Below are 54,500 nucleotides of genomic sequence, written 5' to 3' on the forward strand. Positions count from 1 at the left end.
CAGGCCCAGCACCACAAAGGCCAGCATGACCATGGTGGCGAAGACCGGGTTCTTGAGACTGACGCGGGTGAACCACATGGCTCAGCGACCCTGTGCAGCTGGGGTGGCGGTGCGCACGGCCGTGCCTTCGCGCAGCGGGCCGACCGTGCCGGCCAGCACCAGGCTGCCCGCGGGCAGGCCATTCACGACCACCACGTCCTGCCCGCCGGCCTGGCCGCGTGCCCCTAGAGTGACGCTGGCGTGGCGCACCTGCTGGTTCTCGACCACCTGCACATAGGGCTGGGGCTTGTCGGTGCGCACGAGCTGAAGCGGCAGGGCCAGGGCCTTGAGCTTCTCGGTGCCCAGGGAACCTTGGACGAACAGGCCCTGGCGCAGGCCAGGCACGGATTTGAGTTGCAGGTAGACCAGCACGCTGCGGCTGCCGGCCTGGGTGCTGGGGTTGATGCGGGCCACGCGGGCCGGCACCGGCTGGGCGTAACCCTCGACCTGCAGCAGGGCCTGCTGGCCCACGCGCACGCCCACCGTGTCGGCCGCGCTGAGCGCGGCTTCGATTTCCATGCGCGAAAGGTCCACGATCTCGACGATGCGGGTGTCCACCGGCACGCGCTCACCCGGCTGGGCCAGGCGCTGCGAGATCAGGCCGTCCATGGGGGCGCGCAGCACGGTGTCGGCGGCGCTCTTCTGCGCCACGTCGGTGGCGGCCACGGCCGCCTCGTAGCTGGCGCGGGCCGCATTCAGGTTGGCCAGCGAGGTGTCCAGCGCGGTCTTGGAGATGAAACCCTGGTCGACCAGGGCCTTGTTGTTGTCGTACTGACGCTGCGCGATGTCGATCTGTGCCTTGGCCGCATCGGCCTGCAGCCGGGCCTGGCGCAGGCGGGCGTCGTATTCAGCGGGGTCGATGCGCGCGATCACCTGGCCAGCTTTGACGGCATCGCCTTCACGCACGTTCAGGCCTTGCAACTCGCCGGGCACGCGTGCCTTCACAAAGGCCGAGTTGGCCGCCTTGAGCGTGCCCGATACCGGCAGGCCGCGCAGCATGTCCTGCATCTGCAAGGGCATCAGGTCCTCTGCAGCGAGTTCGATCACGGTTTGCGTGCTACGTGCCGTCTGTTCAGCCAGGGCCGCCTGCTGGGTCTTGCGCGCACCCAGGGCACGCAAGACGCCCAGGGCCAGCAGCGCGACGACCAGGCCCACCAGGCCCCATTTGATCCAGCGTTTCATCTTCTTCTACTTTCCTACGGCAAGAGTGACAGGGCCTTCCGTGCACAGACCATAAAGCAGGGTCCGCACATGCAGATCGAGGTACGTTTCGGGGTCCAGCGGCACGGACGGGTTCGCGCAGGCGCCGAAGGAATGTTTCCAGGACATCAGGAACAGCATGGGTGTGAGCACCATGTAGATGCCATGCTCGATGTCCTGAAGTTTGAACTCGCCGCGGGCCACACCGCGCTGCAGGATACGGCGTATCAGTTCGTGGCCGGGCTCGATGACTTCCTGCTGGTAGAAGGCCGCCAGCTCGGGGAAGTTGCTGGCTTCGCTCATCATGAGCTTGGTGATGCCCGCTGCGGGTGTGTTGCCCACGCGCTGCCACCACATCATCATGGCGTAGTGCAGCATTTCAGCCGTGCTGCCGGTATAGGCCTCGAGTTCGGCATTCCACTCGGCAAAGCGCCCGGCTATGTTCTCGCGCACCACGGCCTTGAACAGTTCTTCCTTGCTGGCGAAATAGAGGAAGAGGGTGCCCTTGGAGACACCGGCGCGGCGCGCCACTTCTTCGGAGCGCGTCGCGGCGTAACCCTTCTCGACGAAGAGCTCCAACGCGGCGGCCAGCAATTCGCCCGGACGGGCCTCCTTGCGGCGTTCGCGTTTGGCCTGCACTTTGGCGCAGGTATCGGAGAAGATTTTGGCGATCATGATATTAATGACTGGCGGGTTATTAATGTAATCCTCCCGCCTGCCCCCGTCAAGCCGCCATGCTGCCAGCCGCCTGTGGCGTGCGGCTTTGCATGAGGTAAAGCCGGGGTAAAGCCTGGGTTGTTTGGCTCTGATTAAGATGGACCCCCCTTTTCCCAGGAAGCAGCATGTCCCAAGACCACCCCATCCTTGTCCTCGGCGGCGGCTGTTTCTGGTGCACCGAGGCGGTGTTCGACCGGGTGCGCGGCGTGCTTGATGTCCAGAGTGGCTACAGCAATGGGCAGGTACCGCAGCCCAGCTACGAGCAGGTCTGCAGCGGGCAAACCGGGCACAACGAGGTGGTGCGGCTGGTCTATGATCCCAAACAGGTCAGTGTGCGCCAACTGTTGGGTGTCTTCTTTGCCACACATGACCCCACCACGCTGAACCGCCAGGGCAATGACGTGGGCACACAGTACCGCAGCGCTGTCTATTACACCGAACCCGGACAGGAACAGGCGGCACGCGAGTTGATTGCCGAGCTCGAGCAGGATGGCACCTTTGGCGCGTCCATCGTGACCGAGGTGCTGCCCCTGGCCAACTACTGGCCGGCCGAGGCCTACCACCAGGACTACTACGAACAGCATCCGAACCAGGGCTACTGCGCCTTTGTCGTCGGCCCCAAGGTGGCCAAGTTCCGCAAGCAGTTCCATGAACTGCTCAAGCCGGAGGCTGGCGCGTGACCCGGATCCGGTGGCGGGCCAGCCAGCTTCCCGGTGAGGGGCGAGGTCGGGCCATCTTGGTGAAATAATCGAGCCTGATGACCCGCACCGCCCGTTCCACGCCGAGATCGCTGTACCGCCTGCCGGGCACGGCGCTGCTCGTGCTGGCCCTGCTGTGGGCGCAGCTGCTGGGGTTGGCGCACGGCGTGCGGCACACCGGGACCGCGAGCGGCCAGGCGCAGGTGGTGGCCGTACAGACCGCTGCAGCGCCCGACCTGCTGGCTCACCTGCTGGCACCGTCCGGCGACGAACGCGAATGCCGTTTGTACGACCAGCTCGGTCATGGCGCACCCCTGCAGCTGCAGTTGCAGAGCTTGCCGGCGGTCCTGCCGCCGGTGTTGCAGGTCTGGGCCCTGCTGCCTGCCCTGTGGCCACAACCCTGCGCGGCCTTTGCCGCGCGCGCGCCACCCCTCTCTCGCTGAATCACCTGACGGTTCACCGCGCCGGCCGCAGGCCTGCGCGGTGTTTTCACCTTCGATTCAACGAGATGGTCATGACACAAGATATTGCATCCCGATTTTTCCGTCGCTCCACGCTGGCAGCGCTGCCTTTGCTGGCCTGCACCGCCTGGGGCCAGGAAAACGCCACCCTGCCACCCGTGGTGGTGACTGGCAACCCGCTGGGCGCCACCGAGCTGATGACGCCGACCGAGCAGCTCTCGGGCACCGAACTGCTGTTGCGCAGCCAGCCCACCCTGGGCGAGACCCTTAACGGCCTGCCCGGAGTGAGCAGCACCTACTTCGGCCCCAACGCCAGCCGGCCCGTGATCCGCGGCCTGGACGGCGACCGCATCCGCATCCTCAACAACGGCGGGGCCAGCGAGGACCTGTCCAGCCTGAGCTACGACCACGCGGTGACGCTGGACCCAATGCTGATCGAGCGGGTCGAGGTGCTGCGTGGCCCTGGGGCGCTGCAGTACGGCGGCAGCGCTGTGGGCGGTGTGGTCAATGTGATCGACGGGCGCATCCACCGCGAACCCCTGTTCGACGAAAAAGGGGGGGTGGCGGGCAAGATCGACGCAGGGTTCGCCACCGGCAACCACGAGCGGGGCGGTACCGTGCTGCTGGACGGGGGTAACGATCGCTACATCCTGCATGTCGACGCCATGTCCCGCAAGACCGAAGACGTGGCCGTGCCCGCCGACTTGTCTTGCACGCGCGGTGGCGTCACGAGCACGGCGCGGCGCATCTGCAACTCGGCCAGCGAGAGTTCGGGTGGCGCCGTGGGGGGCACGCTGTTCTTTGACCGTGGTTACCTGGGGGCCGCGCTCTCCACCTACGCCACCCAATACGGTTCGGTGGCGGAAGACGCGGTGGACATCCGCATGCGCTCCAATCGCCTCGCCCTGGAAGGCGAATTGCGCGAGATAGGCGGGTGGGTGCAGAGTGTCAAGGCCCAGTACAGCCGCAGCGACTACCAGCACACTGAGTACGACGCCGGCGTGCCCGGAACCCAGTTCAAGACCCTGGGTAACGACCTGCGCCTGCAGGCCCGTCACGCCCGCCTGGGAGCGCTGGACGGCGTGCTCGGCCTGCAGCTGGAGGACAGCGAGTTCTCGGCCGATGGCACGGAAGCCTACGCGCCCTACAGCCGCACACGCAGCAACGCCGCCTTCACGCACGAGGAACTGGCCACGGCCTGGGGCAAGCTCAGCGCCGGCGCGCGGCTCGAGACGGTGGAGGTGGCCTCCTTCGGCATCCCGGGCGTGGCGCGTTTCACCCCCACGACGCGTAACTTCAACCCGGCCAGCTATGCGCTGGGCGCGCTGTGGAACGCGGCTCCCGAATGGCAGCTCACGTCCAACCTGTCGTGGAACGAGCGTGCGCCCAAACACTACGAGCTCTATGCCAATGGCGAACACGTGGCGACCAACGCGCAGGAGATCGGCAACCCGGACCTGGGCAAGGAGCGTTCGACCAACCTCGACGTGGGGGCTGCCTGGAAACGCGGTGCCCACCGCGCGCAGTTGCAGCTGTTCCAGCATGAGTTCAGCAACTACATCTCGCTCGAAGGAACCGACCTCGCGGCCACGCCACCGCAGTACACCTACACCCAGGTGCAGGCGCGTTTCACCGGCGCCGAGGCCAGTGGCAATGTGCGCCTGTTGGACACGGAGCACAAGCTGGACCTGGGCCTGCGTGCCGATACCGTGCGCGCCGACAACACCAGCACCGGCCAGCCCCTGCCGCGCATTGCACCGCAGCGCGTGGGCGCTACGCTGATGTGGAGCCGTGCGGCCTGGGGTGCGCGCCTGGGCGTGGACCGGTACGCCGCGCAGGACCGAGTGCCAGAGGGTCAGCTGGCTACCGAGGGTTACACGCTGTGGAACGCGGCCCTGAACTGGCGCAGCAAGATCGGCAGTTCGCCGGCGCTCTGGTATGCGCGTCTGGACAATATCGGTGACACCCTGGCTTATTCGTCTTCGTCGATCCTGACACAAACGGCGCCGGGGAGGGTGCCCTTGCCAGGGCGGAGTTTGAAGGTGGGGTTGCAGTTGAGCTTCTGACACGCGCCAAATCACGACGGGTGGCGAGGTTAGGATAGGCGGGTGAACCATCCTGTTTTTTCCGCCCTGGTCCCCGTCGTGCTGCTGGTGGCCCTGGGGTATGTCGCCGGCCGCCTGCGCTGGATGCGCGCTGACTCGGTCAAGGACCTGTCCAACCTCGTGTTCCTGGTGCTGACGCCGGCCCTGATGTTCCGCACCATGGGCAAGGTGGACGTGAAGCAACTGGAGTTGTTGCCGCTGGCCACCTACTTTGTGGCGGTGTTCATACTCTTCGGCGTGAACCTGCTGTGGCAGGGTCTCAACCGCCGTGCCGCCGTGCTGGCCCTGGCCTCCACCTTCAGCAACACGGTGATGATAGGCATCGCCTTCATCGGCCTGGCCTATGGCGAGGCGGGCCTGGTGGTCTTGCTGGCCCTCTTGTCCCTGCACGCCGTGGTGCTCTTGACCGCCGGTACCGTGATCCTGGAACTGGCCGTGGCACGTGAAGCCGCCGCGGCCGAACCCCGGGCCATGTGGCGCACGGTGCTCAGCGCGGTACGCAACGCCGTGATCCATCCGGTTCCCCTGCCCATCATCGCCGGCCTGCTGTTTGCCCAGACCGGCTGGGCCATCCCCGAGGTGGTGGACCGGCCCCTGCAGTGGCTGGGCAATGCCTTCGGCCCCCTGGCCCTTTTGCTGGTGGGTGTCACCCTGGCCGGCACCACCGTGGGGCCGCACCTGCGCGGCGCACTCAGTCTCACATTGGTGAAGAACCTGTTGATGCCGGCCCTGGTGGCGGGCCTGGGTCTGCTCATGGGGTTGGCGGGCCTGCCGCTGGTGGTCATGATCGTGACGGCGGCGCTGCCCATGGGGGCCAACGTCTTCCTGTTCTCGCAGCGTTACGCGGTGGCGGAAGAGCTGGTGACGGCCAGTATCATCGTGTCCAACGCGGTGGCGCTGCTGACCTTGCCGCTGGTGATGTGGCTGGTCGGCCTGCTCTGAGCCGAGGGCTCAGGGGGCCAGGCGCTCGCGGGTCCATCCACCTTTGCCGTCGGGGGTGTAGCGCAGGCGGTCGTGCAGGCGGCTGGGCCGGCCCTGCCAGAACTCCCAGCGTTCCGGACTCAGGCGGTAGCCACCCCAATGCGGCGGGCGCGGCGGCTGTAGGAGGAATTTCGCACCGTACTTCGCGGCGTTGGCCACCAGCACACCTCGGCCGCCGATGACCTGGCTTTGCGGACTGGCCCAGGCGCCGATGCGCGAATCGAGCGGGCGGCTGTGGAAGTATTCGTCGCTTTCCTCGGCGCTGACCTGCTCCACCCGGCCTTCGATGCGCACCACGCGCTCGAGCTCGACCCAGTGAAATTGCAGTGCAGCAAACGGGTTGCCGCCGAGTTCACGTCCCTTGCGGCTCTCGTAGTTGGTGTACCAGACGACGCCGCGCGCGTCATAGCCCTTGATCAGCACGATGCGGGTGGATGGCCGCAGGTCGCTGCCCACGGTGGCCAACGTCATGGCGTTGGGTTCGGGTACCTCGGAGCTGATGGCTTCCCGCAGCCACTGGTCGAACTGCTGCAGCGGATCGGCTTGCGAAGCCTCCTCGCTGAGTTCGGCGCGTTCGTAGCTTTTGCGGAGGTCGGCAATCGAGGTCATGTCCCGAGTATAGGCAGGGACGCCGCTGCGGCCCGACGCTGTCGCAAATTGCAACTATCGAGCGTGGGCCTAGGGCTAACCCGCATGTTGGCGCGGGAACGAGTGACTACGCTGGAAAGCGCATACCCAACACGGCCGGCTTTTTCAGTCCGGCTTATATACAGAGGAGCACTTGATATGAGCACCATGATGAACGTCAACGGCAAGGCGGTTACCGCCCAGTCCGAGCCCGATACGCCCCTGCTGTGGGTGATACGCGATGAGCTGGGCCTGAGCGGCACCAAGTTCGGTTGCGGCGCAGCCCTGTGTGGTGCCTGTACCGTGCACGTCAACGGCCAGCCGGTGCGCTCCTGCCAGACGCCGGTGGCCTCGGTGGCCGGCAAGAAGGTGGCCACGGTCGAGAGCCTCTCGAAGAACAACAGCCATCCGCTGCAGAAGGCCTGGATCAAGCACGATGTGCCGCAGTGCGGCTATTGCCAGTCCGGTCAGCTCATGAGTGCGGCGGCCCTGCTGTCCAAGAACAAGAACCCTAGCGACGCGGACATCGACGCCGCCATGAGCGGCAACATCTGCCGCTGCGGTACCTACCCCCGCATCAAGGCCGCCATCAAGGATGCGGCTGCCACCATGCGCAAGACTGCCTGAGGAGAACACCATGACCACGAACCACACTTCCCGTCGTGATTTCCTGAAGACCTCCTCGCTGGCCGCTGGCGGCCTGCTGATGGGTTTTGCGCTGCCCGGCACCCGGGGCGAGGCCCAGGCTGCTGGCACCGTCTACACGCCCAATGCCTGGGTGCACATCGCCGACGACAACACCATCACGCTGATCTCGGCGCGTTCCGAGATGGGCCAGGGGGTCTACACCTCCATGCCCATGCTGATCGCCGAGGAGCTCAACGTCGACATCAACCAGATCAAGGTCAGCATCGCGCCGCCGGCCGCCGTCTACGTCAACGCCCTGCTGGGCGCGCAGATCACTGGCGGCTCGACCTCCGTGCGTGACGGCTGGGAGAAGCTGCGCGTGGGCGGCGCCCAGGTGCGCGAGATGCTGATCTCTGCCGCCGCCGACGAATGGAAAGTCGACCGCAGCAAGCTCAAGGCCGAGAACGGCATGGTGCTGGGCCCCAAGGGCAAGAAGGCCAGTTACGGCTCACTGGCCGCCGCGGCCGCCAAGCTGCCGGTGCCCGAGAAGGTGGCGCTCAAGGACCCGAAGGACTTCAAGATCGTGGGCAAGCGCCTCAAACGCCTGGACACGCCTTCCAAGGTCAACGGCACCGCCGAGTTCGGTATCGACGTGAAACTGCCGGGCATGGTCTACGCGAGCCTGGAGCAGTGCCCGGTGATCGGCGGCACGGTCAAGAGCTTTGACGCCGCGAAAGCCAAGGGCATGCCGGGCGTGATCGACGTGGTGCAGATCAATGACGGCGTGGCCGTGGTGGCCGATAGCTACTGGCACGCGGTCAAGGCGCGCCAGGCACTGAGCGTGCAGTGGGACGAGGGGGCCGGGGCCGCGCTGGACCACAACAAGGTCCTGGCCAGCACACGCGCCGCGGCCGACAGCGGCAAGGTGCTGCCCATAGGCAAACCCATGGGCAATGTGGCCGAAGCCATGAAGGGCGCGGCCAAGGTGTTCAAAGCCGAGTACATCACGCCCATGCAGGCCCATGCGCCGCTGGAGCCCATGAACTTCACGGCCAGCTTCGAGAACGGCAAGATCCTGCTGATCGGCCCGACCCAGTTCCAGCAGGGCGCGCATGGCGCCGTGGCCGGTGCGCTCGGGTTGAAACCCGAGGACGTCACGCTCAAGACCACCTTCCTGGGCGGAGGCTTCGGGCGTCGCCTGGAGCTGGATTTCGTGGTCCAGGCCGCGCAGATCTCCAAGGCCGTGGGCAAGCCCGTCAAGCTGTTGTGGACGCGCGAAGACGACATGACGCACGACTTCTACCGTCCCCTGGGCCTGAACCAGGTGCAGGCCGGCGTGGACGCCAAGGGCATGCCGGTGGCTTTCCACCACAAGGTCACTTCGCAGTCCATCACGCAGCGCGCTTTCGGCCTGCCCAAGGACACGCTGGACCCCTTCATGGCCGAAGCGGCGGTGGCGCCCTACGCCATCGCCAACACGCAGCACGACCTGGTCATCCACGACAGCGGCATGCGTGTGGGTTACTGGCGCGCGGTGAGCCACAACATGAACGCCTTCGCCAACGAGAGCTTCATGGACGAACTGGCGCTCGCCGCGGGCAAGGACCCCTACCAGTACCGCATGGCGCTGCTGAAGGACAAGCCGCGTTTTGCCCGCGTGCTCAAGCTCGCGGCCGACAAGGCCGGCTGGGGCAAGCCCCTGCCCAAGGGCCGCGCACGCGGCATTGCGCTGATGGAGGGTTACGACACCTATATGGCGCAGGTGGCCGAGGTGTCGGTGAAGGACGGCGAGGTCAAGGTGCATCGTGTCACCGTGGCGGCCGACCTGGGGCGCATGGTCAACCCGGACACAGTGGAAGCCCAGATCCAGTCCAGCATCGTGTTCGGCATGTCGGCCGGCCTGATGCAGGAAATCACCCTGGCGCAGGGCCGGGTGCAACAGACCAACTACAACAACTTCCCGGTGGTGCGCATGCACGAGTCGCCGAAGATTGATATCGTGTTGGTCCCGAGCAAGGAAAAGCCCGGCGGTATCGGCGAACCGGCTACCGCCTTGGTGGTGCCGGCCATCGCCAATGCCGTGGCAGCCGCCACCGGCAAGCGCGTGCGCAAGCTGCCGCTGACGGCTGAGGCGATCCGCTCGGCTTGAGGACCCTGTAGAGAAGGAGTGGGAGGATGGAAAGTCTTGACTTGCGCGTGCTGGCTGATGCGCTGGCCTGGAAACGCGCGGGCCATGCCGTGTCGCTGGTCACGGTGGTGCAGACCTGGGGCAGCGCGCCGCGCCCGCCCGGGGCGCTGCTGGCCGTGCGCGAGGACGGTGTGGTCAGCGGCTCGGTCTCGGGCGGTTGTGTCGAGGACGACCTGATCGCGCGGGCCAAGGCGGCCCTGGCCGAGGGCCGGCAGGACCCGGCCGCGGCCCGACCTTCCCTCATCGTCTACGGCGTGAACAAGGACGAGGCGGCGCGTTTCGGCCTGCCCTGCGGCGGCACCCTGCGCCTGGTGCAGGAGCCCTTGCAGGACACGGCCTGGGTCGTACAGCTGCTGGCGCAAACCGCTGAGCATCGGCTCGTTGCGCGCACGCTGGACCTGGCCTCGGGCCGGGTGACCCTGGCCGATGCCGTGCGCGGCCAGGCCATGGTCTTCGATGAGCGGACTCTGAGCACGGTGTTCGGCCCCAAGTGGCGCCTGCTGCTGATCGGGGCTGGTCAACTCTCGCAGGCCGTGGCCAGCATGGCCAGCCTGCTTGATTTCGAGGTGCTGGTTTGTGATCCGCGCGAGGAATACGCGGCCACCTTGGACATGGCCGGCGTGCAGCGCGTGCCGGGCATGCCCGACGACGTGGTGCGCGAGATGCTGCCCGACGCCCACACCGCCATCGTGGCGCTCACGCACGATCCCAAACTCGACGACATGGCCCTGCTGGAGGCGCTCAAATCGGCGGCTTTTTACGTGGGCGCGCTCGGCTCTCGCCGCAACCAGGCCACGCGCAAACAGCGCCTGGCCGAGCACTTCGACCTCAGCGCCGAGGAACTGGCCCGCCTGCACGGGCCCGTGGGCCTGGACATAGCAGCGCGCACGCCGGCCGAGATTGCCGTATCCATCCTGGCCGAAATCGTGCAGGTCAAGAATGCGGCCACGCTGCGTTTGGTCAGCACACCGGGGTGCATCACGGCATGAGGCCTGTGGTGCTGGTGCTGGCTTCGGGCCGGGGTGAGCGCTTTCTCGCCGCCGGTGGTGGCACACACAAGCTGCAGGCCCCACTGGGTGACAAGACCGTACTACAGCACACGCTGGACGCCGTGCGCGCCAGCGGTCTACCCTTTCATGTGGAAGAGGCGCCCCATGCTGGTATGAGCGACTCGATAGCCGCCGCCGTGCGTGCCACGGCCGACGCCCAGGGCTGGCTCATCCTGCCAGCCGACCTTCCGCTGGTCCTGCCGGAGACGCTGCGCCGTGTGGCGGCCGCACCGGTGGAGCAGGCTGTGGTGCGGCCGGTCTACCAGGGTCGGCACGGACATCCGGTGCGTTTCCATGCCGAGTGCGGTGCAGCGCTGATGGCGCTGGGCGGTGAGCAGGGTGCCGTCGCGGTCGTGCGCCGGCACCGGTTGTGGACTGTCGAGGTGGACGATCCAGGCTGCGTGATGGACATCGACACCCCCGAGGATCTGCAGCGGGCACAGCAGCTCCTGCAGTCACGCAACACGCACTGAATACCGGCTCACTGGCGCGCGATCACGGCGCAGGCCAGGCGCGGACCGGCGTTGCCCGTGGGCTGGGTCGTGTAGTCGTCCGGGTCGCGGTGCACGATGAGCCCGCGACCCACGATGTCGCTGGGTCCGCTGCCCACGGCGATGCTACCGGACTCGAAGCTGAAGCGTGCCACGCCCATGGCGTCGGCCTTGAGGCTGGGCAGGTCGCCCACATGGTGCTCGCTCCCCCCGTGCGCGCCATGCTTGCGGCCGCCGGGGTTGAAATGGCCGCCGGTGCTCATGCCGTCACCGCTGGAGCAGTCGCCTTTGTCGTGGACATGAAAGCCGTGCTCGGCGCCGGGCTTGAGCCCGCGCACCTCGCCGCTGACCATCACCTTGTCGCCTTGCTGGACAAAGCGGACCTCGCCGCTGGTGGTGCTGTTCAGTGTGGGTTGGAGCCGGGCACTGGCCGCGGGGCCGGCGGGTGTGGCACAGCCCGTCAGGGCGAGGGAAGCGGTCAGGGCCAGCGATAAGCAGGGGCGCATCATGGTATGTCTCCGTTGTATTTGAACAGGCCGCACCACTTTAGACCTGCTTGCCGGGTGATGCTGCCCGTCCGTCGCACGACCCTGGTGCCGTCGCAGGCTCTGGGCTCGGCTGCGCGCGCTCAACTGCGCGGGGAGCCAGGAACGTGATGGGCGAGCAGCCGCTCCAGCTCGCGGTCGTGGATGCCGTGGGCCTTGAGGCTCACATAGGTCTGGTGCGCGTAATCATGGGTGCTGCCATAGCGACCACGGGCCTGGGCGAAGATCTGGCGGTACTGCTCCGCGCTCAACGCACCGGTGTAGTTGGGGCTGCGGCGCGACAGGGTGAAGGCCAGGGCCGTGACGGGGCCGTGTGGCGTTTCGCAGCGCAGCCAGCGTGGGTCGTAGACGCCGGTGGGCATCTCGCGCTCCCAGAGGGTTTCCAGGATGGCGGGCGCGCGCTGGCGCTGCACACGAAACGCCATGCCGTGGCAACTGCCTCCCGTGAGCAGGGCGAAGACCAGGCCCGGGACGTCGGGGGTGCCGCGATTGACGCGGCTCCACATCTTGAGCGCCCGGTGCCAGCCTCGTACATGGGCCGCGCGGCGCTCTTCGAAATCGAAATCCGGGCGCCAGATCAGCGACGCGTAACCGAAAATCCAGAGATCGCCATGGCCGCCCCATTCACGCAGCGTGGCGGCCAGCAGGGGCGCGGGGTCACGCAGGGGGCGGGGCAGGACGGAGGGTGGCGGGTGCATGCTTTCAGGTGCGCGCGGCTTGCAGCCAGGCTGGCAGCGGCAGCGGGCGCGCATAGAGGTAGCCCTGTAGCGTATCGCAACCATGGGCGGCCAGGAAGTCGGCCTGGGCGCGTGTCTCCACGCCTTCGGCGACGACCTTGAGTCCGAGATGGCGCGCCATGGACAGGATCATCTGCACGATGGCGGTGACGCCAGGGTCGGTCGGTGTGTCCTGGATGAAGCTGCGGTCGATCTTGAGCTCGTGCAGGGGCAGGCGCTTGAGGTAGGAGAGGCTGGAGTAGCCGGTGCCGAAGTCGTCCACCGAGAAGCGGATGCCGTGCGTGGCGAGTTCGTTCATGCGCGCCACGGTACCGTCCAGGTTTTCGAGCAGCAGGCCCTCGGTCACCTCGAACACCAGCTTGTCCCCTTCGGCGCCGGTGCGCGCCAGCACAGCCAACACCCGCTCAACGAAGTCGGGTTGGTGGAACTGGCGCGGGCTTACATTGATCGACAGCGGCAGGGCGTGGCCGGCGACCTGCAGGCGCAGCTGCATGCGGCAGGCCTGCTCCAGCACCCAATCGCCCAGGCGCAGGATCAGGCTGGTTTCCTCGGCGATGGGGATGAAACGCGCGGGCGAGACCGGGCCATGCTCGGGATGCGTCCAACGCATCAGGAGCTCGATGCCGACAACCGTGCCGCCCGGATCGACCTGGGACTGCAGGTGCAGGGCCAGCTGGCCCTGGCCCAGGGCCTCGGACAGATCCTGCTCCAGCGCCAGATGCGCTTCTACTTCCTGCTGCATGCTCGCTTCGAAGAAGGCGATGCGGTTGCGGCCGGCCGCCTTGGCGCGGTACATGGCGGTGTCGGCGTTGCGCAGCAGCTCGGCGGCATCCTGTTCCGTCCCGCCCAGCACGACGACGCCGATGCTGGCGTGGGCACTGTAGGGCTGGCCGTCGATGGTGAAAGGCTGCTCGAAGGCTTCGCGCACCTTGTGTGCCACGGCCATGGCGGAGCGCGCGTCGGTGTCATGCTCCTGGGCCGCCTGCAGGGACAGGATGACGAACTCGTCGCCGCCCAGGCGCGCCACCGTGTCTTCCTCCCGCATCAGGCCGGCCAGCCGCTGTGCCACCGCGACCAGCAGAGCGTCGCCAGCGGCATGACCACGCGCATCGTTGATGTTCTTGAAACGGTCCAGGTCCAGGTAGAGCAGGGTGCCGCCGATCGGGTTGCGGCGCGCGGCGGCCAGGGCCTGGCCCAGGCGGTCCATCAGCATGCGGCGATTGGGCAGGCCGGTGAGCTCGTCAACATAGGCGAGGCGATTGAGCGCGGTGGCGGTGCTCTGCAGCTCCGCGTTGACACGCTGCAGATCCTCCTGGCCTTGCGCCAGCGAGCGGGAGATGACCCGCTGGCGATCGAGCGAGCGTTCAAGCTGGCTGAGCAGCACGGCGCAGGAGATGGTGATGATGGTGTTGATGAAGATGAAATTGACGGTGATGACCACCCACTCGACGAAGGGCCTGGACTCGAAGCCCGCCACGTGCAGGTCGGTGTTGCCCAGATAGCCGACGGTCATCAGGGTGAGGGCATTGACGAACAGCGCAAAGAGCGCGGGGCGCAGACCCAGCAGCAGCGCGGCCATGACCGGGAAAGACATGAGGTAGATCTGGCTGACCGGGCCGACGATGAAGAGGAACCAGACCCCGAGCAGGTAGATCAGGGCCAGCAGGTTCCAGGTACGTGCGGGATAGGACAGGCGCGGGTAGCGCCACAACACCAGCACCCAGGCCATGGCAGCCATGTCGATCCAGGCAATGCTCCAGAGGCCTTGTTGCAATGCCAGCCAGATGCCGGGCACGGCCGTCAGGGTGCCCAGCACGGCAATGAAGGCCAGGATGGTCGAGAGGATGCGGGCGCGCCAGTCGTGCAGGCCTTCAGGCTCCGCAGGCGCGGAGGACAGCAGGCCTCGCAGCTTCGCAAATGCTCTCAAAGGGCAGAACCTCGTGCCAGGAATGGACCTCGTCCATGCGGGCCGGCCGGTCCGCATGACTGCATCCTAACTCGAGCCGCCCGATGAGGTCAGCTGTCGCGCTGGATCAGTTCGATCTTGTAGCCGTCGGGGTCGGTGATGAAGGCAATCAGCGTGTTGCCGCCCTTGACCGGACCCGGTTCGCGTGTGATGTTGCCGCCCCTGCTGCGAACCTGCTCGCAGAAGGCGTAGATGTCCTCCACGCCCAGGGCCACGTGGCCGTAGGCCCCGCCCATCTCGTAGCGGTCGACACCGTAGTTGTAGGTCAGCTCGAGTTCGGCCTGTTCGGGATTGCTGCCATAACCGACGAAGGCCAGCGAGTACTTCTGCTCGGGGCGGTCGGTGGTGCGCAGCAACTGCATGCCCATGACGCGGGTATAGAAGTCGACGGAGCGCTGCATGTCGCCGACGCGCAGCATGGTGTGCAGGAATCTCATGCTCTCGATTGTGCCGGAAGTTCGAAGACCAGACAGGTGGTGGTCGCGTGGGCGTAGAGCGTGCCGTCCGGGCCGAAGAGCCTGGCTTCGGCCGTGGCCAGCTGGCGCCCGCAGTGGATGACCTTGCCTTCGGCGCGCACGCGGGGCACCTTGGCCGGGTTGACGGCCTTGACCAGGTTCACGCCCAGCTCGGCCGTGGTGTAGCCACGCCCCACGGGCATCATGGTGTGCACCGCGCAGCCCAGGGCGGAATCGAGCAGGGTGGCGTACCAGCCGCCATGGATACCGCCCATGGGGTTGAGGTGGGCCGGGCCGGGGCGCCCCTGGAACAGGGCCCGGCCTTCAGAGACCTCCAGCAACTGGAAGTCCAGTGTCTGGGCGATCGGCGGGTAGGGCAGTTCGCCGCGCAGCATGGCCTGCATCATCTCCAGGCCGGTCTTGCCTGCGACCTGCTCGGGGCGGGAAACGCCGGCACCAACGCCGGCATCGATGCGTGCCTGGACGTCCTGTTCCTGGGCCAGCCAGGCGTCGAGTGGGGAGAGGGCGGACATGTGGGGGACCTTTGCGGCAGGTTGGGTCGGAAAATTCTCGCACGTCCTGTGGCGATCTGCCCGGCACCGGGGCGACACACGGGGCTGGGGAATAATGGGCGCTCCTACACGAGGTCGCCCATGAGCCAGTTCACCAAAGTCATCCTGTACACCGATACCGACGGTCGTGCGCGTTTTCGCGAGGAAGCCGTACCGCTGGACCAGGGCACGCCACAGTCCATGTTGTCCGAGGTGTTTGCCTCGGGTGGTTACCAGCTGAGGCACAGCCCGGTCGGCTTCCGCAGCAGCTTTCACTGCACGGGTGCGCCGCAATGGGTGTTCATTCTGCAGGGGCAGATGGAGATCGGCCTGCAGGGTGGCGCGTCACGGGTCTTCGGCCCGGGCCAGCACTTCCATTCGGCCGACCTGCTGCCGCAAGGCGCCACCTTCGACCCGACCGTGCACGGTCACTGGAGTCGCCAGGTCGGCCCGGACCCGCTGATCACATTGTTTGTGCGCGGCTGAAACAAAAACGGCCTGCACAAGGCAGGCCGTTGATGCGAGCGTGTCAGCTCAGTTGCCGATGCGGCCGTAGCTGGTGCGCAGCGGATCCACCCCGCCGCCGCCACTCTTGCCGCTGTCGCGGTTGCGGCCCTGGCCGCCACCCCCGCCGCCGGGACGACCACCGCGCCCGCGGTTGCGACCGCCCTGGCTCAGCGCATCTGTGCCGGTGCGCAGCGGATCGGGCTGGCGTGCTTCGCCAGCGCGCGCGCCGCCATTGCCATTGCTGCGGCGCTGCTCGTTGTTGCGGTTCTGCCCCTGGCCTTGACCGTTGCCTTGTGCGCGCTGGCCCTGGGGTTTGGCCTGGCCGCCACGCGGCTGATTCTGGCCGCCGCCATTGCGCTGGCCTTGGCCCTGGCCGCCGCTCTTGCTGCGTTCGCCCTGGCCGGCCTTGTTGTCGCGCATGCGCTGCAGCATCTCGGTGCGCGCAGCCTTGGCGGCTGCGGCCATGACTTCGCGGCTCGGCGGCTTGCCGGCGCCGCCCCAGATGGTCTGGCGACCCATGGCGATGGGTTCGGCGCGCTCGCCCGGTTCGGGACCGAAGCCCTCGACCACCTGCACTTCGATCTTCTGCTTGGTGAAGCGTTCGATGTCGGCCATGAAGCCTTCCTCGTCCAGGCACACCAGGTTGACGGCGGCGCCATCGGCACCTGCGCGACCGGTGCGGCCGATGCGGTGCACGTAGTCTTCGCTGACGTTGGGGATCTCGTAGTTCACCACGTGCGGTAGCTCGTCGATGTCGATGCCGCGTGCGGCGATGTCGGTGGCCACCAGGGCGCGGACGTCACCACTCTTGAAGCCGGCCAGCGCCTGGGTGCGGGCACCCTGGCTCTTGTTGCCGTGCAGGGCCATGGCGGTGATGCCATTCTTTTCCAGGTACTCGGCCACATTGTTGGCACCGAACTTGGTGCGCACGAACACAAGGACCTGGCTCCAGTTGTGCTGCTGGATGATGTGGGCCAGCAGGGCCTTTTTCTTGCCGCGGCCCACCGGGTGGATGACCTGGGTGATGCGCTGCACCGTGGTGTTGCGTGGCGTGACCTGCACGCTTTGCGGGTTCTTGAGCAGGCCGTTGGCCAGTTCGCGGATCTCGTCGCTGAAGGTGGCCGAGAACAGCAGGCTCTGCTTGTCCTTGGGCACCAGGGCCAGCACCTTCTTCACGTCATGGATGAAGCCCATGTCGAGCATGCGATCGGCCTCGTCCAGCACCAGGGTCTGCACTGTGGACAGGTCCAGGAAACCCTGCTGCTGCAGGTCCAGCAGGCGGCCCGGGGTGGCCACCAGGATGTCGACGCCCTTTTTCAGGCGGCTGATCTGCGGGTTCATGCCGACACCACCGAAGACGACGGTGGAGCTCAGCTGCAGGTACTTGCCATAGGTCTGGACCGATTCCTCAACCTGGGCGGCCAGTTCGCGCGTGGGGGTGAGCACCAGGGCGCGGATGCCGGTGCCGCCCCATTTGTTCTGGGCGCTGCGGCTCATAGTGAGGCGGTGCAGCAGGGGCAGGGTGAAGGCGGCGGTCTTGCCGGTGCCGGTCTGCGCGCCGCCCAGCAGGTCGTGGCCCTCGAGCACCAGCGGGATGGCCTGGGCCTGGATGGCGGTAGGGGTCTCGTAGCCCTGCTCGCGCACAGCCTTCAGGATGGCCGGAGCCAGTTTCAGTTCTTCAAAGTTCATGGTATGGCGCCCATCCGGGCGCTGGGATATCGGCCAGTACAGGTACCTGGGGTACCTGGCCAGTCAAAGGCAGATAGGGTTCAAAGGTGGGGCCGTCGGTCCGCGGGACGCGGTGACAAAGCCCCCAGCAGTGTGCTGATGTTGCGCGCAACTGAACGGCAACGGACATCATTGTCGCATGCTTCGGCTACGGGCGCTTGCAAAACGACGGTATTTGACAGAAATTGTTCCTTCTCGCCATTATTGTCATACCCGTAACAAAATGTTGGCAGGACAGGGGTGCCGTCCTGGACTCGGTAGAAAATGTAACAAGCACCGGGCCCGAGCCCCGGCAATGAACGACTGAATCCATGAAAAAGTTTCGCATGCGGCGCTTGGGCGTGTCGGATGATCCGACCGTCGAGAAGCCGTCCCTGCACGATTGCATCGAGGCCGTGCTGGAGCAATCCGGTTCCCTGATCGACGATGTGATCAAGGGGCTGGACATCGCCGTTCACCAGGTGGGTGGCAAGGCGTCCAAGGTCAGCCAGCAGGCCCTGAGTCAGCCCCTTGTGGAAGAGTTGCGCCGCCAGGTCGAGGCGGTGCGTGCCACGTTCGGCGTGCAACTGCGCCTGGCCATCTATCGCAGCGGCAGCCATGCCAGTGATCCGGAGGCGCTGGTGCGCTTCGAGGATATCCAGCTGCTCGACGAGGGCCAGCTCGATGCCAACATCGAGTTCGCCGTGGCGCAGCAGGAGATCCAGATGGCGGTGGACGAGGTGATGCCGCCGCTCAATGCCCTGATCAGCAGCCTGATGGGCTGGATGTCGGTGCAGGCCCACCTCAACCCCCTGCGCCCCGAGACCTTTGCCCGCGCCCTGCGCGAAACCCTGTTGCAGCACGTTCCTAGTGAGCAGGCGCGCACCGCATTGATCACGCCGGCCGCCGGCATCCTGGGCAACAGCTTGCGCACGCTCTACAAGGAGCTGGGTGACTGGCTGCGTTCGCAGGGCATCGAGCCCGTGGTGCCGTTGCTGACCACCACCGCGTCGGCGCAGGGCAACATGCCGGTCGAGCACCCGGTCACCCGCACCATGCTGACGCTGGACAAGCTGCGCCGCTTGTTGACGGCGGAGATCGATCTCACCGGTGGTGCCAGCCGGGGCAAGGACTTCCTGCACACGGTGCCGGCATCCATGGTGGCGCTCGAGGACCTCAGGATGGTCGAGCCCATGATCAAGCGCCTGAGCGAACGCGCGCTCACGGACGCCAAGGCCACGGCCAAGGGGGCCGGCAAGAACATGAATCGCGAGCTGGGCCAGCAACTGGGCGAGGAGGTGGTGCGTCTCATGCTGGACAATCTGGGCAAGGATCAGCGCCTGCTGCTGCCGGTGCGGGTTCAGGTCAAGGAGCTCGAACCCCTGCTGCTCAGCCTGGCACAGAGCGACCCGCGTTTCTTCAGCGACAAGCGCCATCCGGCACGTCAGTTCCTGGACCGCATCACACACCAGAGCCTGGGTTACAAGACCGAGAACGACGAGCGCTTCCAGCGCTTCATCAAGATGGTGTCCTCGGCCGTGCTCGAGTTGCTGGGCAGCGATGGCGAACCCGCGTCGTTCGCCCGTGCCCTGACCATGCTCGATGCACAGTGGTCGCGCGTGGACCTGGCGCTGCGGGCCAAGCAAGAGGAAGCCGCGAAGGCACTGATGCATGCCGAGCAGCGAAATATGCTGGCCCAGCGACTGGCGGCGGATTTCCAGGAGCGCATGCAGGACAAGAAGATTCCCGACTTCATCGCGGCCTTCCTGTGCGGCCCCTGGTCGCAGGTGGTGGCCGAGTCGCAGCTGCGTGCCGACGGCACGACCGATGCCGATGGCTACCTGGCCCTGGTCGACGACCTGATCTGGAGCGTGCAGTCCAAGCTGGTGCGACGCAACCGGAGCCGTCTGGTGCAGGTGGTGCCCAATCTGCTGGTCAGGCTGCGCCATGGATTGATGATGATCGAATATCCGCCCGAGCGGATTCCGCGTTTCCTGGACCAGTTGATCGCCTTGCACGAAAAAGCTTTCGAAGCGCCCAAGGTCAAGGAGCCCCTGCCGTCCAAAGCGACCCAGCCGGCCGAAGACCTGGGCGACCCGATGGACGGCCTCGAGGTCACCGAGCTAGCGGCTATCCCGGACGAACTGCCCGAGGAGTTTTCTCAGGATTCGGGCGGACAAGGCACAGGCTACGGTGTGATCGAGGCGGCCGACTCCGACAGCATCTGGATGGCTGGTCACGAAGCCGACGAGGCCGGTTACCTGCCAGAAGGGGATGTGATGCCGGCGGCGGCCTCCCCTGGAGCCCCCGTGTCAGGTACCTGGAACGCGGCGGACCTGGCCATCGGTTGCTGGGTCGAACTGCAGCTCAAGGGCGAATGGGTGCGTGCCCAGCTGACCTGGGCCAGCCCGCACCGCACGCTGTTCATGTTCATCTCTGGCAAGGGCCTGGCGCACTCCATGTCGCGCCGGACCATGGAACAGTTGCGTACCCGCGGCCTCATGCGCATCGTGTCCGAGCGCCATATGGTGGACAACGCCCTGGACGCCGTGGCCCAGGCTGCTCTGCTCAACGAGCGCAAGCCGGCCAAGCCCTGAGTCGGGTCGGGGCGCCACATTCCGGCCCTCCGGGGCCGCACCGTGAACTCCTACCTAGGATAATGCGGGTTTTACCCGCAGAATTAGAGTCCATGGCCCAATACGTCTTTTCCATGAATCGCCTCGGCAAGATCATTCCGCCGAAGCGTTACATCCTCAAGGACATCTCCCTGTCCTTCTTCCCCGGCGCCAAGATCGGCGTGCTCGGGCTCAACGGCTCGGGCAAGTCCACGTTGCTCAAGATCATGGCTGGCGTCGACAAGGAGTTCGAGGGCGAGGCCATCCCCATGGCCGGCCTGAAGATCGGTTACCTGCCGCAGGAGCCGCAACTGGACCCCAATGAAACCGTGCGCCAGGCCGTTGAAGGCGGCATGGGCGAATCCAAGGCCGCCCAAGCGCGCCTGGAAGAGGTCTACGCGGCCTATGCCGATGAAAACGCCGACTTCGATGCCCTGGCCGCCGAGCAGGCCAAGCTCGAAGCCATCATCGCCACCGCCGGTGACGGAGGCGACCACCAGCTGGAAATTGCCGCCGACGCGCTGCGCCTGCCGCCCTGGGATGCCGTCATTGGCAAGCTCTCTGGCGGCGAAAAGCGCCGCGTGGCCCTGTGCCGCCTGCTGCTGTCCAAGCCCGACATGCTGCTGCTGGACGAGCCGACCAACCACCTGGACGCCGAATCGGTGGACTGGCTGGAGCAGTTCCTGCAGCGTTATTCCGGCACCGTGGTGGCCATCACCCACGATCGCTACTTCCTGGACAACGCGGCTGAATGGATCCTGGAAATGGACCGCGGCTCCGGCATCCCCTGGAAGGGCAACTACTCCAGCTGGCTGGAGCAGAAGGAAAACCGCCTGGTGCAGGAGCAGAAGGGCGAAGAGTCCCGCGCCAAGGCCCTGAAGAAGGAACTGGAATGGGCACGCCAGAACCCCAAGGCGCGCCAGGCCAAGAGCAAGGCCCGTCTGGCCCGCTTCGAGGAACTGTCCGACTTCGAATACCAGAAGCGCAACGAGACGCAGGAAATCTTCATCCCCGTGGCGGATCGCCTGGGCAATGAAGTGATCGAGTTCAAGAACGTCAGCAAGTCCTTCGGCGACCGCCTGCTGATCGACAACCTGAGCTTCAAGGTGCCTGCGGGTGCCATCGTCGGCATCATCGGCCCCAACGGCGCCGGCAAATCGACACTGTTCAAGATGATCGCGGGCAAGGAGAAGCCGGACAGCGGCGAGGTCAAGATCGGCCAGACGGTCAAGATGGCCTTTGTCGACCAGACGCGTGACGATCTGTCGAACGAAAAGACCGTGTGGGAAGACGTGTCCGGCGGACTGGACATCCTCAATGTGGGCAAGTTCCAGATGGCCAGCCGCGCCTACTGCGGCCGGTTCAACTTCAACGGCGGCGACCAGCAAAAGCGCGTCGGCACGCTGTCGGGCGGCGAGCGTGGACGCCTGCACCTGGCCAAGACCCTGATCGCCGGCGGCAACGTGCTGCTGCTGGATGAGCCCTCCAACGACCTGGACGTGGAAACCCTGCGCGCGCTGGAAGATGCGCTGCTGGAGTTCGCCGGCTCGGTCATGGTCATCAGCCACGACCGCTGGTTCCTGGACCGCATCTGTACCCACATCCTGGCCGCCGAAGGCGACAGTCAGTGGACCTTCTTCGACGGCAACTACCAGGAGTACGAGGCCGACAAGAAGAAGCGTCTGGGTGAAGAGGGTGCCAAGCCGCACCGGGTGCGTTTCAAGGCGCTCAAATAAGGTACGAAGGTCCACCGGGTCGATCGCGTTTATCTGGCAGGAAGAACAGCACATGAGTCCACGTCCCCAGGCGGTCATCCGCGGTCCTCAACTGGACGGATTGATCCGCGAGGCCTCGCGTCGCGGTCTGGACATCATGGACGAGGTGCTGCGCCAGACCCGCGATGCCCTGCAACGCCAGATCGACCAGACCCGTGACCTGCTGGCGCGTGATGCCCGCGCCCGCGTGGTGTCCGCCCTGGTGCAGTCCGGGCCGGAGATGCGCTCGCGCTTTCCTCAGGTTCTGCAGCAGGCTTTCGAGCGTGAGCTGGGTGACAGCCCCGCGACGACCACCCTGGACGCAGGGCCGTCCAGCATCAAGTTCGATCAACTCGAACTCATGGACGAGCAGGAAGTCCAGATGCGCATCAGCGCCGTGCGCGGTCTGCAACAGGCTCTGATGGACTCGGAACAGGAGCTGACCGAGCTCAATACCCTGGTCAGCTCCATCCTGGGTTTCGACCAGGTGCGTCCGGAGCGCAATCCTTTCCGTCCAGAGATCTATGTCGAGGCCTTGCAGAGCCTGATCAGCGAGGTGCAGGGCGACAGCGGGGTGCAGACGCAGTGCCGCCAGACCATGGTGCCCTTGCTGGGCAAGAGCCTGCGCCCGGTCTACAAGGAGTTGCTGGCCTATCTCAAGGTGCAGAAGGTGCAGCCCGTGCGTTACGTCATCCAGCGCACAGCAGGGGGCGGGGCCGTTGGGGGCGGTGGTGGCGCGGCAGGCCCGGGGCCTGCTTCGGCGGCTGCTCCCCTTCCTGCTGCCGCGGCCCGTGCGGCGCAGGTCGCCGGGGGCGCTGGCAGCCCGCAGAACACGCTGGTGCAGCAGGTCTATGCCGGCCAGCTGACCGTGCAGCAACTGCATGGCCTCGTCTCGGGGGCGACGCCCGACGCCGACCAGCTGGTGCAGGAAGTCGTCCAGCTCATCATCGCCAGCATCACCGGGGATGAACGCCTTTTGCCGCCGGTGCGCGAACTCATCGGCGGGCTCAAGCCGGCCTTGTTGCAACTCGCGCGCAGCGATCTGCATTTTTTCAGCGACAAAAAGCACCCGGCCCGCCTGCTCCTCGAGGAACTGGCGCAGCACAGCTTTGCCTACGACAGTATCGAGGCCGAGGGTTTTGCCGACTTCATCGCCGACATGCAGCAGGCCCTGGCCCGCCTGGGTCCGGTAACGGGCGCGCCCGAGACCTTCGAGCGGGTGCTGGTCCGGCTGCGCCATATCTGGTCCCAGGCCGAGCAACGCCGCCAGGTGCAGCAACAGGCCGCCGTGCAGGCGCTGCAGCAGGCCGAGAAACGCAACGAGCTGGCGGCCCAGATCGCCGCCCACATCCGCAAGCAGCCCGGTACCGTGCTGGTGCCCGACCTGGTGGTGGACTTCGCCTGTGGCCCCTGGGCCCAAGTCATGGCCCAGGCCCAGATCGAAGGCAAGGTCGACCAGCCCGGTGAACCCGATCACGTGGCCCTGCTCGAAGACCTGTTCTGGAGCGTGCGCCCCGATCAGGCCAAACACCAGCCCGGACAGCTCGTCAAACTGATCCCGCAACTGGTCCAGGGCCTGCGTCAGGGCCTGGAGCACATCCACTATCCGGCGGACCAACTGCAGCAGTTTCTCGAGCAGCTGTTTGCCCTGCATCAGGGCGGCATGGACGGCGTGTCGGCGGCGCGTTTGCACCGGGCTGCACAGCCCGCCAGCAAGACCTGGCTGGCGCCCGAAGAGGCCCGTGACTCGGGTTTCATGGACGATCTGGACGGGCCCGCGCCCGCCGAATCTGCATCTGTCGACTTCCCCAGTACCGAACCCATGGGACTCGTGGACCGGGACACCGATACCGGTCATCCGCCGCTGGAAAGCGGCACTCCGGTCCCCGGCCTGTCGCTGGAACAGCTGCAAGCCGGCAGCTGGATGGAACTGCAGGTCGATGGGCACTGGTTGCGCCTGCAACTGGCCTGGGTCAACGAGCCGGCCACGCTGTGCCTGTTCTCGAGCGCCAGCGGCTCCAACCATTCCATGACGCGACGCATGTTCGACCGGCTGGTGGCACAGGGGCAGTTGCGTGTGGTGGCGCAGGGCCCTGTGGTGGAACGGGCCTTCGACGCCGTGGCCGAACTGGCCATGCGCAACAGCATCTACATGGACATCCAGGCCGATCCGCCGGCCTCTTGAGATTGTGTTTCAGCCGCGCTGCAGCCGCTCACGCACCATGCTGATGTGCTGGCGCAGCGCGTACAACTCGTCGGCGTAGGACAGGGGCACCTTGACGCGGCCGACCCGCGTTTCCAGCGTGTTCAGTTCTTCCTGCAGATCGGCGCGTGCGCTCGGGTTGAGCTGCAGACGTTCTTCGATCTGGCGCAGCTGGCCGTACCAGCGGAACACACGTGAGCGCACCCGGAACTCGTAGAGCGGCGGTAGCACCCGGCTCAAGGGCAGCAGGATGGCGACGATGATGCCCAGGGCCAGCCACATGCGCTCCATCAGATTGGCCAGCGTGTAGGGCAGGTAGCGCTGCAACAGCGGCACACCGTTTTTCAGCGTGCGCTCGGCTTCTTCTGCCAGCGGGTGTTCGGTGTTGGCAATATGTGGAAACTCACGTGCGCGATTGAACCAGCCAGGGCTGCCGTGCAGCTTGAGCGAAGCCTGCGAGAACAGCTGCAGCAGCGCCGGGTGCACGTCGGTGGTGGCCAGCAGGGTGGTGGTAGTGGCGATCAGACGTATGTCCTGTGCCGGGACATTGTTTGCCAGGTCCACCACGCCGCGCGGCAACGTGACCGGGGTGAGGAAGGGAAAACGCCGAGCATAGGCCTCGCTCTGAGGAAAGTCCATGAGTTGGATGCCCGGCGTCTGCAACAACATCTGCACCATCAGCGCCTCGGGGGCCGAGGCCAGTACCAATGCATCCAGTTGACCGTTCAGCAAGGCGGCCACCGCCGGGGTCTGGCGCAGGCGTGACAGGGTCATGCTGCGTTTGTCGATGCGGTTGGCCTCGAACAGCTTGTCCATCAGGCTGGGGACGCCGCTGCCTTCGCTGCCCATATTGATGCGCAGGCCCTTGAGGTCCGCCAGGCTGTGCAGTGTGGCGTCACGCCGCACCTTGCTGGCCGCGTCCGTGCGATAGAACAGCCAGACCGGCTCCAGAAAGAGGCTGCCCAGGGATTCGAGGTCGTCATCTTCCGCCGCCGTGTCGCCGCCACCGCCCTGCACGAAGCCCATATCGACCTTGCCCTCCTGCAAGAGGCGCAGGTTCTCTGCCGCGCCCTGGCTGCTGTGCAGTTCGACCTGGATGCCATGCCGGGACAGCTCGCGGGCGTAGCGCTTGCCGAACTCCGCATAGGCGCTTTGATCTGGTCCGGTGGCCAGCGTGATCTTGCGCGGGGGCATCGGGTCCAGCCACCAGTAGGCCAGCGCCAGCAGGAGCAGCGCCAGGGCGATGAAGGGGCCGGCCGTGACCAGCAGGTCGCGCAGCGAAAGCAGGGTGTGGCGTATGACTTTGGGCATGGGTTCGATCAGGAGGGGGCCAGTTCAGTGGCGGCCGGCCAGGTCTGGCCGGCCAGACGCAGGCTGCGTGCGGCCATCACCGCGTTGACGACAGCGCGTGCCGTGGCCTCGGCCGCCAATGTGGCGAGCAGCAGCATGTCGGCGTTCTTGCCGCTGGCTCCCGTGCCCAGCGCAAACAGCGTGTCGCCATCGAGCATGGTGTGCACGGGATTGATGCTACGGGCCAGACCATCGTGCGCGACCTGGGCCAGGCGCTGGGCCTGTGGCTTGGTCAACACTGCGTCGGTGGCGATCACGCCAATGGTGGTGTTGTTGCCGGCCAGCAGGTGTTGCGGCAGATGCCCGGCCAGCAGCGCGTTGCGGGTGTTTTGCAGGCCGTGCCCATCGGCCGTGCGGGCGCCGGCGATCACCTGTCCCGTGGCCGGCTCCAGCACGTCGCCCACGGCATTACAGACCACCAGCGCGCCCACGGTGAAACCGCTGGCGCTGACCGAGGCCGTGCCCACACCGCCTTTCATGGCGCGTGCCATGCCCAGCATCTTGCCCACCAGCGCGCCGCTGCCCGCGCCCACATTGCCCTGCGCCGGCGTGCTGCGGCTGGCGGCCACACAGGCCCGGTGGCCGGACGAGGCATCGGGGCGGAGGCGCCCGTCGCCCACGCCCAGGTCGAACACCACCGCCGCCGGCACGATGGGCACCAGGCCATGCCCTGTGTCCAGTCCGATGTCGTTTTCCTCCAGCCAGCGCATCACGCCACCGGCCGCGTCCAGGCCCCAGGCGCTGCCGCCTGCCAGCAGCACGGCATGCACGTGCGGCACCAGGTTGCCGGGGTGCAGCAGATCGGTTTCGCGCGTGCCGGGGGCGGCGCCGCGCACGTCCACACCGCCGACGGCCCCGCCGCGTGCGATCACTACACTGCAGCCAGTGGGACGGCGCGGGTCGGAGTCATGACCGACTTCGATGCCGGTCACGTCGGTGATGGCGCCCGGGTAGGGCAGGGTAGGGGTGCTCATGGCACCGATTATGCGCAGCGCGGATGAGACCTGTGCCAGTCAGTCGACCACCTGGATGCGCACGGGTGCCACGCCGGCGTTGATGCTGGCGATGGTCTTGAAGGCCGAGCTGGAGAGGTCGATGATGCGGCCTTTCACGAAAGGCCCGCGGTCGTTCACACGCACCAGCACGCTCTTGCCGTTTTCCGTGTTGGTGACCTTGAGTCGCGTGCCGAAAGGCAGGGTGCGGTGCGCGGCTGTCAGCTTGGCCTGGTCGAAGCGTTCGCCGTTGGCCGTCTTGCGACCGTGGAATTCATTGCCGTAAAAAGAGGCTTGGCCTGACTCGCTGTGACCGCTGGCCACGCTGCCGCCGGATTTGGGCGTGCTGCTGCAAGCGGCCAGCATCAGCAGCGCCAGGGCACACAGCCCCGATGCCAACCATCGGGCAGGGTGTGCGTGGAGTTCATGGCGCAGGGCGGCGACAGTCATGCACTTCACTATAGCGACTGGCCTGGCCCAGACAGCGCGCTCAGGGTCGGGCTGTTGCCAGCGTGCCGCAGTCTGTCGATGGAAGGTCATGTACCCCGATGGGTGGTCACGAAGCAGACAGGCGTGACAGGGCAGATGGATTTTCATATACTGTACATACATACAGTTATGAGCGACGTGATTGCATCAGAACAGGCGGCCACCATGAGCGAATTCAAGATCCCTCTGCAGTCCCTCAAGGGCCGGGGCGCTGCCACGCGCAACGCGCATCGCTTCGAGAAGGATGTGCGCTCGGCCTTCGACGATGGCTGGTCAACCTGGGACGAGGCCCTGGCAGAGGATGCGCCCCGACGGCCGACGGAAGTGCGCTGGGAGGATGCGCGCAGCGCGCTGGTGCGCAACGACTCACCCGACATCGCCTTCGACCTCTCCATCAACCCCTACCGCGGCTGTGAGCATGGATGCAGCTACTGTTATGCGCGGCCTTCGCACAGTTACCTGGGCCTGTCACCGGGACTGGACTTCGAACGCATCATCATCGCCAAGCGCGGCTTGGCCCAGCGATTGCGCGAGGAGATCACGCGCCCGGCCTACCGGCCCGGCCACATCGCCATCGGGACCGTCACCGATTGCTACCAGCCCGTCGAGCGCGAGCTGAAGATCACCCGTTCGCTGATCGAGGTGCTGCGCAATGCGCGCCATCCCTTTGCCCTGGTCAGCAAGTCCAGCGGCGTGGAGCGTGACCTGGACCTCATTGCGCCCATGGCGGCAGACCGGCTGGCCGCGGTCTACATCACCATCACCACGCTGGACGGTGAACTCGCACGCCAGCTGGAACCGCGTGCGGCCTCGCCCCAGCGTCGTCTGCGCACCATCCGCACCCTGGCCGAGGCCGGGGTGCCTGTGGGCGTGAGCGTGGCCCCGCAGATTCCTTTCATCAACGAAGACATGGAACAGGTGCTGGAGGCCGCGGCGCAGGCCGGTGCCAGGAGCGCCTTCTACACTGTGTTACGCCTGCCATGGGAACTCAATGAGGTGTTCCGGCAGTGGCTGGCCTTGCACTACCCGCAACGCGCCGCGCGCGTGATGGCTCGCATCCAGGATATGCGTGGCGGCAAGGACTATGACAGCGACTACGCCACGCGCATGACAGGCAGCGGCACCTGGGCCGCGCTGATCCACCAACGTTTTCACAAGGCCTGCGCCCGGCTCGGCCTGAACCGCGAGCGCATCGAGCTCGATCTTTCGCAGTTTCGCCCCGGCCTGGCCGAGGGACAAGGCAGCCTGTTCTAGGCCCTGTCCAGGCTAGAGGGATGCGCGTCCTAGTTCGCGGGCTCGATCGTGAGCACCGTGTAGGCGCCCTTGATCTGGTCGGCGGTGAAGCGAACCTTGTCACCTGCTTTGACCTTGTCCAGCAGCGCGACATCCTGTACCTGGAACACCATGGTCATGGGGCCCATGTCCAAGTTGGGAATCTCGCCGTGCCTGAGCGTGATCTTCTTCGCCGATTTGTCGACGGTGCGTACGAGAGCTTCAACCAGGGGCAGAGCCGCCTTGGTCGCGACCGGTGCGCCCTTGGCTTCGTGGCCGTGCGGCGCGCCCGTTTCGTGGGCCTGGGCGGCAGTGATGCTGGAAAGCAGCAGGGAAAAGGCAATCAGTGAAAACTTGTTCATGGCAGTTCCGGAAGCAGAATGGGTTGAATTATCGGTAGGACTGAAAGACGCTGGCCGTTGTATCGCGTCGCACCAGAAGCACGTCGTAAGGGGCCTTGTGGCCGCGGTATTCGGGGCCGCCCATGCCGGGCGAGCCCACGGGCATGCCCGGTACAGCCAGTCCGACGGCGGCCGGCTTCTCCTTGAGCAGGCGCCGGATCTCGCGCGCGGGCACATGGCCCTCCAGCAGGTAGCTGCCGATCAGCCCGGTATGGCAGGAGCCGTAACGGTCGGCCAGACCCAGGCGCAGTCGCTGCTCGCGCTTGACGGTCTCGCTCACGTCGTGCGTCTTCACGTCAAAGCCGTTGGCCTGGAGATGCGCTACCCAGTCGTGACAGCAGCCGCAGGTCGGTGTTTTCCAGACTTCGATCAGCGGGCGGCCGGGCGCTGCGAGCGCGAGGCCAGCCAGCATCGTGGTGGCCATGGCGGTGGCGGTATGGAGGAGATGGCGTCGTTGCATGGTGTGCTCCTTCAGCGAACGGTGATGGTGCCCTTCATGCCGGCCTGGAAGTGGCCAGCGATGAGACAGGCGAACTCGAACTCGCCGGCGCGGTTGAAGGTCCAGACGATTTCGCCCGTCTTGCCTGCTGCGACGTGCACCATGTGCGCCTCGTCGTGTTCCATGTCCGGGTGCTTGAGCATCACGGCCGCGTGCGCCTCCAGCGCCTGGCGTGTGCCCAGCACGAGCTCGTGTTGCAGTTTGCCGGTGTTGCGCACACGCAGGCGTACGGTATCGCCTTGCCGCACCTCGATGCGGTCCGGGCTGAAGCGCATGGCGTCGGTCATGGTGAGCGTGATGGTGCGCTGCGCCCGCTTCGCGTCGCCGGCTATGCCCCAGTCCTGCTGTTCGGCGACCGCCGCCGGATGAGCGGCGGCGCCGCTGCCATGGGCCCAGGCGGGAGAAGCTGCCACCAGGGTGGCGCCCAGAAGTAAGGTAATGATGTTCATGGTGGTTCAGTGGTGTTGTGAGTGTGCGTCGGGTTTGACGGCCTTGAGTTCGACAGCGGGCTGGCCGCTGTCGGGCGTGGCGGCCGCTGGCGCGGCAGCGGGGGCCGGCGCGGGGCCTGTCCATTCCCAGGCCTGCGTGCCGGCCGGTTGCGCGTACCAGCCCGGGTCGCTGTAGTCACCGGGTTTCTGGTTCTTGCGCACCTTGAGCGTGGTGAACATGCCGCCCATCTCCAGCGGGCCATAGGGGCCGGTACCGGTCATCATGGGCAGGGTGTTTTCGGGCAGCGGCATTTCCATCTCGCCCATGTCGGCCATGCCGCGCTCGCCCATGACCATGTAGTCCGGCACCAGCTTCTGGATCTTGCCGACCAGGCCGCGGTGGTCCACGCCGATCATGGTGGGCACGGCGTGGCCCATGGGGTTCATGGTGTGGTGGCTCTTGTGGCAGTGGAAAGCCCAGTCCCCTTCCTCGTCGGCGATGAATTCGAACTGCCGCATCTGGCCCACGCCGATGTCGGTGGTGACCTCGGGCACCCGAGCGCCCAGGGGCCAGGGCCCGCCATCGCTGCCGGTCACCACGAACTCGTGGCCGTGCAGGTGCATGGGGTGGTTGGTCATGGTGAGGTTGCCCACACGCACGCGCACCTTGTCACCCAGGCGTACGTTCAGGCTGGCGATGCCGGGGAAGGCGCGGCTGTTCCAGGTCCAGAGGTTGAAGTCCAGCATGGTGTTGATCTTCGGTGTCGCGCTGCCGGGCTCGATGTCAAAGGCATTGAGCAGGAAGCAGAAATCGCGCTGTACATCACCGATCAACGGGTGCTTCGTCTTGGGGTGCGTGACCCACAAGCCCATCATGCCCATGGCCATCTGCGTCATCTCGTCCGCGTGCGGGTGGTACATGAAGGTGCCGGGCCGGCGCGCCATGAACTCGTAGACGAAGGTCTTGCCCGGTTCGATGGCCGGCTGCGTGAGGCCGCTGACCCCGTCCATGCCGCTGGGCAGGCGCTGGCCATGCCAGTGCACCGAGGTGTGCTCGGGCAGCTTGTTGGTGACAAAGATGCGCACGCGGTCACCTTCCACCACCTCGATGGTGGGGCCCGGGCTCTGGCCGTTGTAGCCCCAGAGATGCGCTTTCATGCCCGGGGCGATCTCGCGCACCACGGGTTCGGCCACGAGATGAAACTCCTTGACGCCCTGGTTCATGCGCCAGGGCAGGGTCCAGCCGTTGAGCGTGACGACAGGGTTGTAGGGGCGGCCGGTGGGCGGGACCAGCGGCGGTGCGGTGTCGGGTGTGTCCATCAGCACCGGTTCGGGCAGCGCGGCCATGGCCACCTTGCTGACCGAGGCGGCGGCCACCGCCGTCATGGCGGCGCCGGCGAAGAAGTTGCGTCGTTTCATGTTCATGTTCAATGCCCTCCTGAAGAGGCAGCAACGGCGGGCGTCGATGTCCCGCGCAGCGCGCTCAAGGCGCCAGGCGAGGTGGCAGTCAGGGTGAGTTGCAGATCGGCGTCGGCCAGCCAGAAGTCGCGCTGCGCTTCCAGGGCCTGGTTCACCGCGACGCTTTGCACGCGCATCTCGCCCAACAGGTCCCAGACGCTGGAGAGCATGCCGTTGTAGCGCAGCAGCGTCTCGTCACTGATGAAACGACGCAGCGGCACCACTTCCTCGCGGTAATGACGCACCAGGTCCCAGGCGGTGCGCCAGCCGTGATAGGCCTCGCGCGCCTCACTGCGCGCCTGTACGGCGACGCTGCGCACGCGCACGGCAGATTGCAGGTAGATCGCCTCGGCGCGTGCATTGCGTGCGCCACCCCAGTCGAAGATCGGCAGCGGCAGTTCCAGCTCCCAGCCGTGCTTCTGTTCCCGTTCACCGGTACCGTCCACGGTGCTGCTGTGTTTGTAGGCCAGTGTCAACCCGTCCAGGTAACCTGCGGTCTTCACCATGCCCAGCGAGTCGGCGACATAGGTGGTCTCGGCCACGGCAGATCGCACGTCCAGCCGTTCACGCAGCGCGCGTGCTTCGACGTCGGTGAGCGCCTGCGCCTGCGCCTGCGCAGGCGGCTCGGGCAGTCGCGCGGCGAGTGTGTATTGCGCCTGGGTGCCCCACAGGCCCAGCAGGCGAGTGAGTTTTTCCCGGTCGGCAAAGGCGCGTTGCTGCGCGCGCGCGAGCTGTGCCGCGGCATCGGCCAGGTAGACCTGCTCACGGGCCTGCTGGAGCTTGCTGAAGTTGCCCACGCGTGTCATGCGGCGCGCGAGTTCGGCACCGGCCTCGGCAGCTTCCTTCACGTCGGCAAGGTACTGAAGGCTCTGCTGTGCGGCGACGGCGTTGATCCAGGCCTTGCGCACCTCGGTGGCCAGGCGCGCAATGTCCTGCGCGGCCTGCAGTTTGGCCAGCTCGTGCTGGCGGTTCTGCCACTGGCTCTTCCAGGGCAGGAAGAGCAGGCCCACCAGATCGAAACGCAGCGCGCGCTCGATCTCGCGCTTGTCGCCTTCGGCCAGCTCGGCGATGGAGAAGTGCGGGTTGGGCACGCGGCCGGCCTGCACACGTAGGGCGTCGCTGAGGTCCAGCGTGACCAGCGCCTGCTGCAGGGCGGGGCTGTTGAGCAGGGCGATGCGCACGGCGTTTTCGTCGCTGAGCGGTTGCTTGAGCAGTTCGGCTACTGCTGCTTCGTTGTCCGGGTCATTGCGGCGCAGCGTGATGGGCACGCCCGCCGTGCGGCCTTCGGTAAGCTGCTGCACATCGGCGAGGTTTTGCTCAGGGGCCAGGGTGGTGCAACCGGCCAGGAGCATGGCCAGGGCCAGCGCGCCGCGCTGCATGAAATGGGGCTTCATCGCTGTGGCTCCTGTGCTGGTTGGGGCGCAACGGGCTGCTGCGACCTTTCTGCCTTCAGGATGTCAATGTGCCCGCGCCGGTACAGGCCTACGCGGGCGTTGGCGGCTTTCCAGTCTTCGCCTTCGGCGGCCAGGCCGCTCGCACCTGTTGGGGCCAGAGGGGTGTAGCGCACCGGCGGCACATTGGCCGAAGGGGTGACGGCTGCCGCCGCCTCTTGCTGCACGGTCTGGGTGTTCCCCCATAAGGGGCTCCAGAGCGCCAGCAGCGTCAAAAAATGCTTCATGAATGACTCCTGCACAACCTGAAAAACAGGGTTTGCGCCGCCTTCGTCCGGGCCTGGACAAAAGCGGACGCACCTAGGGTGTGAGGGTCAGGAAATGGGCGGCTTGAAGCCGGGCGCGCGTTCGGCGCTGGCGTGCAGGACCGCATGCGTGTGCGGTGCGGCCGTGGGCAGTGCCGCCGCGGTGATCAGGGGGAGCAAGCCGGTCAATGCCACCGAGTGGCAGATCTGGCAGACCGTGCAACTGCTGCAGTCACCACCAGCATGGCTGTTATTTCCTTCGCCCGCCGGGGCCGTGTGGGCGTCACCCGCATGTTCGTGGCAAGGTTGCGCTTCATGCCGTTCATGGGACATGGTTTCAGCGGCGTGCACACTGATCAGCGCGGACGACATCCTTTCCATGGCATCGCCGACCCAGACGCGCAAAGGCAGCAGGGCGATCATGAGGGCGAGCAGCAGGACGCGCATGGCCTGAATGATACAACTGCGGACAGAAAGTTCCCGACGCCTGGTTCAGCGGGCCAGGAGCGTTGAGGCAAGCAGGCGCTCGAGTTCTGCGGCCGGTACCGGTCGCGAGTACAGAAAACCCTGGGCGGCGTCGCAGCCGAAGGATTGGAGCTGGTCACGCATGTCCTCGGTTTCCACGCCTTCGGCGATGGTCTGGAGGTTCAGGCTGTGCGCCATCTGGATGATGGCGCGCACGATGGCGGCATCGTCGGGGTCGGTGGCCAGGTCGCGTACAAAACTCTGGTCGATCTTGAGCTTGTCGATGTCCAGGCGCTTCAGATAGGACAGGCTGGAGTAGCCGGTGCCGAAGTCGTCGATCGCCAGTGTTACGCCCAGTTGCTTGAGCTGGTGCACGCTGGTGAGCACGCTCTCGACGTTCTGTAGCAGGATGGACTCGGTCAGTTCCAGCTCCAGCAGGGCCGGTGCCAGGCCCGACTCGGCCAGCGCGCGCTCCACCGACTGTTCCACATTGCCGCGCTTGAACTGGATGGCCGAGAGGTTGACCGACATGGACAGCGCCGGCAGGCCGGCCTGCTGCCACAACACGGCCTGCCGGCAGGCCTGGCGCAGGACCCAGTCGCCCATGGGGACGATCAGCCCGCTTTCTTCGGCCACGCCGATGAAACGGCCGGGCGCCACCAGGCCCAGTTCCGGGTGTGCCCAGCGGATCAGCGCTTCGACACCGATGATGCGGCCGCTGCTCAGTTCATATTGCGGCTGGTAATGCAGCAGGAATTCCTCGCGCTCGAGTGCGCGGCGCAGTCCATTGCGCATCAGCAGATGCTCGCCGGCTTCCGCATCCATGGTGGGATCGAAAAAGTGCCAGGCATTGCGTCCGGACTCCTTGGAGCGGTACATGGCCAGGTCGGCTTTTTTGCGCAGGGTGTCGAAGTCGCGCCCGTCGTCCGGTGCGATGGCCACCCCGATCGAGGCCGAGGACGAGGCTTCATGGCCGCTCAGTGTTATGGGCTCCTGCAGCCGTTCCATGATCTTGATCGCTATGGCCGCGACGACTTCGGTGTCGGTCAGTTCGCCCAGCACGACCAGAAACTCGTCACCCCCCTGGCGGCTGATGGTGTCGCTGTCGCGCACGCAGCCCCGCAGGCGCCGGGCCACTTCCTTGAGGAATTCGTCGCCAGCCGCATGACCCAGGGTGTCATTGATGTTCTTGAAGTTGTCCAGGTCCAGATAGATCAGCCCCACCTTGTGGTGCGTGCGCTCGGCCTGCGCCAGGGCCTGAGTGAAGCGGTCCTGGACGAGCAGCCGGTTGGGCAGGCCGGTCAGCGCGTCGTGGTAGGCTAGGTATTCGATGCGCTGTTCGGCGGTTTTGCGGTCGGTGATGTCCGAACCGATGCCACGGTAGCCCGTGAAGATGCCCTGCTCATCGAACATGGGCACACCGCTGATCGTGAAGGTGCGCAGATCGCCGCTGACGGCGCGCACCTGGTAGACGAAGTCACGGAAGGGTTCGTGGCGCCTGAGCATGGCGCGGTGCTCCTCCCACTGCGCATCGCTGAGGCCGACGATGGGCATTTCCCAGCGCGTCCAGCCCAGGTAGGTGTCGACGCCGGTCTTGTCCAGCCCGCGGGACATGAGGGAGAAGCGAAAGTCCTTGTCCTGCTCCCAGTACCAGTCGGTCGACATCTCGGCCAGACTGCGAAAGCGCGTCTCGCTTTCCTGCAAGGTATGGCGTTGCTGGTCCAGGTCCTCGACCATGTTGTTGAAGGCCTGGACCAGGGTGCCGATCTCGTTCCTGCTGTGCAGCGCCAGACGGCGTTTGGCGCCTCGTTTGTGCGGGAGTTCGCGCACGTGACGGGTCAGCGTCGCGAGGGGCTGCAGCGCCTGGCGCATCACCAGCCAGATCAGACCGACCACCACCAGCGTGCCGCCGGCGATGCCCATCAGCAGATAACGGCGGGCCTCGACCAGGGGTTCCTCGGCTTCGGACAGGGGCAGATTGACACCCAGCACCCAGGGCGCCATGCGCAACTGCTTCAGGCTGCTCACCACTTCGACGCCATAGGAGGTGGTGGTCGTGCCGCTGCCTTCGAAACCCTCGATGGCCCGATCCACCAGGGCGTTGGTTCCCGGCGGGGCTATGGGCTTGAGGATGCGCTCCGGATTGCGGTGGGAGATGAAGATCCGGTTTTTGGTGAAAAGTGAGACATACCCCTCCCGGCCGAGCCTGAATTCCTTGAGGCCGGACAGCAGGCCGTGGCCTGTCAGCTCGATGCTGCCGAACAGGTAGCCCGCTATGCTGCCCTCTGTGTCGAAGAACGGTACGCAGATGGTGATGGCCGGCCGTCCCTGCGCCCGCAGTGAGGCAAAGGGCCCCGACATATAGGGCTTGAGCGTTTCGCGGACGGCCTTGAAAACGGGCAAGCCGGACAGATCGCGTCCCCGTCTGCCGGGCAGGTAGGGGGATTCTGCAATGACCCGCCCCTGTTCAGAGATCAGAAGCAGGCCGTTGTTGAAGATGGATTGCAAGGCGGATTGACGGTCCAGGAAAGCCTGCGCCTGCTGCGCGCTGCTCAGGGTCTGGGGCGACACTTGCCGGGCGGCTGCCTCCAGCAATTGCTGACTCAGGCTGAGCTTGTCGTCGATGGCGTTGGCCAGGGTGCTGGCCAGCACGTACTGCTGCTGGTAGAGGTTTTGGCGGAAATTCTGGTCGAAGTGGCGCAGCGTCAGCCAGGTGAGCAGGCCGGCAAAACTGACGAAGAGCAGGGCCACCGCAAGCACCACCCGGGTCTTGAGGCTGGACTGGTGAAACAGCGGCAGACGCATGGCCTATATATACCGCGATTTCCGTGCCAAAGCGCTACGGTCTGACGCCGGGGGCCTCCAAGGGCAGGTTTCTGGCGCGTTGAGCGAGAAAAAGTTCCAGTTCCACGAGTTCCTGGGCGCCCAGTGGCCAGGCCTGGGCGCGCACGCCGCTCAGACAGTTGCGCAGGCGGCGCTGCAGGGAACCCAGGCCCTGCCACTCGAGCCGGTACTGCGGGTAGCTGGTGGGATGGCCTTGCGGGATGGTCGTGCCGCCCAGGCGCTGGCCCCAGCGCTGGTCATGGCAGTGCGCGCAGGAGAGGTCGAGTTGCCCCAGGCGCTGCACATACAGCTGGCGACCGCGTTCGACGTGAGGTTGCAGCCGCGCATCCGCGGGCGGGGTGATGGGCATGCCGCGTGACTGCAGGGCTACCAGGCTTTCCAGGGCCAGCAGTTCCTCGCTCTCCAGCTTCCAGGGCGTGGCCAGCTGCTGCGACTGCCGGCAGCGGTTGATGCGCTGGGCCAGGTTGACGGGGCCCTGCGTGGACGTGTCGAAGGCCGGGTAGCGCACCGCCACCCCGCGCAGACTGGTGACCTCGCCATGGCAACTGGCGCAGGACTTGTTGCTGGCACCGGCGCTTTGCTGCCACAGGCTCGCCCCCTGCTGGACCCAGAGCATGGCCGGGTTGCGCGTATCGTCGCGCTGCATGGCCTGTACGTTCGGGCCCATGAACTCGAAGTCGGAGCGGCGTTGGGCGTCCGGTATCTGCGCGTGCAAGGCCGACGCGAGCAGTGGCGCCAGCAGCAGTGCGCTGTGCCGCTTCATGCGACGCTGATCGTCACGCTCTCGCTGTGACGGAAGCCCTGCTCGCCTTCCCAGCTGAAACGCAGCGTGCCGCTGGCCGTGGCCACCGTGCAAAAGGCAATCAGCGGGTTGGCTGCGACGGCCGTGGACAGCTCGGCGCTGAACACCAGCTCATCGTTGTAGTGGCAGCTGAAGCGCTCGATGATATTGCGCGGCAGGCGTTGCCCGTCGGCGCCCGGCCGAAAGCCGGACTCCATCGCGTGGCCGATGATGGTGCTGATCTCGATGACTTCGCCGGGGCGTGCCGTGCGCGGCACCTTGATGAGGGTGCGTGTGCTCATTCCGGCTCCTCGATGCAGGCCGCCAGCGTGACGATGACGTCCACCGTGTGCTGCCAGTAGCTGCCGTCGCTCAGGCGCGCCACAGCGGCAAGCTTCTGCGTGGTGGCCAGGCGGATGCGCGTGGCCACGCTGGCGCGGCCGGCGCGCGGCCCCAGCGTGAAGCGCACCACGTCGGCCTGGGGATTTTTCTGGTTGAAGACGGCGATGGCCACCACATGGTCGGCCGGTGTCATGGGGCTGTCCACGCTGACGCTGACGGGGACGGTGTTGCCGTTGTCCACCAGCGAGGCGATGTCCAGTTTCACCCGTCCGTTTCGCACCGTCGCGCCGCCGGTCCAGGCGCGGATGGCCTCTTCGAGCTGATCGCCCGCGTGCGCCGGGCGCAGCAGCAGCCAGCCGCCCAGGCCCGCGCCGGCATGCAGCAGCTGGCGACGTGTGGTTGGGGGGGTACTCATCTCATTCACTCAGGGTCACCAGGTAGGCGACCACGTCCTCGATCTGCTGGGCGCTGAGCAGGGGCTTGCCCTGCCAGGCCAGGCCTACGCGCGTGAGGCCTTCGGTGCGATAGTAGGCCGGCATGATGCTGTCGGGGTTGAGCCGGCGCGGGTCCACCAGGCGCAGGCGCAGCTGGTCTGCGCTCCAGCGTTTGCCAGCACCGGCCAGGTCGGGCGCCAGATTGCCCTGGAAGCGCTCCTCCGGGATAGGTCCGCTGTGACACAAGAGGCACAGGCCCGTCTGGCGGCTGGCGACGATGGCGCGCCCGCGGGTGGCATCACCCACGGCGCCTTCCAGCGCTTCGGGGATGCCGCCACCCACCACGCTCACGGCGCCCGCCACCAGGGGCAGGGCCAGGGCCGTGGCGGTCGCGAGCCGGCGCAACATCATGCCCGCCGCAGGTCCTGTTCCTTGATCGGCAGATCGCGGATGCGTTTGCCGGTGGCCGCGAAGATGGCGTTGAGCACGGCGGGCGCGGCCACGGCGATGGTGGGTTCACCGACGCCGCCCCAGAAGCCGCCCGAGGGGACCACCAGCGTCTCCACCGGCGGCATGTCGGCCAGGCGCATCACGGGGTAGGTGTCGAAGTTCCTCTGCTCCACCGCGCCGTCCTTGACGGTGATCTCGCCATACAGTGCGGCCGACAGGCCATAGACGAAGGAGCCTTCCACCTGCGCCTCGATCTGCTGCGGATTCACCGCATGGCCCGGATCGGTGGCCGCGACGATGCGGTGGATCTTGAGCTTGCCCTCGGCACTCACCGAGACCTCGGCGCAGGCGGCCACATAACTGCCGAAGCCCATGGTCTGTGCCAGGCCTCTGAACACGCCGGGCGGAGCCGGTTTGTCCCAGCCCACGCGTTCGGCCACGGCATTGAGTACGGCCAGGTGCTTGGGATGCTTGTCCATGAGCTTGCGGCGCAGGGCCAGCGGGTCCTGGCCCGTGGCGTGCGCAATCTCGTCGATGAAGGACTCCAGGTAGATGGTGTTCTGGTTCAGGTTCACCCCGCGCCAGAAACCGGCTGGCACATGCGGGTTGCGCATGGCGTGGTCGATCAGCAGGTTGGGGAAGCTGTACCCGATCGACCCCTCGGGGCCTCCGGGGTTCAGGCCCTGGTAGACCACCATGTCCTTGCCGTCGCGCAGGGTCTGCGGTGCCACCGTGGCCAGGATGGACTGACCCGAAATGCGCATGTGCAGGCCGGTGACATTGCCCTGCGCGTCCAGGCCGGCGCTCAGCTTGGCGCTGGTGATCGGGTGGTAGGAGCCGTGCTGCATGTCTTCTTCACGCGTCCAGATCAGCTTGATGGGCGTGCCCGGCATGGTCTTGGCGAGCAACACGGCCTGCGTGACGAAATCGCTGCGCCCGCGCCGGCCAAAACCACCACCCAAGTAGAGCTTGTAGACCTCGCACTGGCTTTGCGGCAGGCCGGCGGCTTCGGAGGCAGCGGCCAGCGCGGCCTCGCCGTTCTGTGTGGGCACCCAAACGTCGCAACGCTCAGCCGTCCAGCGCGCCGTTGCATTCATGGGCTCCATGGTGGCGTGGTTCTGGTGGGGGTAGCGGTAGATCGCCTCGATCCGGCGCGGCGCGGCGCTGATGGCAGCGGCCGCGTCGCCGTTGCTGTTGCCCACCGAGGTGGCTGGTGCCGAGAGATCCAGGCCGCTCTGCACCATGGTGGCGATGTCGGCTTGCGAGACCGCGGCGTTGGGGCCGTAGTCCCATTCAATGACCAGCGCATCCAGCGCGGTCTTGGCAGCCCACCAGGTGGTGGCCACCACGGCCACGGCGCTTTCACCGACCTTCACCACCTTCTTCACGCCGGAACGACGCATGACCGGCGCGGCGTTGAAGCTCTTGACCTTGCCGCCGAAGACCGGGCAGTCCTTGATGGCTGCGTTGAGCATGCCGGGCAGGGTCAGGTCGATGCCGTAGTCCTGCGCGCCCGTGGTCTTCTTGAAGGTGTCGAGCCGCGCCATGCGCTGGCCCGCGATCTTCCAGGTCGACGGATCCTTGAGCACGATGCCGGCTGCATCCGGTGGCGTCAGGTGACCGGCGGCGGCGGCCACACGGCCATAGGTGGTCTTGCGGCCCGTGGGTGTGTGCGTGATCACCCCCGCGGCCACACTGCACTCGGCCGCGGGCACGCTCCAGGCGTTGGCAGCCGCCTGCACGAGCATGACGCGCGCAGTGGCGCCGCCCTTGCGCACGTAGTCGTGCGATTCGCGGATGCCGCGGCTGCCGCCGGTGGAGAAGTTGCCCCAGACGCGTTTGCGCGCCAGGTTCTGGCCCGGGGTCGGGTATTCGGTGGTCACGCGCGCCCAGTTGCATTCCAGTTCCTCGGCCACCAGCTGGGCCAGGCCCGTCAGCGTGCCCTGGCCCATCTCGGAGCGGGCGATGCGGATCACCACCGTGTCATCGGGTTTGATCACCACCCAGGCATTGATCTCGGGCGGGGCATTGGCGGCCTGCGCCAGCGGCACATGAAAACTCACCATCAGGCCGCCCGCAGTGGCGGCTGCGCTGGCCAGGAAGCCGCGGCGCGAGAGTTCGGGGTTCAGGGCCAGTGTGTTCATGCAGCGCTCCCGTCGATGTGCTTGATGTCGAGGCCGGCGCTCTTCTTGCTACCGCCCTGGGCCACGACCTTGATGGCGGCGCGCACGCGGTTGTAGGTGCCGCAGCGGCAGATGTTGGTGACCGCCGCATCGATGTCGGCGTCCGTGGGCTTGGGGTTGGTCTTGAGCAGGGCGGAGACCGCCATGATCATGCCGCTCTGGCAGAAGCCGCACTGCGGCACGTCCAGGGCCTGCCAGGCGCGTTGCACCGGGTGCGTTCCATTGCGCGACAGGCCCTCGATGGTCACGATCTTCTGGCTGTCCTTGAGCGCGCGCGCCGGCATCACGCAGCTGCGCACCGCGGCGCCGTCGATGTGCACGGTGCATGCGCCGCACTGGGCGATGCCGCAACCGTACTTGGTGCCCGTCAGGTCCAGCTGTTCACGCAGCACCCACAGCAAAGGGGTATCGGCCGCGGCATCGAATTCGCGGTCCTTGCCGTTGACATTGAGTTTCGCCATCGTGTGTCTCCTCAAAGGTGTGGCGTAGCGGGCCGGGTGATGCCGGTCCATGGGCTTTTATAAAGGATTTCCGAGACGAGCGCACGCGCGCCCAGCGTGTCTCGCCGGGCGCGCGCTTGAGGGTTTACCCGGGTGAGGCCTGGGTCTCAGGCCGGCAACTGCTGTGCGGCCTTGTCCAGCCAGAGCTGCAGGCTGTCGAAAAGATCCTGCTGGCTGAAGGAGCAGCTTTCTTCGGCGAACAGTGCGCTGGACTCCAGCCGGTCCAGCAGGTTGTGCAGCACTTCGGTGTAGCGCGGGGGCAGGGCGGCCAGCAGTGCGGTGTGGGCGCGCGCCTGCCGGCTGAAGAGTGCCGGGCTGCTGCCCCCTGCACGCAGCGTGTCGAACTCGGCTTGCAGCGGGGCCAGAAGAACCTGGGGCATGGTCGGGTATGGTGAGGCGTGCCTGCAGGATCAGCGCGGGAGCGCGTACGCCGACGGATCGATCGTTGCGACGGATCGGAACGCCGGCCTGGCGAACAGGTAGCCCTGCATCAGGCGGATGCCCGCGTCGTAGAGGAAATCCCGTTCGGCAGGGGTCTCGATGCCCTCGGCGATCACCTGGATGTCCATCTCTTCGCACAGGCGCACCAGGCTGTGCACGATGGCCTGGCGCGCACGGTTGGTGTCCACATGGCGGATCAGGTCCATGTCGATCTTGATGAGGTCGGGCTGGAAGTCGGCCAGCAGCTTCATGCCGGCATAACCGGCCCCGAAATCATCGATGGCGGTCTTGAAACCGCAACGCTTGTATTCGCGCAGGATCTCGGCAAACCAGGGGCCGTCCTCGATCCGCTCCCCTTCGGTCACCTCGAAAATGATGCGGTCCAACGGGAAGGCATGGATCCTGGCGGCCTCCAGCGTGGTGCGTATGCACACCTCGGGCTTGTAGATGGCGTTGGGCAGGAAGTTGATGGAGACGTGTTCCTGCACACGCAGCTCGCTGGCACCCTTGATGGCCTTGACACGGCAGGCCTGGTCGAAGCGGTAGCGGTTCTGTTCATTGACTTGCGCCAGGACCGTCATCGCGCCTTCGCCATTCGGCCCGCGCACCAGGGCTTCATGCGCAAAGACCTGCTTGCGGTCTACATCCACGATGGGCTGGTAGGCATAGTCGAACTGGAAGCCCACACGCTCGGCCTTGCCGCAGTCTTCGCAGTCACGTGGTGTCCCCGCCAGCGGCATGAAGTCGGACGGGAAGGTACGAGGGCTGCTGGAGGTAGGGTTGTGCATGCGAAGTAGTCTGCCAGCTTGCGAAAAACAATGTGTGTCTCAGGCAAAGGCGCGACACACCGTGTTTGCGTTGAGGAATTATGCGCCGGGTGGATGCCACACCGGGCTTGTCAGTCGAGCCGGGCGCCGGACTTCTGCACCGCCGTAGCCCAGCGGGGCAACTCGGCGGCGAGGAACTTCGCAAAATCGTCGGCGCCCAGGAAGGCCGGGTCGGCGCCTTGGGTGATCATGCGGTTGCGGATCTCCGCCTGGCCCAGCACCTGGCCGAAGGCGTCGCTGAGCTTGGCCACCACGTCCTTGGGCGTACCGGCCGGCGCCAGGAAGCCGTAGAAGCCCACGACTTCGAAGCCCTTGATCCCGCTCTCGATCACGGTGGGGGTGTCGGGCAGGGCCGGGTTGCGTTCGCGGCTGGTGACGGCCAGCGCACGCACCTTGCCCTGCTTGTGGTAGTTGGCCGCCTGCGGAATGCTCTCGGCCATGAACTGCACCTGACCGGCCATCAGGTCGGTGAAGGCCGGTGCACTGCCTCGGTAGGGGATGTGCACCATGAAGAGCCCGGTGGCGTTCTTGAACATCTCAGGTACCAGGTGGCTGATGCCGCCGTTGCCGGCCGAACCGTAGTTGACCTGGCCCGGGCGCGTGCGTGCGTAGTCCATGAACTCCTTGAGCGTGTTCACGGGCAGCTTGGGGTTGACCAGCAGGGCCAGGGGCTGCATGGCGGTGCGGGCGATGGGCACGAAGTCCTTGAGCGTGCCGTAGGGCAGTTTGCTGTAGAGCGCGGGATTGATCACCATCACACCGGTGTTGGCCAGCATCAGGGTGTAGCCGTCGGGCGCGGCTTTCATCACCTCCTGTGCGCCCACGGTGCCGCCGGCCCCGGACTTGTAGTCGATGATCACCGGCTGGCCCAGTGCGGCCTGCAGCCTGTCGCTGAGCAGGCGCGCGTGCTGGTCCAGCGGGCCGCCGGCCGGGAAGCCGATGACGATGCGGATCGGCTTGGAGGGAAAGGTCTGGGCCGAGGCGCCGAAGGCGCACAGCAGGGTGCAGAGCAGGAGGGCGAGGTTCTTGCGCATGGTCGTTGGGTCCGGTGAGGGCAGGTCGGCATATTCTGCTTCATGCTGCTCCGTATGGCCCTGCGGCTCTGGTCCCAGGGTGTCGGCCGGCTCTGATACCGGGATCGGCGTCAAGTAAATCACACCGGGCCGGGCTTTTTTGCTATCAAATTTGCACTTCCGCGCCGGACTGGGGCACAATCCAGCCACCTTCTCAAGGAACACGGAGCCTCCATGAAAAAGCTGCACAAAGGCTTTACGCTGATCGAACTGGTCATCGTGATTACCATCATTGCGATCCTGGCGGCGATTGCCCTGCCGCGCTACATCCAGCTCCAGTCCGACGCGCGTATGGCCAAGGTCCAGGCTATTTCCGGGACCCTCCGGTCAGCGGCAGCCCTGGTCAAGGCCCAGTGCATGACCCAAGTGGCGACCGGGCAGACCACGTTTGCCTCGGCCACCTGCAATACGGCCGCCGGCACGGTGACCATGGACGGCACCGTGATCACCGTCGGTTTTGCCTACCCGACCGCAGATGCTGCGGGCATTCAGCTCGCTTCACAGATCCAGGCGACGGACTTTGCCGTGACCACCGCAGCGAATACGATCACGTTCCAGGCCCTCGGTGCACCGACGCCTGCCAATTGCCAGGTTGTGTACGCCTGGACGCCGGCCGCAAACAGCGCGCCGACGGTCACGGTGACCGCGTCCACGACAGCCGGTTGCTGATCCTTCGCTCTGGCTCCCCGCATGGGGCTGCTCGCGGCAGGCACAATGTCTGTCATGAGCAGCCCTTCGTTTTTGCCCCCCGTCGTCGCTCCCGGCACACTGGACGCCACCCTGCAGCGCCAGGGTCACGCCGTGCTCGACGCCACCGCGGTCTGCGCCCTGAGCGGCTGCCGGCTTGATGACCTGCTGGCCCTGCGCTCCTACTGGGACGACCTGCCGCCCGACACCCACCTGAAAGACGGGGGCCACTACCGGCGCCGGCGCCATTCCTGTTTTGTGCTTGAGGGCGAACAGCTCACCCAGGTGCCGCACCGCGCCCATTGGCAGCCGCTGGCCTACAACGCCCTGCATGGCGGCATGCAACGCCTGTTCGAGCCCATGGCACCGGCCATGCTGCAACAGCCGGCCTGGGCGCAACTGCTGCGTTGGTTGGGGCGCGTGGCCACGGCGCTCAAGGGGTCGCAGCCCTGGTACATCGAGGCCCACCCTTTTCGCATCGACACCACCGACGGCATCGGCCGGCCCACACCCGAGGGAGCGCACCGCGACGGCGTGGATCTGGTGGCGGTTTTTCTGGTGGAGCGCCGCGGCGTCAAGGGCGGCGAGACCCGCGTCTTCGAGGCTGCGGGCCCCAATGGACAGCGCTTCACGCTGAGCGAACCCTGGTCGCTGCTGCTGCTGGACGATGCACGCGTGATCCACGAGACCACGCCCATCCAGCCGCTGGGCCAGCCGGCCTACCGTGATACGCTGGTGGTCACGCTGCGTGCCGGTGCCTTCCAGGGCGAAGGCGCGGCGCCCTAGAGGAGGTTGTCCATGTTCAAGCACATCCTGGTTCCCGTCGATGGTTCCGAGACCGCGCACAAGGCGGTGGAAAAAGCTGCCGGTCTGGCCAGTGCCTATGGCAGCACGGTCACCGTCATCTATGTGATCGATCCCTATCCCTTCACCGGCCTGGGCAGCGATTTCGCCTATGGCCAGGCCGAGTACCTGAGCGCGGCCAGTGCCGAAGCCAAGGAGGCCACCGAGGCCGCACAGGCGCTGCTGTCGCAGGCAGGGGTGAAGGTCACCACGCAGGTGGTGGAGGCGCACACCATCTGGCGCGGCATCCTGGAAACCGCCAAGACCCTGGGCGCCGATCTCATCGTCATGGGCTCCCACGGCCGGCGCGGTGTGGAGAAGGTGGTGCTGGGTAGCGTGGCCCAGCGGGTGCTGTCGCACGCGCACCTGTCGGTGCTGGTCGTGAGGGGCTGAGCTCAGCCCTGGCGCCGGGCCTGCATCTCGCGGCCCATGGCCTCCAGCGTGGCCTCGCTCATGGCGGCGCGTGCTGCCGGAAACACCAGGCCTTCCTCGGCCTTGATGTGATCCTCATAAATCCCGCGAAAGCGCTCGATCGCGGCGCGTTGGCCTGCGTTCACGCCGTCCGTACAGGCGGGTTCCTGCCAGCGCAGCAGGCCAACACGGACCTCGGCCCACAGCGTTTCCATCTGCCGGTGGTCGGCCTGCAGGCGCAGCAGGGTATCGCGCAGCGTTGCGTCGCCTAGCTTGAGCAGCAGGGGAAAGACGTGCAGCTCCTCGTCCTGGTGATGCAAGGGCGCGGCAAGGTCGAAGTAGCGCAGCACATCACTTGCCGCTGAGCGCGACTGTGCATCGTGGCCCTTGTCGGCGATGTAAACGGCCAGTCGCCCCAGCAGGTCCAGGCTGCGCTGCACGCGTTCGTGGCAGGCGGCCAGCATCTCAAACGGCTGTTCAAAGCCCACGGCCGGGGCGTTGAAGCCTGGCAGGGCCGTCACCACGGCGTCAGGCCGCCGGCTTGGGCGTCGTCAGGTCGGTCAGCTGCTTGCGCAGGGCCTTCTCGTCGTTGAAGCGCTTGGTGGCGTCGCGCGCCACGGCCATCGAGCCCAGCATCTTGCCGGCCTCGTCGCGCACCATCTCGAAACTCATGTCCACGTAGATGAACTCGACGCTCTTGTGCAGCGAGCGTGTGATCATGGAGGTGCGACCGGGTTTGACGCCGCCACGCTCTAGGGCCTGGTTGAAACCATCCCAATGTGCCTTGCGCATGCGCTCGGGAATGATGAGGTCCAGGCTCTGGCCCACGGCCTCGGCCGCGGTCCAGCCAAAGACCTTCTCGGCACCGCCGTTCCAGACGCGGATGATGCCTTCGAGGTCGCAGAAGATCATGGCCTCCGGCATGTTGCGCAAGATATGGGCGGCCGTGGATTCGAGGGTGTAGGGTCCCGACATGGGTGTGCTTTCGAGAGAATTTGCAGACAGGGCTAGCGTAGCCGAAAGCCGTGCCTCGTCCAATAGTTCGACAGAACTAGGGCTGGCGCCAAGGCTATTGCGCATCGTGCGCGCCAGTCCCGGGCGTTGGTCATCCTGATGCTTTCCTGATGCTCCGGGTGTTACGCTGGCGCCAATGAAAACACGGCTCATCCCGCCAGCGCTGCAACGCTGGGCCACCGTGGCCGGCCTGCTGGGCCTGGCCACGGCTCTGTGCTGGGCGCTGGAGCCGGGGGTATCCCTGACCAGCCAGGCCATGCTTTACGTGCTGGTCGTGGTGATCGCGGCTTACCGCTTGCCCTGGCTGGAGTCGGTGGTCTGTGCCGTGGGGGCCGTTACCGCACTGAACTTCTTTTTCGTGCCGCCGCGCTGGACTTTCGAGGTCGATAGCCGGGAGCATCTGATTGCGCTGACGGTCACACTGGTGGTCGCCCTGGTTGTCAGTCGGCTGGCCAACGGCTTGCGGCGTGAAACCGAGCTGGCACGACTCAACGAGCGGCGAGCGCGTCAGTTGCAGACATTGGCCAGCGGACTGGCATCCGCCATGCAGACGCAGGATGTGCTGAGCCTTGGGCGGGCGGCGCTGGCAGAGGCTTTTACCGGGCCCTGCTGGCTCGTGCTGGCGGACGATCGGGGTGAACCCATTCCAGGGCCAGTGGGTGACTTGGAATCGCAGCTGCGTGATGGTTTGCGCAGCTGCATGAAAGAAGGTGCTGTGTTGGGCCCGGGCACCGGGCGCTGGCCGGGACTGCTGGCCTGGTACTTGCCCCTGGGCAGGAAAGGCGAGGTGTTCGGGGCGGCCTGCGTGCGTCCTGCGCTGGCCGGCGACGAGGGCGGGCGTGAACATGCCCAGGCCCTGTGCGCCCTGATGGCGCAGGCCCTGGGGCGTTTGCAGTTGGGCCGTTCCATGCAGGCGGCACAGAGCGAAGCCACGCGACAGCAGCTGCAAAGTACCTTTCTGGCGGCCATCTCCCACGATCTGCGCACGCCGCTGGCGGCCATTGTTGCGGCGGCTTCCTCGCTACAGACACAGCGCGACCGTCTCGATGCTGTCGCACAAGAGCGATTGCTGGAGGGCATCGTCAAGGAAGCGAACTACCTGAGCGTCATGAGCGACAACACCTTGCAGCTCTTGCGCCTCGCGCAGCCAGGGCAGGGCCTGCAGCGTGGCTGGGAATCCCCGGAGGAGATCGTCGGCGCAGTGCTGGGCCGCGTGCGCCAGCACGACCCCACACGGCGCATCCGTTCGCGCGTGCCCAAGGGCCTGCCCCTGGTGCGGGCCGATGCCGTGCTGCTCTCCCAGTTGCTGGCCAATCTGCTGGACAACGCACTGAAGTACAGCGAGGGTGAGGTCGCTTTGACCGTGGAGTTGCGCCCTGCCTGGCTGGAAATCTGTGTCAAGGACCGTGGGCCCGGCATCCCCGAGACCGAGCGCGAGGCCATCTTCCAGCCCTATGTGCGTGGGGACCGCTCGGGCCGCCGTGGCACCGGCCTGGGCCTGGCCGTGTGCCGCGCCATCGCCCAGGCCCATGGCGCCCAGCTGCTCTTGCGACCACGCAACGGGGGCGGCAGCAGCTTTTGCCTGCAATTGCCGATCGAGCCTCAACCTGCGACACCGGAGCCTGCGCCATGAACTCCGCTCGTCCGCCCGAAGGGGCTCGCAGCGCAGTGCGCCGCACGGAGATATCTCCATGAGCCTACACGTCCTGGTGGTCGAGGATGACCGCGAGATCCGTACGCTGGTGCAGTCCGCACTGGTGCTGGAGGGCTTCGACGTGCAGACGGCCGTGACCTTGAGCGAGGCCAGCGCCTTGCTGCAGCACAGCCCGCCCGACCTCATCGTGCTGGACCTCGGGCTGCCCGATGGCGATGGCCTGCAACTGGTGCAGCAGGTGCGCCGTCAGTCCAGCCTGCCCATCGTCGTGATCTCGGCACGTCACCAGGAGGCGCAGAAGATCGCTTTGCTCGACGCCGGTGCCGACGACTACCTGAGCAAGCCCTTCAGCGTGGCCGAACTGCTGGCGCGCATGCGCGTGGCCCTGCGTCACCGCGGCACGGCGTTGGCCGCTGCCGTGACCACGCACACCCTGGACGACCTGCATGTGGACCTGACGACGCGCAGCGTGACGCGCGATGGCCAGGCCTTGCACCTCACCCCCACCGAGTATGAGCTGCTGGCGTGCCTGGTGCGTAGCGCCGGTCGGGTGGTGACACACCGCCAGTTGCTGACCGAGGTCTGGGGCCCCGAGTACACGGAACACACGCATTACCTGCGCCTGTACATGGGCCAGCTGCGCGCCAAGATCGAACGGGATCCGGCCGAGCCGCGCCACCTGCTGACCGAAACCGGCGTGGGCTACCGGCTGGCCGACGAATGAGGCGGCGCATGCATGCCATCCATATGCCTTCCTGATGCCCTTGCGGCGACAGTCGCACCCATGCTCACTCTGCATGGATGGATATGAATCAGACAACACATGGCCGCGAAGGCCTGGCCGCCCTGACCCTGGGTGCCCTCGGTGTGGTGTACGGCGATATCGGCACCAGCCCGCTTTACACCATGAAGGAAATTTTCGGTCCCGCGACCGGCATTCCGCTGGACGCAGCTCATCTCGTCGGGGCCGTGTCGACCATCTTCTGGGGCCTGATGCTGGTGGTCACGCTCAAGTACGTGTTGCTGATCCTGCGTGCCGACAACCGCGGCGAAGGCGGCATCATGGCACTCACGGCCCTGGCCGCCCAGGCGGCTGGCAAGACCGCGAGGCGGCGTGTAGCCCTGTTGTTGACCGGTGTCATGGGCGCGGCACTGTTCTATGGTGACAGCGTGATCACGCCCGCCATCTCGGTGCTCAGCGCGGTCGAGGGGCTGGAAGTGGCCACACCCCTGCTCAAGCCCTACGTGCTGCCGATCTCGGTGGCGGTGCTGGTAGCCCTGTTTGCCGTGCAGCGTTTCGGTACCGGATTGGTTGGCAAGATGTTCGGCCCCGTCATCCTGCTGTGGTTCGGCGTGCTGGCCCTGACCGGTGTGCTGGAGATCCTGCGCGAGCCTGCCATTCTGGCCGCGCTCAATCCCCTGGAGGCGCTGGCCTTCCTGCGCGCGCAGGGCTGGCACATGTTCGTGGCACTGGGCGCCATCGTGCTGGCCTTCACCGGAGCCGAGGCACTTTATGCCGACATGGGGCATTTCGGCAAGCGGCCGATCCAGCTGGCCTGGACCGGCCTGGTGTTGCCAGCCCTGGCGCTCAACTACATGGGACAGGGCGCCTTGCTGATGCGTGATCCCTCGGCAATGGACAATCCCTTCTATCGCCTGTTCCCCGCCGCATGGTTGATCCCTGCCGTGCTGCTGGCTACCCTGGCCACCGTGATCGCGTCGCAGGCTGTGATATCCGGTGCCTATTCCATGACCAAGCAGGCCGTGCAGCTGGGCCTGCTGCCGCGCCTACAGGTGCACTACACCTCGGTCAAGGAAGCAGGGCAGATCTACATGCCCCAGGTCAACTGGCTGCTGCTGGTGGCGGTGCTGCTCGCTGTGGTGGGCTTTGGCAGCTCATCCGCGCTGGCCTCGGCCTATGGCATCGCGGTGACGGTGACCATGCTGATCACCACGGCGCTGACCTTCTTTGTGATCCGCCACGCCTGGAACTACCCGCTGCCACTGGCACTGGCGGCCACGGGCGCTTTCCTGGTGCTTGACGCCATGTTGGTGGTCTCCTGCATGCTGAAGTTCGTGGACGGCGGCTGGTTCCCCCTGGTCGCGGGTGGTGTCATCTTCATCGTCATGGCCACGTGGCGGCGCGGGCGTGAGCTGTTGTTGGACAACATCCGCCAGGGGGACCCCGAACTGCTGCCTTTCGTCAGCAGCCTGTCGGGAGATCACCTGCATCGCGTGTCGCGCACGGCTGTGTATGCCGTCGCCAACCCGGACACCGTGCCCCAGGCCCTCATGCACAACCTCAAGCACAACCAGGTGCTGCACGAGCGCAACCTGATTCTGACCGTCGTCTTCCACGACGTGCCCTGGATTCCTTTCGCCGAGCGGGTGCAGGTCACTTCACTGGTGCCAGGCTTCTGGAAGGTGCAGGTCAACTACGGCTTCCAGAACCAGCCCGATATCCCGAAAGCGCTGGAGCTGTGCCAGGCGCAGGGGTTGCCCATCAACCTGTTCGAGACGTCCTACTTCCTGAGCCGCGAGATTGTGGTGCCCACGCGCGGTGCTGGCATGTCACGCTGGCGTGAAGCGTTGTTCGCCCTGATGTCGCGCAATGCCGGCAATGTGGCGGACTTCTTCCGCCTGCCCAACAACTGTGTGATCGAGCTGGGAACGCGGGTGCAGATCTGAGGTCTTCGGATCGGCGTGCCGTCCGTCGCAGCATGTTCGCCGCGACGGACGGATGCCTCTGTTCTCAGCGGCAGCTGTAGCTGCCCGCTTCCCTGGCCGGGCCCGTGCCGTTCCAGCGGATCTTCTTTGGGTACACGCAGACCGGGTAGCTGGTGGTGTTGTCGCGCGAGCGGATCACGATGTCGCCGGGTGCCGTGCCGCGTTCCACCCAGTCCACCAGCGCGCTGAACATGGTGTCCTGTTCGGGCGTGGGGTTCTGGTTGTTGTTGCCCGGCAGCATGGGCATGGGCACGGTGTTGTTCTGGTTTCCCACGGTCCAGGCGCGGCCCTGGGAACTGTGGGCCATCCCAGGCATGTTGTACATGCGCAGGAACTGCTGCACCTGCGTTTCGCCACCGGCGATGGCCTTGACGCGCTCGTAATAGTTGACGGCGCCCTGGGCGGGGATCACGTCCTCGGCCAGACCGTTCCACAGGATCATCTTGCGCTTCAGGCTCGCGAACTTCGTCGCTGCAGCGGCATTGTCGGTCTGGTAGTCGCGCAGCAGGGGTTGGTCCAGGCCCTGCGTAAGGGCTTGCGCGTAGCTTGCGTAGTCGAGTTCCAACCAGCGGTCGCGCACCGTCGTGGAGGCATTGCGGGTCGCCATGCCCGAGACCACGGCCGCGTCGGCCGCATAACGCACGTCGCGCAGCGCGAGCGCCAGCATGTCGGTGCTGGCACGTGTGATCTGCCCGCCCAAATTGGAGCCACGCGTCAGGCTCCACCACAACTGCTTGTTGCCCCGGACCTGGCCGCTGCGGCCGGCGTTCGTCTGTCGCGGGTCGTAGCTTCCGTCGGTGGTCGGGCCATACCAGATCTTGTTCAGGGCCACGGCTTCCTTGGCGTTCATGCAGGTCGCTGTGTCGGCATTGCTGCCGATGACACCTTCACCCGCCACGTCCGTGCACAGCGCGTGGGCGTCGCGCAGCGGGTCGTAGGCGCAGGCATGCGGATCGAGCAGGAAGCCGAGTTTTTCCCGGTCGCAGGCGGCGACGGCGCGGGCGTTGACGGCCGCAACCTTGCGCGCATAGGCCTCGGCCTGGGGTTTGTCCAGCGCGGAGAACCCCAGCTCGTTCATCATGACGACCTGGGGGTAGAGCGCGGCCAGGCCGAAGCTTGGCGCGTTGATGGCCGGCTGCGCGATCAGGTAGCCGTCGTAGAGCTCGGGGTGTTTCTGCGCCATCTGCAGGCCCTGGCGGCCGCCCTGCGAGTGCCCGTCGTAATAGCTGTAGCGCGGCGCGCGGCCGTAGTACAGGTCCACCAGCGCGCGCGTCTTCAGTGCCTGCTGATGGATGGAGCGGTAGGACATGTCGTTCAGGCTGGGTTCGTTGACCTGGCCGTTGGACAGGAAGGTGAAGGACGGGTCCTGGTAGGCCGGCTGGCCGCCATCATGGGTGCCCGTGGCGTAGCCCATATTGGCGTTGATGATGGCGGGCACCTTGCTGCCGATCTTCTGCGGATCACGGTGGCCGCCACCGACCCAGCCGCCGCCGCCGTAGTTGCGGATGCGTTCGTTCCAGCTGGCCTGCGTGGGCAGCCAGATCTCCATGCCTATGCCCTCGGTGTAGGAGGGCGCGCTGCGGTCCTTCTCCACCTCGGTCGAGCCCGGCCCGACCAGCAGCTTGACGAGGCACAGATCCACCGCGGTTGTGATCGGCTGCGATGAATCCACGGCCACCAAGGCCGTGCCCTTGGGGATGGCGCGCACCGACACCACGGTGGTCTGGGCGTCAGGCTTGAAGGCGGTCTTGATGCCGTCGTCACAGGCCAGGGGGCGGGGTGCGGGGGCCGGGCCGGCGCAAGCCGCCAGCAGAGCGGACAGGCTCACGGCTCCAAGCGCCTTGGATAGTCTTCTCATCTTGTCTCCTCTTATTTGTCGTCGAAAAACGTCTGATGCGTTTCAGCGTGCTCGCAGCCTGAGCTGGTTGGGCAGGGGCAGCGAGCGGCGCAGGATATCGTCGGCCAGCCAGAGCGCCGACTTGCGGGCGCGTTCGGCCACCATGGGCAGGGGCATCTGCACGAAGTCGTCGTTGAAGACCTCGAAGCTGTAGTCGCCGGCGTAACCGAGCCGGTCGAGCTTCTGTACCAGGTCGATGAGTTCCGCGGTGTGCACACCTTCGCGCGGAAACACGCGGTAGGTGCGCGCCGTGGCCATGCGCTCCTCGAAGGTGGGCGTTTCGCGCCACATGAAGTCGGACAGCTGGACCAGAAAGATCTTGGACGGGTCCAGGTCCAGGATGGCGTCCAGCGGGGTCTTGGCGGCCAGGATGTGGTACGAGTCAATGCACACGCCCAGGTTGGGCGCGTCGGCGCGGCACACCACGTCCCAGGCTGTGGTGTATTCGTTGATGGTGCGGCCCCAGGACAGGCCTTCGTAGGCGATGCGGATGCCGAAGGGGATGGCCAGCATGGCCAGCTTGCGCAGGTCACGCGCGATGTGGTCCAGGTCCTGGCTCGCGTGGGCCGAGGTGGAGGAGCAGGCCAGCAGCACGTCGCAGCCGAGTTCAGCACACATCTCCAGCATGGTCTTGGCGATGTCGACCTTGTACTCGTGCAGATGGCCGCTCAGGCCTTCGAAGTCGCGCAGCACCTGGAAACCCGTGCCGCGCAGCCCGCTCTCGCGCACTTCCTGTGCGGCGGCCTTCCAGCCGCCGGGGTGGCCCACCAGGTCGTTGGCCTTGAGCATGACCTGGCTGAAGCCGGCGTCCTTCATGGCCTGGAGCTTGGCCTGCAAGGGGCCGGCCAGGGTGATGGTGTCCATCCCGAAACCGCGGATGGCCTCCTCCATGCTGCGCCGGTCGTTCATGTCGGCTCCGCGGCGGCATGCACCAGTTCGAACACCACACTGCCCAGGTAGGTCTTGGTGATGGCCCCGCGCTGCCCGGTATGGGTGGCCGGGCTCTCGATGAACTCGACACCGTGGGCGCGCAGGGCCTGCACCGCGGCCAGCACGTCCGGCACACCCAGGCCGATGCGCTGCAGCTGCTCGCGCGGATCGGGGGCGTCCACCGCCGGTTCGACCAGCTGGATCATGAAGGCATGGCTGGCCTGCAGGGCCGGTGTGCGCATGAGCTTGCCCGCGGGCATGATGCCGAAGCGCTGCTCGTCGGGGATCAGCGTGGCGCCCAGCAGGGTCTGGTAGAACTCGATCCAGTCGTAGCTGCGGCCGATGCCGATGTACTGCACGATGCCGAAGAAGTTCAGTCCGGACAGTACCGACGGTTGGGCTGCCGCGCCGGGAATCGGGATGAAGTCGACGTCGTAGATCGAGAAGTCCTGGTAACGGTCGATCAGGTAGATACGGCTGCCGCCCACCCCGTGGATGGCGGGGATCACCAGCTCCATGGCGTCCGGATGGCCCGGCACTTCCCAGCCTCCGCGCTCCAGCACGTAGTCGCGGGCGGCGCGCGCATTGCGGACCCGCAATGCGATGGCGCTGATGCAGGGGTGGTCGGCCCCGTGGCTGGCGCCCAGCGCGTCCAGCGGGTGGGCGTTGACCACGATGTTGAGCGTGCCCTGGCGGTAGAGCGTGACTTCACGCGAGCGGTGGCGCGCCACCGGGCGAAAGCCCATCATCTCCAGCACCTGGCCCAGGGCCTGGGGCTTGAGCGTGGCGTATTCGATGAACTCGATGCCGTCCAGTCCGATGGGGTTGGACGCATCGCTGAAAGAATCCTGCAGCGGTTCGCGCGCATGTTCGGGGTGTAGCAACAGGTCGCTCATGGGCTTCTCCGGCAGGGGTAGGGGTCAATCGTGCAAGCGGGCCACCGTGCGCAGCTGGTCGGCCGTCGCGGTCGGGTAGCCAAAAAACTCCAGATAGGCCGGGATCATCTCGAACAGCATGTCCGAACCTATCTGGACGCGGCAGCCGCGCGCCTGCGCGGCGCTGAGGAATGCGGTCATCTCGGTGCGCATGACAACTTCGCCAACGAAGGTCTGGGGCGACAGGCGCTCGACGTCCACCGGCAGTGGGTCTCCGGGGTTCATGCCCAGCGGCGTGCCGTTGACGACCAGGT

Annotated in this window: 55 protein-coding genes (2 of these 55 only partly in view); 19 read left to right on the top strand and 36 right to left on the bottom strand. The window is 66.3% G+C overall.

All coding sequences use genetic code 11. From position 1 onward, the window contains the following. The 3 genes in view from AC07NT_RS02155 to AC07NT_RS02165 are tightly spaced (at most 6 nt apart) and all read right to left on the bottom strand, a layout consistent with a single transcriptional unit that may run on beyond the window. Positions 1–78: the beginning of an efflux RND transporter permease subunit gene (locus tag AC07NT_RS02155; protein ID WP_498598075.1), read on the bottom strand. The gene continues 3,057 nt to the left of window position 1, outside the view; the window shows 78 of its 3,135 coding nt (coding positions 1–78); the start codon lies at positions 76–78; the stop codon falls past the left edge of the window. Positions 79–81: 3 nt separating this feature from the next. Beyond that, on the bottom strand, positions 82–1,221 hold the full coding sequence (locus AC07NT_RS02160; protein ID WP_498598074.1) for an efflux RND transporter periplasmic adaptor subunit: 1,140 nt from the start codon (positions 1,219–1,221) through the stop codon (positions 82–84). A 6-nt stretch (positions 1,222–1,227) separates the two neighbouring features. Beyond that, a complete protein-coding gene (locus AC07NT_RS02165; protein WP_498598073.1) occupies positions 1,228–1,914 on the bottom strand; it encodes a TetR/AcrR family transcriptional regulator in 687 nt (228 codons plus the stop codon). A gap of 167 nt (positions 1,915–2,081) precedes the next feature. Between AC07NT_RS02165 and msrA the strand changes: the two genes are divergently transcribed. The 4 genes from msrA to AC07NT_RS02185 all read left to right on the top strand — a co-directional run bounded on the left by msrA (position 2,082) and on the right by AC07NT_RS02185 (position 6,162). Further along, a complete protein-coding gene (msrA, locus tag AC07NT_RS02170) occupies positions 2,082–2,636 on the top strand; it encodes a peptide-methionine (S)-S-oxide reductase MsrA (RefSeq protein ID WP_498598072.1) in 555 nt (184 codons plus the stop codon). Positions 2,637–2,713: 77 nt separating this feature from the next. Next, entirely contained in the window at positions 2,714–3,097 is a 384-nt protein-coding gene (locus AC07NT_RS02175; protein WP_498598071.1) for a hypothetical protein, read from the top strand. 71 nt (positions 3,098–3,168) lie between these two features. Continuing rightward, on the top strand, positions 3,169–5,181 hold the full coding sequence (locus AC07NT_RS02180; protein WP_498598070.1) for a TonB-dependent receptor: 2,013 nt from the start codon (positions 3,169–3,171) through the stop codon (positions 5,179–5,181). 42 nt (positions 5,182–5,223) lie between these two features. After that, positions 5,224–6,162, top strand: coding sequence for an AEC family transporter (locus AC07NT_RS02185; RefSeq protein WP_498598069.1), 939 nt, complete (start codon positions 5,224–5,226; stop codon positions 6,160–6,162). Between the two features lie 9 nt (positions 6,163–6,171). Here AC07NT_RS02185 and pdxH read toward each other — a convergent pair whose 3' ends face one another. Beyond that, the gene (pdxH, locus tag AC07NT_RS02190) at positions 6,172–6,810 is read right to left on the bottom strand and encodes a pyridoxamine 5'-phosphate oxidase (RefSeq protein ID WP_498598068.1); all 639 of its coding nucleotides are present in this window, start codon (positions 6,808–6,810) and stop codon (positions 6,172–6,174) included. 177 nt (positions 6,811–6,987) lie between these two features. Between pdxH and AC07NT_RS02195 the strand changes: the two genes are divergently transcribed. From AC07NT_RS02195 to AC07NT_RS02210, 4 genes are read left to right on the top strand one after another with little or no spacing between them, the layout of a single operon-like run. Beyond that, positions 6,988–7,455 (top strand): (2Fe-2S)-binding protein, encoded by a 468-nt coding sequence (locus AC07NT_RS02195; RefSeq protein WP_498598067.1) that lies wholly within the window; start codon positions 6,988–6,990, stop codon positions 7,453–7,455. Positions 7,456–7,465: 10 nt separating this feature from the next. Continuing rightward, positions 7,466–9,604 carry a xanthine dehydrogenase family protein molybdopterin-binding subunit gene (locus tag AC07NT_RS02200; protein WP_498598066.1) on the top strand — a complete coding sequence of 713 codons (2,139 nt, stop codon included), beginning with the start codon at positions 7,466–7,468 and terminating at the stop codon, positions 9,602–9,604. Positions 9,605–9,630: 26 nt separating this feature from the next. After that, positions 9,631–10,632, top strand: a complete 1,002-nt coding sequence (locus AC07NT_RS02205) for an XdhC family protein (RefSeq protein ID WP_498598065.1) — start codon at positions 9,631–9,633, stop codon at positions 10,630–10,632. Next, positions 10,629–11,165, top strand: a complete 537-nt coding sequence (locus AC07NT_RS02210; RefSeq protein ID WP_498598064.1) for a nucleotidyltransferase family protein — start codon at positions 10,629–10,631, stop codon at positions 11,163–11,165. The genes AC07NT_RS02205 and AC07NT_RS02210 overlap by 4 nt, the downstream gene beginning before the upstream one ends. 8 nt (positions 11,166–11,173) lie before the next feature. Here AC07NT_RS02210 and AC07NT_RS02215 read toward each other — a convergent pair whose 3' ends face one another. From AC07NT_RS02215 to AC07NT_RS02235, 5 genes are all read right to left on the bottom strand, one after another. Next, on the bottom strand, positions 11,174–11,692 hold the full coding sequence (locus AC07NT_RS02215; protein ID WP_498598063.1) for a superoxide dismutase family protein: 519 nt from the start codon (positions 11,690–11,692) through the stop codon (positions 11,174–11,176). A 119-nt stretch (positions 11,693–11,811) separates the two neighbouring features. Continuing rightward, complete coding sequence (locus AC07NT_RS02220) at positions 11,812–12,426, bottom strand: gamma-glutamylcyclotransferase (RefSeq protein ID WP_498598062.1); 615 nt, start codon at positions 12,424–12,426, stop codon at positions 11,812–11,814. Positions 12,427–12,430: 4 nt separating this feature from the next. Beyond that, complete coding sequence (locus AC07NT_RS02225; protein ID WP_498598061.1) at positions 12,431–14,392, bottom strand: putative bifunctional diguanylate cyclase/phosphodiesterase; 1,962 nt, start codon at positions 14,390–14,392, stop codon at positions 12,431–12,433. Positions 14,393–14,481: 89 nt separating this feature from the next. Then, positions 14,482–14,868, bottom strand: a complete 387-nt coding sequence (gene gloA / locus AC07NT_RS02230) for a lactoylglutathione lyase (RefSeq protein WP_498598060.1) — start codon at positions 14,866–14,868, stop codon at positions 14,482–14,484. Then, positions 14,865–15,419, bottom strand: a complete 555-nt coding sequence (locus tag AC07NT_RS02235; RefSeq protein ID WP_498598059.1) for a PaaI family thioesterase — start codon at positions 15,417–15,419, stop codon at positions 14,865–14,867. The genes gloA and AC07NT_RS02235 overlap by 4 nt, the downstream gene beginning before the upstream one ends. Before the next feature lie 120 nt (positions 15,420–15,539). Between AC07NT_RS02235 and AC07NT_RS02240 the strand changes: the two genes are divergently transcribed. Next, on the top strand, positions 15,540–15,923 hold the full coding sequence (locus AC07NT_RS02240) for a cupin domain-containing protein (protein WP_498598058.1): 384 nt from the start codon (positions 15,540–15,542) through the stop codon (positions 15,921–15,923). A gap of 48 nt (positions 15,924–15,971) precedes the next feature. On the opposite strand, the gene AC07NT_RS02245 is transcribed toward AC07NT_RS02240, so the two are convergent. After that, positions 15,972–17,633, bottom strand: coding sequence for a DEAD/DEAH box helicase (locus AC07NT_RS02245; protein ID WP_498598057.1), 1,662 nt, complete (start codon positions 17,631–17,633; stop codon positions 15,972–15,974). Between the two features lie 350 nt (positions 17,634–17,983). Here AC07NT_RS02245 and AC07NT_RS02250 point away from each other — a divergent pair, with 350 nt between their 5' ends. The 3 genes from AC07NT_RS02250 to AC07NT_RS02260 all read left to right on the top strand — a co-directional run bounded on the left by AC07NT_RS02250 (position 17,984) and on the right by AC07NT_RS02260 (position 24,205). Further along, complete coding sequence (locus tag AC07NT_RS02250) at positions 17,984–20,248, top strand: DUF1631 family protein (protein ID WP_498598056.1); 2,265 nt, start codon at positions 17,984–17,986, stop codon at positions 20,246–20,248. 92 nt (positions 20,249–20,340) lie between these two features. Further along, positions 20,341–22,002: an energy-dependent translational throttle protein EttA gene (gene ettA, locus AC07NT_RS02255; RefSeq protein WP_498598055.1), complete on the top strand. Its 1,662-nt coding sequence runs from the start codon at positions 20,341–20,343 to the stop codon at positions 22,000–22,002. A 52-nt stretch (positions 22,003–22,054) separates the two neighbouring features. Then, positions 22,055–24,205 carry a DUF1631 family protein gene (locus AC07NT_RS02260; RefSeq protein ID WP_498598054.1) on the top strand — a complete coding sequence of 717 codons (2,151 nt, stop codon included), beginning with the start codon at positions 22,055–22,057 and terminating at the stop codon, positions 24,203–24,205. Between the two features lie 9 nt (positions 24,206–24,214). On the opposite strand, the gene AC07NT_RS02265 is transcribed toward AC07NT_RS02260, so the two are convergent. Genes AC07NT_RS02265 through AC07NT_RS02275 form a run of 3 tightly spaced genes read right to left on the bottom strand, consistent with a single transcriptional unit; the run spans position 24,215 to position 27,015 of the window. Next, positions 24,215–25,534: a TAXI family TRAP transporter solute-binding subunit gene (locus AC07NT_RS02265; RefSeq protein ID WP_498598053.1), complete on the bottom strand. Its 1,320-nt coding sequence runs from the start codon at positions 25,532–25,534 to the stop codon at positions 24,215–24,217. A gap of 8 nt (positions 25,535–25,542) precedes the next feature. Then, positions 25,543–26,547, bottom strand: coding sequence for a P1 family peptidase (locus AC07NT_RS02270; protein WP_498598052.1), 1,005 nt, complete (start codon positions 26,545–26,547; stop codon positions 25,543–25,545). A gap of 39 nt (positions 26,548–26,586) precedes the next feature. After that, positions 26,587–27,015, bottom strand: coding sequence for a septal ring lytic transglycosylase RlpA family protein (locus AC07NT_RS02275; RefSeq protein WP_498598051.1), 429 nt, complete (start codon positions 27,013–27,015; stop codon positions 26,587–26,589). 204 nt (positions 27,016–27,219) lie between these two features. Between AC07NT_RS02275 and AC07NT_RS02280 the strand changes: the two genes are divergently transcribed. Then, positions 27,220–28,308: a PA0069 family radical SAM protein gene (locus AC07NT_RS02280; protein WP_498598050.1), complete on the top strand. Its 1,089-nt coding sequence runs from the start codon at positions 27,220–27,222 to the stop codon at positions 28,306–28,308. A 29-nt stretch (positions 28,309–28,337) separates the two neighbouring features. On the opposite strand, the gene AC07NT_RS02285 is transcribed toward AC07NT_RS02280, so the two are convergent. From AC07NT_RS02285 to AC07NT_RS02365, 17 genes are all read right to left on the bottom strand, one after another. Further along, the gene (locus AC07NT_RS02285) at positions 28,338–28,688 is read right to left on the bottom strand and encodes a copper-binding protein (protein WP_498598049.1); all 351 of its coding nucleotides are present in this window, start codon (positions 28,686–28,688) and stop codon (positions 28,338–28,340) included. A gap of 28 nt (positions 28,689–28,716) precedes the next feature. Beyond that, positions 28,717–29,187, bottom strand: coding sequence for a DUF411 domain-containing protein (locus tag AC07NT_RS02290; protein ID WP_498598048.1), 471 nt, complete (start codon positions 29,185–29,187; stop codon positions 28,717–28,719). A gap of 11 nt (positions 29,188–29,198) precedes the next feature. Next, a complete protein-coding gene (locus AC07NT_RS02295; RefSeq protein ID WP_498598047.1) occupies positions 29,199–29,675 on the bottom strand; it encodes a cupredoxin domain-containing protein in 477 nt (158 codons plus the stop codon). A gap of 6 nt (positions 29,676–29,681) precedes the next feature. Further along, positions 29,682–31,073 carry a multicopper oxidase family protein gene (locus tag AC07NT_RS02300; RefSeq protein ID WP_498598512.1) on the bottom strand — a complete coding sequence of 464 codons (1,392 nt, stop codon included), beginning with the start codon at positions 31,071–31,073 and terminating at the stop codon, positions 29,682–29,684. An 8-nt stretch (positions 31,074–31,081) separates the two neighbouring features. After that, positions 31,082–32,506: a TolC family protein gene (locus AC07NT_RS02305; RefSeq protein ID WP_498598046.1), complete on the bottom strand. Its 1,425-nt coding sequence runs from the start codon at positions 32,504–32,506 to the stop codon at positions 31,082–31,084. Then, positions 32,503–32,790, bottom strand: coding sequence for a hypothetical protein (locus tag AC07NT_RS02310; protein WP_498598045.1), 288 nt, complete (start codon positions 32,788–32,790; stop codon positions 32,503–32,505). Before AC07NT_RS02310 ends, AC07NT_RS02305 begins: the two co-directional genes overlap by 4 nt. A gap of 87 nt (positions 32,791–32,877) precedes the next feature. Then, positions 32,878–33,255: a hypothetical protein gene (locus AC07NT_RS02315; protein ID WP_498598044.1), complete on the bottom strand. Its 378-nt coding sequence runs from the start codon at positions 33,253–33,255 to the stop codon at positions 32,878–32,880. Positions 33,256–33,300: 45 nt separating this feature from the next. After that, complete coding sequence (locus AC07NT_RS02320; RefSeq protein WP_498598043.1) at positions 33,301–36,078, bottom strand: bifunctional diguanylate cyclase/phosphodiesterase; 2,778 nt, start codon at positions 36,076–36,078, stop codon at positions 33,301–33,303. Between the two features lie 34 nt (positions 36,079–36,112). Continuing rightward, on the bottom strand, positions 36,113–36,880 hold the full coding sequence (gene soxA, locus AC07NT_RS02325) for a sulfur oxidation c-type cytochrome SoxA (RefSeq protein ID WP_498598042.1): 768 nt from the start codon (positions 36,878–36,880) through the stop codon (positions 36,113–36,115). Next, entirely contained in the window at positions 36,877–37,200 is a 324-nt protein-coding gene (locus AC07NT_RS02330; RefSeq protein ID WP_498598041.1) for a thiosulfate oxidation carrier complex protein SoxZ, read from the bottom strand. Before AC07NT_RS02330 ends, soxA begins: the two co-directional genes overlap by 4 nt. Next, positions 37,197–37,655, bottom strand: coding sequence for a SoxY-related AACIE arm protein (locus AC07NT_RS02335; protein ID WP_498598040.1), 459 nt, complete (start codon positions 37,653–37,655; stop codon positions 37,197–37,199). Before AC07NT_RS02335 ends, AC07NT_RS02330 begins: the two co-directional genes overlap by 4 nt. 1 nt (position 37,656) lies before the next feature. Then, complete coding sequence (gene soxX, locus AC07NT_RS02340; protein ID WP_498598039.1) at positions 37,657–38,085, bottom strand: sulfur oxidation c-type cytochrome SoxX; 429 nt, start codon at positions 38,083–38,085, stop codon at positions 37,657–37,659. Continuing rightward, the gene (locus tag AC07NT_RS02345) at positions 38,082–40,268 is read right to left on the bottom strand and encodes a xanthine dehydrogenase family protein molybdopterin-binding subunit (RefSeq protein ID WP_498598038.1); all 2,187 of its coding nucleotides are present in this window, start codon (positions 40,266–40,268) and stop codon (positions 38,082–38,084) included. The genes soxX and AC07NT_RS02345 overlap by 4 nt, the downstream gene beginning before the upstream one ends. Beyond that, positions 40,265–40,768 (bottom strand): (2Fe-2S)-binding protein, encoded by a 504-nt coding sequence (locus AC07NT_RS02350; protein WP_498598037.1) that lies wholly within the window; start codon positions 40,766–40,768, stop codon positions 40,265–40,267. The genes AC07NT_RS02345 and AC07NT_RS02350 overlap by 4 nt, the downstream gene beginning before the upstream one ends. Before the next feature lie 146 nt (positions 40,769–40,914). After that, positions 40,915–41,187: a hypothetical protein gene (locus tag AC07NT_RS02355; protein ID WP_498598036.1), complete on the bottom strand. Its 273-nt coding sequence runs from the start codon at positions 41,185–41,187 to the stop codon at positions 40,915–40,917. Positions 41,188–41,217: 30 nt separating this feature from the next. Continuing rightward, positions 41,218–42,036, bottom strand: a complete 819-nt coding sequence (locus tag AC07NT_RS02360; protein WP_498598035.1) for an EAL domain-containing protein — start codon at positions 42,034–42,036, stop codon at positions 41,218–41,220. Positions 42,037–42,146: 110 nt separating this feature from the next. Beyond that, entirely contained in the window at positions 42,147–43,109 is a 963-nt protein-coding gene (locus AC07NT_RS02365) for a Bug family tripartite tricarboxylate transporter substrate binding protein (protein ID WP_498598034.1), read from the bottom strand. Between the two features lie 213 nt (positions 43,110–43,322). On the opposite strand from AC07NT_RS02365, the gene AC07NT_RS02370 reads away from it, so the two are divergent. From AC07NT_RS02370 to AC07NT_RS02380, 3 genes are read left to right on the top strand one after another with little or no spacing between them, the layout of a single operon-like run. Beyond that, positions 43,323–43,817, top strand: coding sequence for a prepilin-type N-terminal cleavage/methylation domain-containing protein (locus AC07NT_RS02370; protein WP_498598033.1), 495 nt, complete (start codon positions 43,323–43,325; stop codon positions 43,815–43,817). A 54-nt stretch (positions 43,818–43,871) separates the two neighbouring features. Continuing rightward, positions 43,872–44,621 (top strand): 2OG-Fe dioxygenase family protein, encoded by a 750-nt coding sequence (locus tag AC07NT_RS02375; protein ID WP_498598032.1) that lies wholly within the window; start codon positions 43,872–43,874, stop codon positions 44,619–44,621. 12 nt (positions 44,622–44,633) lie between these two features. Beyond that, positions 44,634–45,071, top strand: a complete 438-nt coding sequence (locus AC07NT_RS02380; protein ID WP_498598031.1) for a universal stress protein — start codon at positions 44,634–44,636, stop codon at positions 45,069–45,071. A gap of 2 nt (positions 45,072–45,073) precedes the next feature. Here the strand turns inward: AC07NT_RS02380 and AC07NT_RS02385 are convergent, their stop codons facing one another. Then, positions 45,074–45,610: a hemerythrin domain-containing protein gene (locus AC07NT_RS02385; RefSeq protein WP_498598030.1), complete on the bottom strand. Its 537-nt coding sequence runs from the start codon at positions 45,608–45,610 to the stop codon at positions 45,074–45,076. Between the two features lie 7 nt (positions 45,611–45,617). Further along, positions 45,618–46,064, bottom strand: a complete 447-nt coding sequence (locus tag AC07NT_RS02390) for a PAS domain-containing protein (RefSeq protein WP_498598029.1) — start codon at positions 46,062–46,064, stop codon at positions 45,618–45,620. Between the two features lie 175 nt (positions 46,065–46,239). Between AC07NT_RS02390 and AC07NT_RS02395 the strand changes: the two genes are divergently transcribed. The 3 genes from AC07NT_RS02395 (at position 46,240) to AC07NT_RS02405 (ending at position 50,445) form a co-directional block, all read left to right on the top strand. Beyond that, complete coding sequence (locus AC07NT_RS02395; RefSeq protein WP_498598028.1) at positions 46,240–47,736, top strand: ATP-binding protein; 1,497 nt, start codon at positions 46,240–46,242, stop codon at positions 47,734–47,736. A 58-nt stretch (positions 47,737–47,794) separates the two neighbouring features. After that, positions 47,795–48,481: a response regulator gene (locus AC07NT_RS02400; RefSeq protein WP_498598027.1), complete on the top strand. Its 687-nt coding sequence runs from the start codon at positions 47,795–47,797 to the stop codon at positions 48,479–48,481. Positions 48,482–48,558: 77 nt separating this feature from the next. Continuing rightward, positions 48,559–50,445 carry a potassium transporter Kup gene (locus tag AC07NT_RS02405; protein WP_498598026.1) on the top strand — a complete coding sequence of 629 codons (1,887 nt, stop codon included), beginning with the start codon at positions 48,559–48,561 and terminating at the stop codon, positions 50,443–50,445. Between the two features lie 64 nt (positions 50,446–50,509). On the opposite strand, the gene AC07NT_RS02410 is transcribed toward AC07NT_RS02405, so the two are convergent. The 4 genes in view from AC07NT_RS02410 to AC07NT_RS02425 are tightly spaced (at most 42 nt apart) and all read right to left on the bottom strand, a layout consistent with a single transcriptional unit that may run on beyond the window. Continuing rightward, a complete protein-coding gene (locus tag AC07NT_RS02410; protein WP_498598025.1) occupies positions 50,510–52,342 on the bottom strand; it encodes a tannase/feruloyl esterase family alpha/beta hydrolase in 1,833 nt (610 codons plus the stop codon). A gap of 42 nt (positions 52,343–52,384) precedes the next feature. Continuing rightward, complete coding sequence (locus AC07NT_RS02415) at positions 52,385–53,290, bottom strand: sugar phosphate isomerase/epimerase family protein (RefSeq protein WP_498598024.1); 906 nt, start codon at positions 53,288–53,290, stop codon at positions 52,385–52,387. Further along, positions 53,287–54,207 (bottom strand): VOC family protein, encoded by a 921-nt coding sequence (locus tag AC07NT_RS02420; protein ID WP_498598023.1) that lies wholly within the window; start codon positions 54,205–54,207, stop codon positions 53,287–53,289. Before AC07NT_RS02420 ends, AC07NT_RS02415 begins: the two co-directional genes overlap by 4 nt. A 24-nt stretch (positions 54,208–54,231) precedes the next feature. Continuing rightward, positions 54,232–54,500 carry the end of a shikimate dehydrogenase family protein gene (locus tag AC07NT_RS02425; RefSeq protein ID WP_498598511.1) on the bottom strand. It continues 565 nt past the right edge of the window, so 269 of the gene's 834 nt are visible here — the last part of the coding sequence; its start codon lies beyond the right edge, outside the window — the gene reads right to left on this strand; the stop codon is at positions 54,232–54,234.

The sequence above is a fragment of the Hylemonella sp. GW821-FHT10B10 genome, assembly GCF_059415585.1.

What these genes read in the sequence shown, in the direction of transcription:
- AC07NT_RS02370 (WP_498598033.1), top strand. Translation starts at nt 43,323, where the DNA reads ATGAAAAAGCTGCACAAAGGCTTTACGCTGATCGAACTGGTCATCGTG.
- AC07NT_RS02380 (WP_498598031.1), top strand. Translation starts at nt 44,634, where the DNA reads ATGTTCAAGCACATCCTGGTTCCCGTCGATGGTTCCGAGACCGCGCAC.
- AC07NT_RS02180 (WP_498598070.1), top strand. Translation starts at nt 3,169, where the DNA reads ATGACACAAGATATTGCATCCCGATTTTTCCGTCGCTCCACGCTGGCA.
- AC07NT_RS02245 (WP_498598057.1), bottom strand. Translation starts at nt 17,633, where the DNA reads ATGAACTTTGAAGAACTGAAACTGGCTCCGGCCATCCTGAAGGCTGTG.
- AC07NT_RS02175 (WP_498598071.1), top strand. Translation starts at nt 2,714, where the DNA reads ATGACCCGCACCGCCCGTTCCACGCCGAGATCGCTGTACCGCCTGCCG.
- AC07NT_RS02415 (WP_498598024.1), bottom strand. Translation starts at nt 53,290, where the DNA reads ATGAACGACCGGCGCAGCATGGAGGAGGCCATCCGCGGTTTCGGGATG.
- AC07NT_RS02345 (WP_498598038.1), bottom strand. Translation starts at nt 40,268, where the DNA reads ATGAACACACTGGCCCTGAACCCCGAACTCTCGCGCCGCGGCTTCCTG.
- AC07NT_RS02395 (WP_498598028.1), top strand. Translation starts at nt 46,240, where the DNA reads ATGAAAACACGGCTCATCCCGCCAGCGCTGCAACGCTGGGCCACCGTG.
- AC07NT_RS02235 (WP_498598059.1), bottom strand. Translation starts at nt 15,419, where the DNA reads ATGTCCGCCCTCTCCCCACTCGACGCCTGGCTGGCCCAGGAACAGGAC.
- AC07NT_RS02240 (WP_498598058.1), top strand. Translation starts at nt 15,540, where the DNA reads ATGAGCCAGTTCACCAAAGTCATCCTGTACACCGATACCGACGGTCGT.
- AC07NT_RS02205 (WP_498598065.1), top strand. Translation starts at nt 9,631, where the DNA reads ATGGAAAGTCTTGACTTGCGCGTGCTGGCTGATGCGCTGGCCTGGAAA.
- AC07NT_RS02365 (WP_498598034.1), bottom strand. Translation starts at nt 43,109, where the DNA reads ATGCGCAAGAACCTCGCCCTCCTGCTCTGCACCCTGCTGTGCGCCTTC.
- AC07NT_RS02260 (WP_498598054.1), top strand. Translation starts at nt 22,055, where the DNA reads ATGAGTCCACGTCCCCAGGCGGTCATCCGCGGTCCTCAACTGGACGGA.
- AC07NT_RS02215 (WP_498598063.1), bottom strand. Translation starts at nt 11,692, where the DNA reads ATGATGCGCCCCTGCTTATCGCTGGCCCTGACCGCTTCCCTCGCCCTG.
- soxA (WP_498598042.1), bottom strand. Translation starts at nt 36,880, where the DNA reads ATGAAGCGGCACAGCGCACTGCTGCTGGCGCCACTGCTCGCGTCGGCC.
- AC07NT_RS02290 (WP_498598048.1), bottom strand. Translation starts at nt 29,187, where the DNA reads ATGCAACGACGCCATCTCCTCCATACCGCCACCGCCATGGCCACCACG.
- AC07NT_RS02410 (WP_498598025.1), bottom strand. Translation starts at nt 52,342, where the DNA reads ATGAGAAGACTATCCAAGGCGCTTGGAGCCGTGAGCCTGTCCGCTCTG.
- AC07NT_RS02160 (WP_498598074.1), bottom strand. Translation starts at nt 1,221, where the DNA reads ATGAAACGCTGGATCAAATGGGGCCTGGTGGGCCTGGTCGTCGCGCTG.
- AC07NT_RS02195 (WP_498598067.1), top strand. Translation starts at nt 6,988, where the DNA reads ATGAGCACCATGATGAACGTCAACGGCAAGGCGGTTACCGCCCAGTCC.
- AC07NT_RS02220 (WP_498598062.1), bottom strand. Translation starts at nt 12,426, where the DNA reads ATGCACCCGCCACCCTCCGTCCTGCCCCGCCCCCTGCGTGACCCCGCG.
- AC07NT_RS02330 (WP_498598041.1), bottom strand. Translation starts at nt 37,200, where the DNA reads ATGAGCACACGCACCCTCATCAAGGTGCCGCGCACGGCACGCCCCGGC.
- AC07NT_RS02390 (WP_498598029.1), bottom strand. Translation starts at nt 46,064, where the DNA reads ATGTCGGGACCCTACACCCTCGAATCCACGGCCGCCCATATCTTGCGC.
- AC07NT_RS02165 (WP_498598073.1), bottom strand. Translation starts at nt 1,914, where the DNA reads ATGATCGCCAAAATCTTCTCCGATACCTGCGCCAAAGTGCAGGCCAAA.
- AC07NT_RS02310 (WP_498598045.1), bottom strand. Translation starts at nt 32,790, where the DNA reads ATGAAGCATTTTTTGACGCTGCTGGCGCTCTGGAGCCCCTTATGGGGG.
- soxX (WP_498598039.1), bottom strand. Translation starts at nt 38,085, where the DNA reads ATGATGTTGCGCCGGCTCGCGACCGCCACGGCCCTGGCCCTGCCCCTG.
- AC07NT_RS02405 (WP_498598026.1), top strand. Translation starts at nt 48,559, where the DNA reads ATGGATATGAATCAGACAACACATGGCCGCGAAGGCCTGGCCGCCCTG.
- AC07NT_RS02275 (WP_498598051.1), bottom strand. Translation starts at nt 27,015, where the DNA reads ATGACTGTCGCCGCCCTGCGCCATGAACTCCACGCACACCCTGCCCGA.
- AC07NT_RS02400 (WP_498598027.1), top strand. Translation starts at nt 47,795, where the DNA reads ATGAGCCTACACGTCCTGGTGGTCGAGGATGACCGCGAGATCCGTACG.
- AC07NT_RS02280 (WP_498598050.1), top strand. Translation starts at nt 27,220, where the DNA reads ATGAGCGAATTCAAGATCCCTCTGCAGTCCCTCAAGGGCCGGGGCGCT.
- AC07NT_RS02335 (WP_498598040.1), bottom strand. Translation starts at nt 37,655, where the DNA reads ATGAGTACCCCCCCAACCACACGTCGCCAGCTGCTGCATGCCGGCGCG.
- AC07NT_RS02200 (WP_498598066.1), top strand. Translation starts at nt 7,466, where the DNA reads ATGACCACGAACCACACTTCCCGTCGTGATTTCCTGAAGACCTCCTCG.
- AC07NT_RS02360 (WP_498598035.1), bottom strand. Translation starts at nt 42,036, where the DNA reads ATGCACAACCCTACCTCCAGCAGCCCTCGTACCTTCCCGTCCGACTTC.
- AC07NT_RS02210 (WP_498598064.1), top strand. Translation starts at nt 10,629, where the DNA reads ATGAGGCCTGTGGTGCTGGTGCTGGCTTCGGGCCGGGGTGAGCGCTTT.
- AC07NT_RS02320 (WP_498598043.1), bottom strand. Translation starts at nt 36,078, where the DNA reads ATGCGTCTGCCGCTGTTTCACCAGTCCAGCCTCAAGACCCGGGTGGTG.
- AC07NT_RS02270 (WP_498598052.1), bottom strand. Translation starts at nt 26,547, where the DNA reads ATGAGCACCCCTACCCTGCCCTACCCGGGCGCCATCACCGACGTGACC.
- AC07NT_RS02250 (WP_498598056.1), top strand. Translation starts at nt 17,984, where the DNA reads ATGAAAAAGTTTCGCATGCGGCGCTTGGGCGTGTCGGATGATCCGACC.
- AC07NT_RS02305 (WP_498598046.1), bottom strand. Translation starts at nt 32,506, where the DNA reads ATGAAGCCCCATTTCATGCAGCGCGGCGCGCTGGCCCTGGCCATGCTC.
- AC07NT_RS02265 (WP_498598053.1), bottom strand. Translation starts at nt 25,534, where the DNA reads ATGCCCAAAGTCATACGCCACACCCTGCTTTCGCTGCGCGACCTGCTG.
- AC07NT_RS02300 (WP_498598512.1), bottom strand. Translation starts at nt 31,073, where the DNA reads ATGAAACGACGCAACTTCTTCGCCGGCGCCGCCATGACGGCGGTGGCC.
- pdxH (WP_498598068.1), bottom strand. Translation starts at nt 6,810, where the DNA reads ATGACCTCGATTGCCGACCTCCGCAAAAGCTACGAACGCGCCGAACTC.
- AC07NT_RS02355 (WP_498598036.1), bottom strand. Translation starts at nt 41,187, where the DNA reads ATGCCCCAGGTTCTTCTGGCCCCGCTGCAAGCCGAGTTCGACACGCTG.
- AC07NT_RS02375 (WP_498598032.1), top strand. Translation starts at nt 43,872, where the DNA reads ATGAGCAGCCCTTCGTTTTTGCCCCCCGTCGTCGCTCCCGGCACACTG.
- ettA (WP_498598055.1), top strand. Translation starts at nt 20,341, where the DNA reads ATGGCCCAATACGTCTTTTCCATGAATCGCCTCGGCAAGATCATTCCG.
- AC07NT_RS02350 (WP_498598037.1), bottom strand. Translation starts at nt 40,768, where the DNA reads ATGGCGAAACTCAATGTCAACGGCAAGGACCGCGAATTCGATGCCGCG.
- AC07NT_RS02315 (WP_498598044.1), bottom strand. Translation starts at nt 33,255, where the DNA reads ATGCGCGTCCTGCTGCTCGCCCTCATGATCGCCCTGCTGCCTTTGCGC.
- AC07NT_RS02295 (WP_498598047.1), bottom strand. Translation starts at nt 29,675, where the DNA reads ATGAACATCATTACCTTACTTCTGGGCGCCACCCTGGTGGCAGCTTCT.
- AC07NT_RS02420 (WP_498598023.1), bottom strand. Translation starts at nt 54,207, where the DNA reads ATGAGCGACCTGTTGCTACACCCCGAACATGCGCGCGAACCGCTGCAG.
- AC07NT_RS02285 (WP_498598049.1), bottom strand. Translation starts at nt 28,688, where the DNA reads ATGAACAAGTTTTCACTGATTGCCTTTTCCCTGCTGCTTTCCAGCATC.
- msrA (WP_498598072.1), top strand. Translation starts at nt 2,082, where the DNA reads ATGTCCCAAGACCACCCCATCCTTGTCCTCGGCGGCGGCTGTTTCTGG.
- gloA (WP_498598060.1), bottom strand. Translation starts at nt 14,868, where the DNA reads ATGAGATTCCTGCACACCATGCTGCGCGTCGGCGACATGCAGCGCTCC.